Origin of the sequence: Croceicoccus bisphenolivorans (assembly GCF_001634625.1) — a bacterium.
Taxonomy (GTDB): domain Bacteria; phylum Pseudomonadota; class Alphaproteobacteria; order Sphingomonadales; family Sphingomonadaceae; genus Croceicoccus; species Croceicoccus bisphenolivorans.
Genome location: NZ_LRSE01000010.1, coordinates 1 through 57,671, shown reverse-complemented (window position 1 = coordinate 57,671; position 57,671 = coordinate 1). Strand labels below are relative to the sequence as shown.

48 protein-coding genes (1 of these 48 running past the window's edge) are annotated in these 57,671 nt (G+C 63.1%); 24 read left to right on the top strand and 24 right to left on the bottom strand.

The window, feature by feature from the left end; translation table 11 throughout:
- The 3 genes in view from A7A77_RS11840 to A7A77_RS11830 are tightly spaced (each overlapping or abutting the next) and all read left to right on the top strand, a layout consistent with a single transcriptional unit that may run on beyond the window.
- A protein-coding gene (locus tag A7A77_RS11840) for a WcaI family glycosyltransferase (RefSeq protein WP_066558273.1) crosses the window boundary here: on the top strand, positions 1 to 976 show its 3' portion. The gene continues 254 nt to the left of window position 1, outside the view; only the last 976 of its 1,230 coding nucleotides appear in the window; the start codon falls outside the window, past its left edge; the stop codon is at positions 974 to 976.
- Positions 966 to 1,988 (top strand): hypothetical protein, encoded by a 1,023-nt coding sequence (locus tag A7A77_RS11835; RefSeq protein WP_066558270.1) that lies wholly within the window; start codon positions 966 to 968, stop codon positions 1,986 to 1,988. The genes A7A77_RS11840 and A7A77_RS11835 overlap by 11 nt, the downstream gene beginning before the upstream one ends.
- The gene (locus A7A77_RS11830; protein WP_066558268.1) at positions 1,985 to 3,358 is read left to right on the top strand and encodes a lipopolysaccharide biosynthesis protein; all 1,374 of its coding nucleotides are present in this window, start codon (positions 1,985 to 1,987) and stop codon (positions 3,356 to 3,358) included. The genes A7A77_RS11835 and A7A77_RS11830 overlap by 4 nt, the downstream gene beginning before the upstream one ends.
- Here A7A77_RS11830 and A7A77_RS11825 read toward each other — a convergent pair.
- Positions 3,355 to 4,605, bottom strand: a complete 1,251-nt coding sequence (locus tag A7A77_RS11825) for a glycosyltransferase family 4 protein (RefSeq protein ID WP_066558266.1) — start codon at positions 4,603 to 4,605, stop codon at positions 3,355 to 3,357. The genes A7A77_RS11830 and A7A77_RS11825 overlap by 4 nt on opposite strands.
- Positions 4,606 to 4,791: 186 nt before the next feature.
- On the opposite strand from A7A77_RS11825, the gene A7A77_RS11820 reads away from it, so the two are divergent.
- Positions 4,792 to 5,262, top strand: a complete 471-nt coding sequence (locus A7A77_RS11820) for a hypothetical protein (protein ID WP_156500541.1) — start codon at positions 4,792 to 4,794, stop codon at positions 5,260 to 5,262.
- The gene (locus A7A77_RS11815; RefSeq protein WP_066558261.1) at positions 5,259 to 7,508 is read left to right on the top strand and encodes a hypothetical protein; all 2,250 of its coding nucleotides are present in this window, start codon (positions 5,259 to 5,261) and stop codon (positions 7,506 to 7,508) included. The genes A7A77_RS11820 and A7A77_RS11815 overlap by 4 nt, the downstream gene beginning before the upstream one ends.
- A 39-nt stretch (positions 7,509 to 7,547) precedes the next feature.
- Here A7A77_RS11815 and A7A77_RS11810 read toward each other — a convergent pair whose 3' ends face one another.
- Positions 7,548 to 8,648, bottom strand: a complete 1,101-nt coding sequence (locus A7A77_RS11810; RefSeq protein WP_172799900.1) for a glycosyltransferase family 4 protein — start codon at positions 8,646 to 8,648, stop codon at positions 7,548 to 7,550.
- 117 nt (positions 8,649 to 8,765) lie between these two features.
- Here A7A77_RS11810 and A7A77_RS11805 point away from each other — a divergent pair, with 117 nt between their 5' ends.
- The 4 genes from A7A77_RS11805 to A7A77_RS11790 are packed head-to-tail and all read left to right on the top strand — an operon-like array spanning position 8,766 to position 12,781.
- Positions 8,766 to 9,662: a sulfotransferase family protein gene (locus A7A77_RS11805; protein WP_066558254.1), complete on the top strand. Its 897-nt coding sequence runs from the start codon at positions 8,766 to 8,768 to the stop codon at positions 9,660 to 9,662.
- Positions 9,653 to 11,086, top strand: coding sequence for an O-antigen polymerase (locus A7A77_RS11800; RefSeq protein ID WP_066558251.1), 1,434 nt, complete (start codon positions 9,653 to 9,655; stop codon positions 11,084 to 11,086). Before A7A77_RS11805 ends, A7A77_RS11800 begins: the two co-directional genes overlap by 10 nt.
- A complete protein-coding gene (locus A7A77_RS11795) occupies positions 11,079 to 12,218 on the top strand; it encodes a glycosyltransferase (RefSeq protein ID WP_066558249.1) in 1,140 nt (379 codons plus the stop codon). Before A7A77_RS11800 ends, A7A77_RS11795 begins: the two co-directional genes overlap by 8 nt.
- Positions 12,215 to 12,781 (top strand): LbetaH domain-containing protein, encoded by a 567-nt coding sequence (locus A7A77_RS11790; RefSeq protein ID WP_066558246.1) that lies wholly within the window; start codon positions 12,215 to 12,217, stop codon positions 12,779 to 12,781. Before A7A77_RS11795 ends, A7A77_RS11790 begins: the two co-directional genes overlap by 4 nt.
- Here A7A77_RS11790 and A7A77_RS11785 read toward each other — a convergent pair.
- The 10 genes from A7A77_RS11785 to A7A77_RS11740 all read right to left on the bottom strand — a co-directional run bounded on the left by A7A77_RS11785 (position 12,771) and on the right by A7A77_RS11740 (position 24,816).
- Positions 12,771 to 13,919, bottom strand: coding sequence for a hypothetical protein (locus tag A7A77_RS11785; RefSeq protein ID WP_066558244.1), 1,149 nt, complete (start codon positions 13,917 to 13,919; stop codon positions 12,771 to 12,773). The two genes, A7A77_RS11790 and A7A77_RS11785, sit on opposite strands and share 11 nt — an antisense overlap.
- Positions 13,906 to 16,110 (bottom strand): GumC family protein, encoded by a 2,205-nt coding sequence (locus A7A77_RS11780; protein WP_082836088.1) that lies wholly within the window; start codon positions 16,108 to 16,110, stop codon positions 13,906 to 13,908. The genes A7A77_RS11785 and A7A77_RS11780 overlap by 14 nt, the downstream gene beginning before the upstream one ends.
- 31 nt (positions 16,111 to 16,141) lie before the next feature.
- On the bottom strand, positions 16,142 to 16,834 hold the full coding sequence (locus A7A77_RS11775; RefSeq protein WP_066558241.1) for a polysaccharide biosynthesis/export family protein: 693 nt from the start codon (positions 16,832 to 16,834) through the stop codon (positions 16,142 to 16,144).
- Positions 16,831 to 18,180 carry an O-antigen ligase family protein gene (locus A7A77_RS11770; RefSeq protein ID WP_082836087.1) on the bottom strand — a complete coding sequence of 450 codons (1,350 nt, stop codon included), beginning with the start codon at positions 18,178 to 18,180 and terminating at the stop codon, positions 16,831 to 16,833. The genes A7A77_RS11775 and A7A77_RS11770 overlap by 4 nt, the downstream gene beginning before the upstream one ends.
- A gap of 98 nt (positions 18,181 to 18,278) precedes the next feature.
- The gene (locus tag A7A77_RS11765) at positions 18,279 to 18,554 is read right to left on the bottom strand and encodes a hypothetical protein (protein ID WP_066558234.1); all 276 of its coding nucleotides are present in this window, start codon (positions 18,552 to 18,554) and stop codon (positions 18,279 to 18,281) included.
- Positions 18,555 to 18,676: 122 nt separating this feature from the next.
- Positions 18,677 to 20,134, bottom strand: a complete 1,458-nt coding sequence (locus tag A7A77_RS11760; RefSeq protein ID WP_245638463.1) for a sugar transferase — start codon at positions 20,132 to 20,134, stop codon at positions 18,677 to 18,679.
- A gap of 143 nt (positions 20,135 to 20,277) precedes the next feature.
- A complete protein-coding gene (holA, locus tag A7A77_RS11755) occupies positions 20,278 to 21,330 on the bottom strand; it encodes a DNA polymerase III subunit delta (RefSeq protein WP_066558227.1) in 1,053 nt (350 codons plus the stop codon).
- Between the two features lie 3 nt (positions 21,331 to 21,333).
- Entirely contained in the window at positions 21,334 to 21,828 is a 495-nt protein-coding gene (lptE, locus tag A7A77_RS11750; RefSeq protein ID WP_066558224.1) for an LPS assembly lipoprotein LptE, read from the bottom strand.
- Positions 21,828 to 24,350: a leucine--tRNA ligase gene (leuS, locus tag A7A77_RS11745; protein ID WP_066558221.1), complete on the bottom strand. Its 2,523-nt coding sequence runs from the start codon at positions 24,348 to 24,350 to the stop codon at positions 21,828 to 21,830. Before leuS ends, lptE begins: the two co-directional genes overlap by 1 nt.
- 22 nt (positions 24,351 to 24,372) lie before the next feature.
- Positions 24,373 to 24,816 carry a DUF3576 domain-containing protein gene (locus tag A7A77_RS11740; RefSeq protein ID WP_156500539.1) on the bottom strand — a complete coding sequence of 148 codons (444 nt, stop codon included), beginning with the start codon at positions 24,814 to 24,816 and terminating at the stop codon, positions 24,373 to 24,375.
- 372 nt (positions 24,817 to 25,188) lie between these two features.
- Between A7A77_RS11740 and A7A77_RS11735 the strand changes: the two genes are divergently transcribed.
- A complete protein-coding gene (locus A7A77_RS11735) occupies positions 25,189 to 25,989 on the top strand; it encodes a hypothetical protein (protein WP_066558215.1) in 801 nt (266 codons plus the stop codon).
- Between the two features lie 237 nt (positions 25,990 to 26,226).
- The gene (gene phbB, locus A7A77_RS11730; protein ID WP_066558212.1) at positions 26,227 to 26,949 is read left to right on the top strand and encodes an acetoacetyl-CoA reductase; all 723 of its coding nucleotides are present in this window, start codon (positions 26,227 to 26,229) and stop codon (positions 26,947 to 26,949) included.
- A 171-nt stretch (positions 26,950 to 27,120) separates the two neighbouring features.
- Here phbB and A7A77_RS11725 read toward each other — a convergent pair whose 3' ends face one another.
- The 5 genes from A7A77_RS11725 to A7A77_RS11705 all read right to left on the bottom strand — a co-directional run bounded on the left by A7A77_RS11725 (position 27,121) and on the right by A7A77_RS11705 (position 36,737).
- Positions 27,121 to 27,699 carry a DUF1993 domain-containing protein gene (locus A7A77_RS11725; protein ID WP_066558496.1) on the bottom strand — a complete coding sequence of 193 codons (579 nt, stop codon included), beginning with the start codon at positions 27,697 to 27,699 and terminating at the stop codon, positions 27,121 to 27,123.
- Between the two features lie 108 nt (positions 27,700 to 27,807).
- Positions 27,808 to 29,244: a glutamate synthase subunit beta gene (locus A7A77_RS11720; protein ID WP_066558211.1), complete on the bottom strand. Its 1,437-nt coding sequence runs from the start codon at positions 29,242 to 29,244 to the stop codon at positions 27,808 to 27,810.
- Positions 29,245 to 29,256: 12 nt separating this feature from the next.
- A complete protein-coding gene (gene gltB, locus A7A77_RS11715; protein ID WP_066558209.1) occupies positions 29,257 to 33,897 on the bottom strand; it encodes a glutamate synthase large subunit in 4,641 nt (1,546 codons plus the stop codon).
- Positions 33,898 to 34,099: 202 nt separating this feature from the next.
- On the bottom strand, positions 34,100 to 35,386 hold the full coding sequence (locus tag A7A77_RS11710) for a hypothetical protein (protein ID WP_066558204.1): 1,287 nt from the start codon (positions 35,384 to 35,386) through the stop codon (positions 34,100 to 34,102).
- A gap of 109 nt (positions 35,387 to 35,495) precedes the next feature.
- Positions 35,496 to 36,737, bottom strand: coding sequence for a polyhydroxyalkanoate depolymerase (locus A7A77_RS11705; RefSeq protein ID WP_066558199.1), 1,242 nt, complete (start codon positions 36,735 to 36,737; stop codon positions 35,496 to 35,498).
- Positions 36,738 to 36,952: 215 nt separating this feature from the next.
- On the opposite strand from A7A77_RS11705, the gene A7A77_RS11700 reads away from it, so the two are divergent.
- The 11 genes from A7A77_RS11700 (at position 36,953) to A7A77_RS11650 (ending at position 47,488) form a co-directional block, all read left to right on the top strand.
- Positions 36,953 to 38,743, top strand: coding sequence for an ABC transporter transmembrane domain-containing protein (locus A7A77_RS11700; RefSeq protein ID WP_066558196.1), 1,791 nt, complete (start codon positions 36,953 to 36,955; stop codon positions 38,741 to 38,743).
- A 138-nt stretch (positions 38,744 to 38,881) separates the two neighbouring features.
- A complete protein-coding gene (locus tag A7A77_RS11695; RefSeq protein WP_066558193.1) occupies positions 38,882 to 41,020 on the top strand; it encodes a M13 family metallopeptidase in 2,139 nt (712 codons plus the stop codon).
- Positions 41,021 to 41,103: 83 nt separating this feature from the next.
- Positions 41,104 to 41,928 carry an undecaprenyl-diphosphate phosphatase gene (locus tag A7A77_RS11690; RefSeq protein WP_066558190.1) on the top strand — a complete coding sequence of 275 codons (825 nt, stop codon included), beginning with the start codon at positions 41,104 to 41,106 and terminating at the stop codon, positions 41,926 to 41,928.
- Positions 41,929 to 42,056: 128 nt separating this feature from the next.
- Positions 42,057 to 42,311 carry a GlsB/YeaQ/YmgE family stress response membrane protein gene (locus tag A7A77_RS11685; RefSeq protein ID WP_066558187.1) on the top strand — a complete coding sequence of 85 codons (255 nt, stop codon included), beginning with the start codon at positions 42,057 to 42,059 and terminating at the stop codon, positions 42,309 to 42,311.
- Positions 42,312 to 42,386: 75 nt separating this feature from the next.
- A complete protein-coding gene (locus A7A77_RS11680) occupies positions 42,387 to 42,638 on the top strand; it encodes a hypothetical protein (protein ID WP_066558185.1) in 252 nt (83 codons plus the stop codon).
- Positions 42,639 to 42,879: 241 nt separating this feature from the next.
- On the top strand, positions 42,880 to 43,047 hold the full coding sequence (rpmG, locus tag A7A77_RS11675; RefSeq protein WP_066558182.1) for a 50S ribosomal protein L33: 168 nt from the start codon (positions 42,880 to 42,882) through the stop codon (positions 43,045 to 43,047).
- A 157-nt stretch (positions 43,048 to 43,204) separates the two neighbouring features.
- Positions 43,205 to 43,852, top strand: a complete 648-nt coding sequence (locus A7A77_RS11670; protein WP_342668665.1) for a LolA family protein — start codon at positions 43,205 to 43,207, stop codon at positions 43,850 to 43,852.
- Positions 43,853 to 44,209: 357 nt separating this feature from the next.
- On the top strand, positions 44,210 to 45,001 hold the full coding sequence (locus A7A77_RS11665; RefSeq protein WP_066558175.1) for an exodeoxyribonuclease III: 792 nt from the start codon (positions 44,210 to 44,212) through the stop codon (positions 44,999 to 45,001).
- 22 nt (positions 45,002 to 45,023) lie between these two features.
- The gene (gene ribA, locus A7A77_RS11660; RefSeq protein WP_066558172.1) at positions 45,024 to 46,097 is read left to right on the top strand and encodes a GTP cyclohydrolase II; all 1,074 of its coding nucleotides are present in this window, start codon (positions 45,024 to 45,026) and stop codon (positions 46,095 to 46,097) included.
- A gap of 224 nt (positions 46,098 to 46,321) precedes the next feature.
- Positions 46,322 to 46,498 carry a DUF465 domain-containing protein gene (locus A7A77_RS11655; protein ID WP_156500538.1) on the top strand — a complete coding sequence of 59 codons (177 nt, stop codon included), beginning with the start codon at positions 46,322 to 46,324 and terminating at the stop codon, positions 46,496 to 46,498.
- Between the two features lie 12 nt (positions 46,499 to 46,510).
- The gene (locus tag A7A77_RS11650; RefSeq protein ID WP_066558167.1) at positions 46,511 to 47,488 is read left to right on the top strand and encodes a TerC family protein; all 978 of its coding nucleotides are present in this window, start codon (positions 46,511 to 46,513) and stop codon (positions 47,486 to 47,488) included.
- Here A7A77_RS11650 and A7A77_RS11645 read toward each other — a convergent pair.
- The 3 genes from A7A77_RS11645 to recQ all read right to left on the bottom strand — a co-directional run bounded on the left by A7A77_RS11645 (position 47,485) and on the right by recQ (position 50,522).
- Complete coding sequence (locus tag A7A77_RS11645) at positions 47,485 to 47,679, bottom strand: type II toxin-antitoxin system antitoxin (protein WP_066558165.1); 195 nt, start codon at positions 47,677 to 47,679, stop codon at positions 47,485 to 47,487. The genes A7A77_RS11650 and A7A77_RS11645 overlap by 4 nt on opposite strands.
- Before the next feature lie 6 nt (positions 47,680 to 47,685).
- Entirely contained in the window at positions 47,686 to 48,567 is an 882-nt protein-coding gene (locus A7A77_RS11640; RefSeq protein ID WP_066558163.1) for an SPFH domain-containing protein, read from the bottom strand.
- Between the two features lie 68 nt (positions 48,568 to 48,635).
- Positions 48,636 to 50,522: a DNA helicase RecQ gene (recQ, locus tag A7A77_RS11635; protein WP_082836086.1), complete on the bottom strand. Its 1,887-nt coding sequence runs from the start codon at positions 50,520 to 50,522 to the stop codon at positions 48,636 to 48,638.
- Positions 50,523 to 50,738: 216 nt separating this feature from the next.
- On the opposite strand from recQ, the gene A7A77_RS11630 reads away from it, so the two are divergent.
- Positions 50,739 to 51,776 (top strand): NAD-dependent epimerase/dehydratase family protein, encoded by a 1,038-nt coding sequence (locus A7A77_RS11630; RefSeq protein WP_066558483.1) that lies wholly within the window; start codon positions 50,739 to 50,741, stop codon positions 51,774 to 51,776.
- Positions 51,777 to 51,779: 3 nt separating this feature from the next.
- Here A7A77_RS11630 and A7A77_RS11625 read toward each other — a convergent pair whose 3' ends face one another.
- Positions 51,780 to 52,265 carry an Lrp/AsnC family transcriptional regulator gene (locus A7A77_RS11625; RefSeq protein ID WP_066558161.1) on the bottom strand — a complete coding sequence of 162 codons (486 nt, stop codon included), beginning with the start codon at positions 52,263 to 52,265 and terminating at the stop codon, positions 51,780 to 51,782.
- Positions 52,266 to 52,375: 110 nt separating this feature from the next.
- Between A7A77_RS11625 and putA the strand changes: the two genes are divergently transcribed.
- Positions 52,376 to 55,870, top strand: coding sequence for a bifunctional proline dehydrogenase/L-glutamate gamma-semialdehyde dehydrogenase PutA (gene putA, locus A7A77_RS11620; RefSeq protein ID WP_066558158.1), 3,495 nt, complete (start codon positions 52,376 to 52,378; stop codon positions 55,868 to 55,870).
- Here putA and A7A77_RS11615 read toward each other — a convergent pair.
- The 3 genes from A7A77_RS11615 to A7A77_RS11610 form a co-directional block, all read right to left on the bottom strand.
- Positions 55,867 to 56,757, bottom strand: a complete 891-nt coding sequence (locus tag A7A77_RS11615; protein ID WP_066558153.1) for an ROK family protein — start codon at positions 56,755 to 56,757, stop codon at positions 55,867 to 55,869. The two genes, putA and A7A77_RS11615, sit on opposite strands and share 4 nt — an antisense overlap.
- A 484-nt stretch (positions 56,758 to 57,241) precedes the next feature.
- Positions 57,242 to 57,370 (bottom strand): hypothetical protein, encoded by a 129-nt coding sequence (locus tag A7A77_RS18460; RefSeq protein ID WP_281180018.1) that lies wholly within the window; start codon positions 57,368 to 57,370, stop codon positions 57,242 to 57,244.
- Positions 57,370 to 57,671: recombinase family protein (locus A7A77_RS11610; RefSeq protein ID WP_172799898.1), on the bottom strand; the 302-nt coding region annotated here is incomplete at its 5' end. The genes A7A77_RS18460 and A7A77_RS11610, both read right to left, overlap by 1 nt.

Sequence of the window (57,671 nt, the reverse complement as noted above, 5' to 3'; positions counted from 1 at the left end):
GCACCATTTGAGCTTTGCCCTGTCCGCGCGAGGCCCGGCGATGCGCGCGGCCCGCGGCGGGATCGATGCGGTCATCGCCATCGCGCCCTCACTCCTGTCGGTACCCGTCGCTCGTGCCGCGGCGCGGTTGGCTGGGGCCCCCCTGTGGGTCCACGTACAGGATTTCGAAGCCGAAGCCGCCGTCGCGACCGGCATGCTTCGCGCCGGGTCCGCCCCGGCCCGCCTTGCCCTGAACCTGGAACGCGACTGCCTTATCTCTGCCGCGAAAGTTTCCACCATCAGCCCGCAAATGCGGTCTAGGCTGCATGAAAAGGGCATTGCCAAAGGCCGCGTCGTCGAAATGCGAAACTGGTTCGATCCCACTCTCGATTTTGCGAATGCGGACGTGGAAGGCCTGCGTGCCCGATGGGGACTAACGGGCCGCACCGTCGCGCTCTATTCCGGCAATATCGCCAACAAGCAGGGGCTGGACATCGTCATCGAAGCCGCCCGCGCAATTCGTGCCCGGTCCGATATCGCCTTCGTGATCTGTGGCGAAGGGCCGAACCGGGCAACGCTCCAATCACTGGCGCAAGGGCTGGATAACGTGCAGTTCCGGGATCTCCAGCCGCGCGGCAGCCTTGCGGCCATGTTGGCTCTGGCCGACATCCATCTCTTGCCGCAACTGGCCGGCGCGGCAGACCTCGTGTTGCCGTCAAAGTTGACCAACATGCTCGCATCCGGCCGCCCGATGGTTGCCACCGCCGCAGCGGGAACGGGCCTTTTCGATGAAGTCGAAGGGTGTGGCCTGAACGTAGAACCGGGCAACGCCGCGGCGCTGGCCGATGCGATCTGCGCCCTTGCAAACGATCCTGCGCTTCGGCAATCGCTGGGCGATGCCGCAAGACGACGCGCCGCCAAGCGCTGGTCTTATCAAAGCATAATCGACACGGCCGAAGCGACATTAACCGAAATCGGAACCCACGATGTGGCTTGAGACCCCTGTTCCCGTCAACTTCGTATGCACCAGCCCGTTCGATGTGGACAAGGCCATGGCCGCACCCGACATCGATGCCCTGATCGCCAGCGATTTCGATGTGCGGATGCAGTTTTCAGGTGCAGTAGGCGCGGACATCAACATGATCGCGCTGACCTATTTCTATCTGCGAGAGGCCGGCTACGAAGGGATGGAGCTGTCGACCCGTCCCCGCGCCGGTGCGATCAACGTGATCCATACATGCGATCTCGACATCCTCGGCGCGGACGCTTCGCGTTTCGATGTATCGGTAAGAGGCGATTTCCCGCATCGCTGGCACGCGCAGTGCGAAATCGTCCAGAACCGCTGGCAGCAGGGCGCGAACGCCGAAACCATCTGGCTCTGGCCGCAGTCCGGCATCATCCCGCGCGCCGCGCCGGCCGGACGGATGAAGCGCATCGGATACCTGGGCCAGCTCTCACGAAACCTTGTCTGGGACGAGCAGCGATGGCGCGAATTTCTTGCCCCGCTGGGGGTGGAATTCTGCGCCTATCCGCCAGACCGCTGGCACGATTACTCGAACCTCGACGCCGTGATCGCGATCCGCACGTTCGGTGAGCACAAGTGGCGCGGCAAGCCGCCCAGCAAGCTGGTCAATGCGTGGATCGGCAGAGTACCGTGCATCGCCGGGTCAGACAGCGCCTTTTTGCAGATCGGCACGCCCGGCATCGATTTCCTGCGCGCAACCACGCCCGAAGGAATTCGCGATGCCGTTGCCCGACTTGTGCAGGAACCGGGCCTTGCGGAACGCATTATCGCGGCTGGCAATGTGCACCTGCCGTCGTTCAGCCGCGAAGCGATCATGAAAACATGGGTCGATTTCCTGCAAGGTACTGTTGCCGATCGATACGATCGCTTTGCCTCTCATCCGCATGAAGAGGCATCTCGCACCCGGATTCTCTGGACCGGGGACCGGGTGTGGACGCGCGGCAAGCGGATTGCCCGCAAGACATTGAACGCAATCCAGCGATGAGCCGGTCGGGCCTGGACCGGGGTCGATTGCTGCGCGGCATCGCGGCAAACATGTTCACATTCGTGACCCGCATCGGCGTGCAGGTCATCACGATGCCGCTGCTGTTTGCGTTCTGGACGACGCCACAGGTGGGCGTCTGGCTGATGCTGCAGGCCCTGCCCGCATACCTGTCGTTGACCGCGGGCGGGTTCGGCGCGGCAGGCGGCAACGCAGCCATCGCCGCGCACGAGGCAGGCGATACCGAGGAAGCGAAAGCCCTCTTCGTATCGACATGGGTTGCCGTGACCCTGACCAACCTGCTGCTGATCGCGGCTTTCTTCGTTTCCAGCGGCCTTGTGCTTGACGAAGGCATGATCCTCGCGTCCGGGATCGCAGGCGACCAGATACTGGCTGCCATCGGCTGGCTATGCGTTTTCGTATTTCTGACCGTGCAGACATCGGCGATCGATGTCGCCTTCAGATATGCCGGGCGCTATCCGCTATCGATGACGATAAAGGGCGTGCAGACCATTGGCGAGATTGCGGCAACCGCGATCGTCGTGGCGACCAGCCAGCGCCTGTCCGACCTGCCCATGGCCCTGGCGCTTGTCCGCGCGGCGACGTTTTTCATTTCGCTTGTCATCGCGCGAAATGTCGCCGGCGAACTGTTCGGCGGCGTCGGCCCGAAACGGATCTGGGCGACGGTGAAAAGGATCGGACGTCCCTCGATCGCGTTCATGGCCGCACCGCTCGTCTTCGGATTCAACATTCAGGGATACACCCTCTTGGTCGGCGCCTTTTTCGGGCCGGTCGTGGTGGCAACCTTCGTCGCGATCCGCACGCTGGCCCGCTTGATCGACATGGCGACGAATTTCGTGTTCCAACTCGCCTTTTTCGAGATGGCGCATTTGCAGTCGGCCGGGCTAGAGCTGCAACGCCGCATCTTTGCCAGCCTGACGCTTGGCATGGTCGTCATCGTCGTCGGCTACTTCGCTGGGTTTCTGGCACTTGGACCTTGGGCGCAACACATCTGGACCCATGGCGAAACGGAATTCTCTTACCCGATCGCCATCGTGCTGGCCTTGGCCGGATCGGTCCGTTCGCTCACTCTGCCGGCGGCTGCGGTGCTCAGCGCGGCAAACCGGAACGCGGCGTTCATGGCCAGCTATCTGGTTATCTCCGCCTTGGCATTCGGCGGCGCATTCCTTTTGACGCAGGCCGGCATGCCACTGCACATCATCTTGCTGCCGCTTGTCGTAGCCGAACTCGGCCAGGCGATCCCCGCAATACGGATGACCCTGATGCGCCTGTCCTATCGCCCGACGGCGCTCCTTCGCGACGTCCTGTCGATCCGGACCCGCCTCAGGGATTTTGCGGTCCTGCGCGGTTAATCCACTTCAATATCATCAAGCAGCGCCTCGATATTGGTGCGATAACGGGCAAAGCTATAGGCGCGCGCTTCCCCTTGGGCCGCTTGGCGCATGGCATCCAGCCGATCACGATCGGCGATTACGCTGCGCATGGCGTTTACCAGCAGATCGGTGTCCGGACGGTCCATCACGATGCCGCTATCCCTACTTGCCCCGTTACCTGCCGCGTGCGTCTGGATCAGCGCCAGACCCGAGGCGAGCGATTCCAGCAAGGCCAGCGACGATCCCTCGAAATAACTGGGAAAGACGAGTGCATGGTGTTCGGCCATGATCGCCGGGATCGAGGCACGCGGCACGCTGGACCTGTAATCGACGCGGTCTGCGAACCGGGCAAAAACGCCACGGTCGATGTGCATCGGCCCGACGATTGTCAGTCTGGCCTCGTTTTCAGGCAACTGGGTGATGGCTTCCAAGACGTGATGGATGCCCTTGCGCATGCCAACCTGTCCAACGAACAGGAACCGCACCGGCCCCGATCGATCCACGGACGAAGGGGCAGACTGCGCGCCGAACAGGCGTTCGTCATAGCAATAGGGCAAGACCCGCGTCTTCGCTTCCAATCCCGGAACCGGGGAATGGGCGGGCAGGCTTTGCGCGCAATGCTGACTGCCGCAAACGATAACGTCGGCCAGTTCGTATTCACGATCGTCACGGGCAATCTTTGCCGCGTCCATCGGTTTGGGCAGTTCGACGAACCAATCACCGTATTGGTCAGTCAACCGTGGCAAAACGGCGTTCCATGCGCGCCAATCGGCAATCGTGCGATCCAGAATACAGGTGCGGCCATGCCGCTTCGCAAGTTCGAACGCCTCCAGCGAACTCGAATTGAAGCCCCAGAGATGAAATGGCTGGGCCGAGCGGATATCGCGCGACAGGTACTGCACGAAACGGCGATTGCCCGCCCGATCCAGTTGGCGGGCCAATGCGGGAAAGCCGGCGCGCGACGCGATCCGCTCTGCCCACTCGTGCATGCCTGCGGTCCGCACCCGTGCAGGATCCAGTCCGCCGTGCGCCAATCGTTGGAACTCGGCGTGAAGCGCACGCCCCTGCCGGCCCGGCAAAATCCGTTCCAGTCGATAAGGCCAATGTTCGGGGCGATAGAACAGGCTGGTCATCAGGAACGCCAGCCGGTCCAGCTGTTGCAGCGCGAAAGCGGTCTGCCAGCTGTGCTGTGTGCCGGGATGAAATACGGCGACGGGCGGTCGCATCGGCAAATTCATGCTCCAAGAGTCAAAACGGCGGCGATGGCCACATTGCCGTCAGGGACACACCATTTCACGGCCTACCTGACCGCGCGCAAGGGCGTCATGGAAAACTTTTTATTTTCCTACAGTTGGCTGCGTGCATAATGAACCCGGGTTTCTCGAAACAAAACGCGAATCGAAGGAACCCGTATGCCTCAGAACCCACCCCCCATCTCGCTTCCATCCGGCTATGCCCCAGCCTTTGCCATGGGTATGGCCGACGCGAATGGTGACTTTGCCACCGTGTCTGCCGCCAGCCCCCTGCCTGTAACGGTTCTTGGGGGTTCTGTCGGCGGCGGTGGATCCGGTGCCGACCCGGTCACGGTACCCGATCCGCTGGAAGGAACCGCAACCGGCATTGCCGACGCCGGTCCGTTCGATGCGATTACCGGACGCGGCATCGTCCTCACCCTTTCGGGCGACTGGACCGGTACCGTATCGGTTCTGCGCTCCGTCGATGGTGGGGTGACGCGGTTTCCGCTCACGCTGGCCGGTTCGGCATGGGCGGTGTTTTCCGCCAATGCCAATGAAACTGTGTGGGTCGAAACAGAGGAAGGCGCAGCCTTCTATCTCGACTTTGCCCTTGCCAGCGGCGCCGTCACCTATCGGGTGGCGCAATGAGCGGGGTGGACATTCTCGCACGCGGGCTGGCCGCGCGGGCCGACCTTGGCAATGCCGCGCCGCTGTCTGCCATGCGTCAGCGTGCGCTTCCTGCCAATCTCGGCCAGTTCGAAACCAGCGGCTATCAGGCACCCGGCAAAGGCGCGGCCCGCTATGTCTGCGACGCGCTTTGCAATGCGGCTATGGCGGACGCCCACCCGCTGGCCTGCCACGTCAACGCCGATGGCCGCGTATTCCGCCTTGCCCCGACGAACGGGGTTCTGGAGCCGGAGATGTTCGGCGCGCCCGGCGGTCGTGGCGCCAATAGCCAGCCTGCCATCCAGGCCATGTTCCAGTACGGCGCTGCGGTCGGCCTGACCCGCTATGCCTTCGCCCAGCGCGAGTACGAACTGTGGGCGACAGAGCGCGCGACTGCGGCGAACCAGGGCGCCGCCCGCGATGGCCATCCGATCGCGATCACGGCCACTGCGTCGCTCTTCAGCCTGACGGGGCGCACCGCGCTGTACTTCGTCGGTCAGGATGGCGCCAATGGCAACGACACCTGGCAGCTTGTCGATACGTCTCCCTCCGATCCCACGCCCAAGGTCTGGCGCGGAGGCGGCATAAAGCTGTTCGGCGACGCAGGCCACGGTGCCCGTCCCGAAGGTGGCTGGCAGATCGAAACGTTCCACATGAAAGGCATGGACCTGATCGGGGACCGTGTTCGCGATACCGAGGAAGGCCCGGTCTGGAAGGCTATCGACATCGATACCGGCAAGGGTTGGGATACCAGCGACAAGGGACTGGCTATTCAGGACAGCCGGGCCGGCACGATCTGGCTGGAAGACTGCACCATAACCGGGTTCAAGGGCGAAAGTTACTACATCGGTGGCACCGGGCCGGATGAGCAGAAGCTGGTCGGTTGCCATCTGTCGGGCTCGAACGGCAGCTGTTTCAATCCCGGGGGGCGCTATGGCTGGTCGTTCATCGACGGTTCCATCGGTGACAGCTGGCAGGCGATCGAGGGCTTTGGCGGCGAACAGGCCCCCGGAACGCTGGTGGCGGATACCGAAATATACGATTGCTCACAGCTCGGCCTGCAGGGGTATAGCGGCGGCGCTGCGATCTTCTTCGGCAATCCCTATTCGGTATTGAAGCGTTGGCGCGATCCGGACGCGGCGATCCCTTGGCTGACGTTCCGCAATGTTCGCATCACTAGTGTCCCTTCGGTCATCCTGGGCGGCGGACAGATTCGCGGCGACCTTGAACTGATCGACTCAGGGCTCATCCTGCAAGGCAATGATCCGCAATACGGCGGCATGGCCGACATCGACCTGCGGATCGAATACGTGGTCGACAGAGTCGTGGCCGAGCCGCCGTTGCTGATCGGTGTGGATTCGCTGACGAAGCAGATCACCGGCGGCGACACTGACGAATTCGTTCCGCCTGCCAGCAACATCAACGTGACGGTTCGCTGCACGCGAACAGAGCTTGCCCGGCTTCAGGGCCGCTCTGCGCCGGCAGTCCTGCGTTGGCGGGGATATTTCGATGCCCCATCCTGCACGATATGGTGGAGCGGCAATGGTGCCTCGACCGGGGTGATTTGCCAGGACGGTACGCCAAAGTCGTTTCCCCTGATCGCACAAGCTGGCATTTTCGCCACACCCAACTTCGGCGGGCGATCCTATGGCGGCACAACCCAGCACCTGCACGGAGGAGGCAAACTGTCACCGGTAAGTGACCGGATCAGCCTGAACAACAATCAGGAGGGCTCGTTCGACGTTACGCTGGACGCCTGGATCAGCAACAATCCCGACAACGGATATGTAGACGGGCAGGAAGTGTTCATCGCGAAGCATTCGTCGACAGGTGTCTTCCGCTTTCCCAAGAACGGCACGGGTCTGCGCCTTGCGAAGGATCGCCTCCTGTCGGACGTGCACGACTACATCCGCCTGCGCTATTCGCGCCAGCAGGGGCGGTGGGACGAGATGGAATATCACGCGGCCAACAGTACCGACCTGACGGCCTCGGCAACGATCGCCGTTCCCGAACTTGTCGCTGGCGACATCTTCGAGGCGACCGTTACCGCAACCGGCGCGGCTTGGGGTGATTTCTGGCAAGTTTCGCCCACGTCCGATCCGGGTGGGCGGACCCTTTCGTGGCGTCAGACCGGTGCCGATACCGTAAGCGTGGCGGTGGTGAACTCCACCGGCGCGACAATTGCGGCAGGGAACCTTGGCATCGCGGCCAGGGTTTCGCGCGGGTGATGCGTCGGCGGCCCGTTCGGCATTGTGCCGGGCGGGCCGTCAGCTTTCCAAAAGCCGGGCAACCCCCGCCACGAAATGGCGCACATCGCCCCGCTCGGCACTTGCCAGTGCACGCCGCGACATAAGTGCGTGACGCTCCTCGCTCTCTGCAACGAATGACATGGCCATTGCGATCTGCATTTCGTCGTCCGGATCGATCAACACGCCGTTGCCCAGATTTTCGACCAGCACATCGGCCGCGCCGGCCCGCGTCGACACCAGGGCCGGAAGCCCGAGTGCCAGAGCCTCGTTAACGACAAGGCCGAACTGCTCCTCCACGCTGGGCAGGATCAGCGCCAGGGCGTTCCGCATCTTGCCGGACACAGCGGGACTTTGCAGCGCTCCCTCGAAAATCACCCGATCTTCCACGCCCAGTTCTGCGGCGTGTGTGCGCAGGGTCGCGTCTAGCGGACCTTCGCCCACGATGCGCAGTCGGCGCAAGGCGACGTGTGGGTCCGTGCATCGCGCAAGGGCACCAATCGCGGCGGCAATGTTCTTTTTCTCAACCAGCCTCGCGACGATCAGGAAATCGCGATCCACGAACGGTAGCGTCGCGCCCATTTGCGCCTGCGCCGCCATGCGTTCGATATCGATCGTATCGTAACCCAGCGCGATCCGACTGGCATCGACACCGAGGAACCGCAGATAGTCACGCGACCGCTCCGTGGCGGTCAACGCGCCGCAATAGGGGGCCATCAGGGCGCGCTTGCCGATTTCGCGCACCATGATCCGGGCGTAGTCGTCGAACTTTGAATCGAACATCGCGTAACAGCGCACACCCGCAATGCGAAGACGCATCACCGCCATCGCGATGGCCGGTCGCTCATAGTGGCAAAGGAACACGTCCCTCGCGCCCGATTGGCGTATGACGCGAACGAGCCGGGACGCGAGCGCGCGGTGACCAACCCGCTCTTCGTCGTCGCAAAGCGTTGCGATGCGCAGCCCATCGCATTCCTCTGCCACCCTGTCCCAACCATAGATTTCGCTGGACGGTTTGAATTCCACGCCCAGCACGTCGTAACCGGCGTTGGCCATCGCGCGCAGACGGTCGAGATGCATCGGTCCGAAATTTTCCCAGACGAAGACGATAGTTCTGCGCAAGATGGGTTTGCCGCCTGTCTAGCAATTGCGTTTCATCGTCATGGCCGCCGATCCGGGGCTTGTCGATGTCGATGTGCGCTTCTATCAAACCAATTGCAGTCTCGACTAGGACGTTTGATGGGCTCTTTCCGCTGGTATTACAACAGGATAAAGTCCTATGTCGGCAGGCCCCGGCTGATCGTTCAGGAAAAGCCCGTTCTGGTCGACGAAAGCGTTCGCTGCGATCATCCGCTTTTTCTGCTGGGTGCCCATCGTTCGGGAACGTCACTGGTACGCCGGATGATCAATTCGCACCCTGACATCGCCTGCCCGCCGGAAACCTTCTACATCGCGCGCTATGTCGAGATGATGCAGGATGAAGAGACGGCGGCCGGATACGAAGGGTTCGGTTTCGGCGCGGCGGAAATGCGCAACGATCTGGCACGCAAGGCTTCTTCGTTGCACGAGGCATTCCGGCTTTCGCAGGGCAAGGCGATTTGGGCCGATAAAACGCCGCAGTATCTGCAAATCGCGGAGGAGATCGATCGGCTGTTCGATGCCCGTCCGCGCTACATCCTGATTTCCCGCCATCCACTCGATATCGCGCATTCGATCTGGAAGCGCGGATGGAAGTTCGTCGACATCGATGATCCTTTCGAGGCCGCATTGATCTATGCCCGGCAATGTGCGGGCAAGCTGGATGCATTTGCCGCATCGCACCCGGATCGCTGCGGGCGGCTGCACTACGCAGAGCTTTGCGCATACCCCGAAGCGGCCTTGACGAAGGCGATGGAAGCGGTGGGCCTGTCCTATCACCCCGAGATGCTGAAATTCGGCGAAAAACAGCATAATTTCGGGCTTGAGGATCCGGTGATCCGCGGCAAGAAATCTGTCGAGGCAAGCGCGGGCGCATGGCAGGGCTGGAATGCAGGGGGAAAACGCAGAGCGACCGAAATTTTCGGCGAGGCGGTGCTCGATCCCGCCTATATCCCCGATAGCACAGCGATGCCCCCGATGGCGGCGGCATGGGCATGACGTTCTACGATGCCTTGCTGGCTTTCAACGCCATTCTGTTTGTCGCGGTCGCCGTCTGGTACGCCCGGCATCCAGCGGCTTCTGCGTTCCATCCGGGCAGCTTTTTCCTGCTCTTCTACGGTTTCGTTTTCATGTTCCGTCCGATCGTCGCCCGGATGGGAGGCTTTACCCGCATCTACCAGATCTACGAATTCAACCCATCGCCCGCCGACAAGGTGAACGCGATCGCTGCATGCATGTTGGGGCTGGTCACGTTCATGGCCGTGGTGATGCGGTTCGGGAACGAGGTTATCCAGGAAGGGTCGCCGGAACGCTACCGCGCCCAGATGCGGGCCATACTGGTCCCGTTCGTGGCGATGATGGTCCTGCTGGTGCCGATCGGCCTCTATGCCACCATGCAGATCTGGCAGACCCAGGCGTTCGACGAAGACACAATGGTCATGGCCGCCAATGGCATTTCGGTGAATACCGAGGGCATCGGCTACATGCGGGAAATTCCGCTGGTTCTGGCCACGATTTCGGCCATGTTCGCCTGGGTATTCCGATTCCGCCTCTGGGCTTTCGCCCCATTTTTCATGTTTTTCATTCTTCGCGCGGGAACCGGCGGGCGTCAGTCATTCGTGTTCGCCGCCGCCGTGTTGATCCTGTTCTGGTTGTTCGAAACCCGAAAGAAATGGCCTACTGCGGCGATGGTGAGCGTCGGCCTGATTATCGCCGCGGGCTTCATCATGGTGGGCAAGGATCGCGGCGCAGGCATCCGGGAAATGTTCGTCGGCAGGCAGGCCGAAGCTGCCTATCATCAGGGGTTCAAGACCGACAATCCTCTCGATCACATGGACTTCGGCAACCTCGAATTTCTTGAATACGTTGTCTGGGCAGTGCCGCGCCATTCGGGAACCCACGATTATTTCATCGAACAGCTTCAGGTTTTCACCGAACCGATTCCTCGACGCCTCTGGCCCGGCAAGCCGGTCGGCCCTCCGATCCGGATGATCAACCTGTGGGAATATGGTCAGCCGATCGGCATCACGTTCTCTATCATCGGCGTTGGCTGGTATGGCCTCGGCTTCCTCGGCGTCATCATAAACTGCGCGTTCTACGGCTTCGTCTATGGACGTTTGTATCGATGGTTCGCGCGGTCTCGACGGGACGTCTGGGTCGTGGGGATTTACTGTACCGTCCTGGGTACGGCGATCATCACGTTCCGCGACGGCTCGATTGCCTCTTTCGTCAAACAGGTCGCCTTCTATGTCATGCCACTGGCCCTGACATGGCTGATCGCACGCGCGCTTGGCGTCCACCGGATCTTTGCGCGCGGGGATGGATCCGGCGATGCGTTCGCGCCCGATCCTATCGACCATACGGAAACGCCTGCGGCTCGCCGGCGCAGGCTGGCCGCGTCCATGCCGCAAGGTCATGGCTGAACGACGCAGGATCGGATTGCTGACCGCGTCTGCCTCCCGGCTTGGCGGCGGCGTGGCAGAGGCCGTCGTCCAACATGCCGGGTTGATCGACAGGCTGGGCATGACCCCGGTCGTCGTTACCCTGGACGATGCGCACAGTGACGAGGCACGCGTGCGGCTCGACGGCGTCGAGCTTGCCTTGCTGCCGGTTTCCGGGCCGCGAATGATCGGGTACGCACCCGGCATGATCCGGGCATTGCTGGCCGCCCGGATCGATATCCTGCACCTGCATGGCATCTGGATGTACCCCTCTCGCGCGGCGACCGTCTGGGCGCGGCGAACGGGGCGGCCCTATGTCATCTCTCCGCACGGGATGCTCGATCGCTGGATCACCTCGCATGGGCGATCGAAGAAAGCGCTGGCCCGGGCTGGCTATGAATCGGCCAGTTGGCGTGCCGCAGATGCTTTCCATGCGCTAACCGTGAAAGAAGCAGAGGATGTCGCCCGCGAAACGGGACGGGGCGACAGCATCGTGATTGCCAACCCTGCCCCCGCCATCTCGGCGACCGGCAACGCGACCGGGTTACCGCCACCGCATGTCGTTTATCTGGGGCGCATTCACGCAAAGAAGAACTTGCTCGCGCTGATCGACGCGTGGGAGGTCGCGCAAGGCAACAAGGCTTTGCCGCGGGGGGCCTGCCTGTCCATCGCGGGCTGGGGGGACGATGCCGACGTCGCGCAATTGCAGGCGCGGCTGGCCCGATCGACGGCCGACATCGCTTTCATCGGCCCATGTTACGGCGCTGAAAAGGCGGCGCTAATCGCATCGGCTCGTTTCACGGTCCTGCCTTCGCACAGCGAGGGGCTGCCAATGGCCATCCTCGAATCTTGGGCCGCCGGCGTGCCCACGATCATGAGCGAGGAATGCAATCTGCCAGAAGGATTCGCGGCTGGCGCAGCGTTGGACAGCCGGTTCGACGCACAGAGCATCGCGAATGCCCTAACGAAGGCGCTGGCCATGCCACTGGAGAGTTGGCAATCGATGCGCGCCGCCGCGATCGCGCTGACTTCCGGCCCGTTTTCGAGCGAAGCGATAGCGTGCAAATGGCGAATGTTTTACGATGGCCTGCTGGCAAACGGGGACAGGCTATGACTAAAGTGCTCGATGCCGCAAAGGCAAAACCGATGGAGGGCGGAGCCAGCTTTTCGCTGGGAAATCGGCTCTTCCGCGTAGTTTGGGGCTTGGCGTGGCTGATACTGGCCCGCTTTACACCACCCCCGCTGCATGGCTGGCGCCGCCTGGTCCTTCGTGCATTTGGCGCACGGGTCGGCAGGGGTGCAAGGGTCCACGCCAGCGTGCGAATCTGGCATCCGGGCAAACTTGAACTTGGCGATCAATGCCTGATCGGACCGGGCGCGATCCTGTATAATCAGGGCCGCATCGCGATCGGCCCCCGTGCCATCGTGTCGCAACGTGCGCACATCTGCGCCAGCACGCATGACGTGCGCGACTCCAATTTTCAGCTGATTCTCCGGCCGGTTCGGATCGGGGCTGGGTGCTGGATCGCGGCAGAAGCGTTTGTGGGACCGGGTGTATCGATGGAGGACGGGTCCGTGCTCGCCGCGCGCGGGGCTTTGTTCGGCAATGCAGAGGCAGATACGATCTATCGCGGCAACCCGGCCAGCAAAGTTCGCAGCCGGGGCCTCAGGGGTTGATGACCTCGATCTTCTGAATGGAAACCGGCCCGGCGCCGGGTGTTAGCCATATCGAAAGGGTCTGGACCGAGCAGTCGGGTATCGCGACCGATCGTTCGCTGCCGCCGATCTGCGGTCGGGTGGGTTGCCCACAATCCAGCGACACGCCCACTCGGTCGGTGACGCGTCCGCCCTCACTTGCGGTCCAGCGAACCGTTCTTGTGCCTGCGCCCAGCGCAACGGGTTGCTGCAAGACCGCCTTTGCCGCACGGCCGCTGTTCTGCGCAGAAACCCCGGCGCCGTCGGCCCATATTGGCGAAACGTAGACGTCGCCGCCCGTGGCAACGGTCCAGCCTGCCGGGACGCGATCCGTGCTCAACCGGTCAAAATCCGGATCGTTCAGGTCGGTGATGCGCCCGCCCCTCGGACAATGCGCGCCCCAGACCCGGTTCGCTGCATCAAACATTCCCTTGTCGATCAGCCCGAGCGTAAATCCGGTCAGGATATCACACCCGAGCGGCGCACTTTCGCGGGCCGCAAGCAGCAGCACTTCGGCCCGGCGGCGCAATGCCGCAGGCTCGATCCGGGCGTTGATGGTCAGATAGCCCGGCAACCAGTTGGGGCGCTGGCCGATGCTGTGGGCCAGCGCCATACGCCCTGCCGGATCGGCCTCAAACGCATCGCGCAATTGCACCGCCTGCGGCATGTCTGGTCGTGCACGCAGCATGGCATCCAGCCGCGCCGCGGCAAGATCCCATTCGCCGACGATCGCCGACTGTTCGGTCCAGTAAATTTGCGTCGCCATGTCGCGCCAGCCGCCCGCCGCGGCGACCCGAAATGCCGCGTCGGCAGCGGCAGGCTCTTCACGGCGAAGCAGGATCGCGCCCAACAATCCGGCGCTGGCTGAATCGATGGGCATCGCGCGCACTGCCTGCACCGCAGAAGCCGTTGCCGCGTCATCGCGCCCGAAAGCGGTGTCGATCCGCCCGCGCATCAACGCGGCATTTGCGCGAAAAGGCCCGGCGACCAATCGTTCCAGCTGCGGGGTCTTGCGCGAAAGCCGGTCTAGCCCGCTCTGCGTTGCGACGACCGCCGCAACCAGGGCCAGGCCCGCCAGCGCCCAGCGCCAACCGCCGCGGCGTGCCTCAGGCTTCGGCATGGTCCGTGCTGGAATAGCGATAGTATTCATATCCGTAGTATTCGGAATACCGGTTCGATCCCTTTTGCGGATCGAATTTGGTCAGCACCGCACCAAGGATGACCGGGTTCATTGCCCGCAGACGGCGAATGGCCGTTTTCAGCATGCCGCCGCGCGCACGATCCGATTCGATGACGAAGACCACGCCGTCCGCCAGCGCCGACAAGACCGGCGCATCGGCAAGGCCGAGGATCGGCGGACTGTCCAGGATCACGCAATCGTACCGTGCCGAAAGCTCTTCCAGCAAGGCCGCCAGGCGCGGGCCGGTCAGCAGTTCGGTCGGGCTGGGCGGAATCGGGCCGGAGGTGATGACTGCAAGATTGTCGCCAACCCCGTGCACCGTTTCCGGCGAAAGCGTATCGGCGCCGGTCAACAGGCCGGACAGGCCGTGCCTGTTGGTCAGACCGTAGCGCTTGTGCGCGGACGGTCGCCGAAGATCCGCGTCGATCAGCACAACGCGCTTGCCCATGCGGGCAAGGCCCGTGGCGATGGCTGTGCTGGTCGTTGTCTTGCCTTCGGACGGTTGCGAGCTGGTCACCAGCAGGATGCGCGGCAACCCATCAGCGGTGGAATAAAGCAACTGCCCGCGAAGCGAGTTGTACGCCTCTGAAATCGGCGACTTGGGGTCGCTGAGATCGCCGGCGGGATCGTCGCCCGTCGCTGCGGGGATTACGCCCAACAGGGGCATTTCGACCTTAGCCTCGATATCTTCGGGCACGCGGATCGCATCGTCGAGCTGTTCGCGCAGGAACACGTAGGCCGCGGCAAGAACAATGCCCGCCAAAAGCGCGACGAGCAGGTTGCTGATGAGGTTCGGCGACGTCGGCACGGAAGGAATTTCGGCCCGGTCGATGATTGCGAGGTTACTGGTTGCGATCCCGGCTGAAGCATTCAGTTCACGGAACCGCTGCAGCAGGCCGTCATAAAGCGACCGGTTGGTATCGGCCTCTCTCGCCAGCGTATTGTAGCGCACCGAGCGATCCTGTTCCGCCAGTGTATCCGCCTGCAAGGCTGCGACCTGGTTGCGCAAGTTGCTCTCGGTTTGCAGGGCCGCTTCGTAATCGGAGCGGACACCGTTGCGAATCGTGTTCGCCACCTCGGTCAACTGGCGATCCACCGCGTCCAGTTCGTTCTGCAACTGCACGATCTCGGGGTAATCGTCGAGGTATCGGCCACGCAGGGTTTCAAGGCGCGCGGCCAGTTCCGACCGCCGCTGCAGCAATTGCTGCACGGTGGGGCTGGCCTGGACCGCGCCGGACGTCAGCAGCGGCTTGGCCGATTCGATCCGCCAGCGCGATTCGGCGGCGACCCTTTGCGCACGGGCAAGGTTGGCGGCTTCGGTCAATTGCGAAAGGCTGTCGACGGTGACGCTGCTAGCGCTGCCCGATCCCTCGTCATCGCTGGTGCGAGAGCGGATCAACCCGGCTTCGCGGGCATAGGCATTCACTTCGCGCTCCGATGCCTCAAGCCTGGCCCGCGCCTCTTCCAGCTGGTCGGAAATGAATTCGCGGGCATAGGAAGAACTGTCGTAACGGCGCTGCAGGCTGGACTGAATGAATTCCTCGGCAAAGGCATTGGCGATGCGTGCGGAATAGGCCGGGTCGGTGCTGGTGAAGTTGATCTGCGCAATCCGTGTTTCGCGGGGCAGATTGCTGTTCATATTACCGCGCAGCAGGCCCACGACGATCTTTTCGCGCACATCGCGCGCGAGGTTACCCTGCGGCGGCTCCATTTCCATTGCGGCATAGAATGCCGGATCGTCATAGAGGTTCAGGCGATTTGCCACGCGTTGCGCCACGCCCCGGCTTTGCAAGATCGACAGCTGGGTATTCAGAAAGCGATCGACGTCCCACGAGGAGTTTGCAGTGCTCTGCGTTTCCAGGTCGTCGCCCAGCACACTGTCACTCTGATCGTTGATCTGCACCGTCGTGGTTGCGGTGTAGCGTGGCGTGTCGAGCATCGTCATCGCGACTGCCAGTGCAACGGAAGCCGCCAAGATCAGCGCAATGGCCACGATGTTCCGGCGCGCGACTGCCAGCGTTGTCCGGATCAATGCCCCGATCGCCAGGCCCGCGCTGTCTCCGTATGCTTCGGAGTAACGGCCTTGGGTGCGGATCAGCTGCGCTTCGTTTGCGCGAGTCAGCGTGTTCATTCGATTTCCAGGCTCTTGCAAATCAGGGCGGTCAGTAACGGACCAAGACGTTGAGCAACGGTGTGGTCTTCAGGAAATCCTGAAACATGCCACGCGCCTGCGAATAGCCGACGACAATTGAATCTCCGGGCAGGATCTGCGGGTCCGGAACACGACCGGCGCGGATCGCGGCAAGGTCGAACCTGCCACCGAACCGTTCCCCATTCACCGTGCGGAAAATCATCACTTCATCCAGTTTGGCAACGTCGGACGGACTGCGTGCCAAGGCCATCGCGGTAAGCAAGGTCGAACCCGGTGCGACTTCGTAGACGCCGGGTTGCTTCACCTCGCCTTCTACCGAAATGCTGGCCAGGGCCGGGGTGTCGATCAGGACGCTGACCCGCGGGCTGCGCAGATATGTCGCGGCCAGTTTCGATTCCACCGCCCGGGCGAAATCGTCGGCGCTCATCCCCTCTGCCCGCATGGTACCGATCAACGGCAGGGTAACGTTACCCGACTGGTCAACCAGCATCTTGCTGGCGCTGAATTCGGCTTCCTTGAAAACGTTCACGTCGATGCGGTCACCGGGCCGAAGCGTGTAGGTCGACGGGCGGGCAATCTCAGGTGTGACGGCGATCGCGGTATAGGCGGCATCGTCGGTCGGCAAATGCGATGCGACCGTTCGCTGGCACCCGGTAACGCCAAGCGCGGCGAGCGCGATCAGCGGAATATGGCGGATAATCACGTAGTAGAAACCTTTCCTCGCCCCCGCGCCCCATCAGGGGCGGTCAACATGCCCACCGCCATGGCGACAAGACATGCAAGCGACATCGAACGCAGGGGGTAGTCCACCAATGAGTGTGCTGCAACAATGGCGAGCGTACCAAGCGCAAAATACCTATGTCCGGCAGGACTTTCGCCGCTACGAAAGCTCTGGACCGCGATCCAGGCGATCAAGACCATGCCGGCAAGCAGGATGACCAGTCCCGGAGCGCCTGCTTCGATCATCCATTCCAGGTAATCGTTATGCGCACGATTGATCGTCAGCGCGCCGACCGCCTCAAGCCGCTCGTACGGGCGGATCAGTTGCGCGAATGCCCCCACACCGCCGCCGACCGGCCAATAACCCTGCATCGCGTTCCACGCATCGGGCCAGATCTGGAAACGCAGGTCGCTGGAAGCGTCGAACCGTGCAACAACGCGGCGAAAGGCGGGAACGGTCGAAATCGCAACCACTGCGACCATCGCGAGGACAACAGCCGCCCCACCCGCGATCACGAATGCCCGGCCAAGGCGCATGCGCCCCCGTTCGGACATGATGAAGCAAACGCCAAGGACCGGCAGTAGAAGCGCGATTCCCGCACGCGAACCGGTGAGAACCGCACCCAAAGCAAGTAGGGCAAGTCCCGACCAGAGCAACACCGCCCCGTGCCCGCGAATCCGGATACGGGGTGCCAAGGCCGCAAGCGCGAGCATCGCGATCAACAGCAAATCGACCGTGGCATTCCGATTGGCCTGAAATCCTATCAGCCAGCCGGAATGGGCATAGTCGTACATCGGCAATGCACGCCCCCCGCTTGCCAGTTGCGCCGCGCCAAGCGCAAGAGTCGCGAAACCACCCAGGACAACTGCGAAAAGCATCCAGTCCCGCCCCCGGCCGTGGAGCACCGAGACCATCGCCAACAGCAAAAGCGGCGGCAGAATTGCCAGCAACGAAGCGAGAGTTGCCGAGGGGACCAACGATATCGGCATCCACACGTCGGAGGCGCCGACCAGATCGAGCGCAGCTAGTTCGCCTTCACGGCCGGGCAGCGAATGCCAGATTGCGGGAGGCAGAGGTATCAGGTGCAAGACGGGCAATGCGAGCGCCAGCGCGGCAAGCCAATAAACCGCAACCGGCGGGTGTCCTTGGAACCGGCCCGGACCCAACAACCACCATATGCCGATTACCGCGGATGCGAGTTGCAGGAGAATCTCGGTCAAAGGATTCGGCGAGCCGCCGCCACCGAGGACGATCGCCGCGCCAAGCAGCAGCATCGCCGCCAATGCACCGCCCATGACCGGCTCTTTCCGGTGCGAAACGCCCCTCATGCAATCAATCCCGAATGTTTCAATTCAACCGTTCGCAGAAAAGCAAAAAGCCCCGGCTTTCGTCGAGGCTTTTCACAAATTCAGCAGTGATCGAATGATCAGCCGGGGGTCATGCCCGTATCAGCTTCGTCATCACCGTCGGCCAGGATCACGACACCGCCAATGAAAGCGGCAAGACCGATGATGCCCAGAAGGATTGCGCTGCCCTTCTTGGCAGCAACTTCGCTCGACGCGGCAGCCGGAGCAGCTGCGCGCTTCGCGTAGCTCGACTTCGGAAGCATGTTTACCGACTGGGTGTTGGCGGCATAGGCGGCACCCGAAAGGGCAAGGCTAGCGGCAGCGGCAACGCTGGTCATCATCTTGAGAGCGCGCATATGTTTCAAACTCCAGCAAATCTATTTGAACGCATTGTGTCCAAGAACGGTTGATATGTAAATCACTATTTACCGCACCTGCAAACGGAATCCGTAAGCCAAAAACCGGCAGCGATACGGCTTCAAAACGCCTTTTCGTGGATCACAACGCGCAGGGTAGCCATAAGTATCCCGATATCTTTCCAGATCGACCATCCGTCTAGATAATGCAGATCGGCCTGAAGCCGCATCACCAGATCGTTTTCCGAATCGGTCGCCCCGCGATAGCCCCGCACTTGCGCCAGCCCGGTCAGACCGGGTCTCAGCGAGTGGCGCTGCAAATACCGGTCGTCGATATCCCAGAACAGGGTCTGCCCCGCGCGCGAGGCAAGGGCATGAGGCCGTGGGCCGACAAGGCTCATATCGCCTTTCACCACGTTGAACAGCTGGGGCAGCTCGTCGATGGACGTGCGACGAACGAAGCGGCCCAGCCGGGTCAAACGCTCGTCTTCACGGCTGGCCGAGGTAACGCCCCCGGTATCTTCGCGGCTCACCTTCATCGATCGGAACTTGTAGATCGAGAATATCCGGTTGCCCCGCCCCGTCCGTTTCTGGACGAACATGGCCGGACCGCCATCTTCCATGCGAATTGCGACTGCCACGACGATGAGTAACGGAGAAATCACGATGAGCGCCGGGATGCTGATCGCAAGATCCAGCCCGCGCTTCAACGCGCGATCGCGAAGACTGAGCGGTCTGTGCGAGACCAGCAGCAGGCCATGGCCACCCGCGCTGCGCGCGCCAAGAGCGCCCAGCGCCTTGACGTCGTCGTCGATAATCTCGCCTTCGACCGAAAGCCCCTTCAGCGCCATCGCCCAAGCCCGGCGCCGCGCATTCGTGCAGGACACGATGACGCGGTCCATCGGACTCAGCCACCGGCTCAGGCGATCCAGCGCATGCGGGTCCGCAATGTCCGGCAATAGTCCGTGTTGCGCGGCACTGACGCGGTGGGCGGTGGGCAAATCTATTTCGGGGCCCTCGTCCTCGACGATCAGAACATTCTCCACCTGAGCACCACAACGCCACGAGACGACACCGCGCATCAGGTAGCGCATGCCCATCAGGGTTCCGGCGGTCGCGATGATACCGGCGGCGAAGGTCATGCGTGAGTAGAGTCCGCCAGTCTTGCTGAAAAATGCGATCAACAGAACGATGCCCGTTGCAAGGAGCAAAGCCTGGATCACCCGCCCGGCCGATTGGATGTACGATGCGAGCGCGGATACCGAATAGCAGCGGTTATACAGCGCGACCGTCAGAAAAATCGGGGCCAACAATTGCGCTTGGCGCATCGCCTCTGGCGCGTGGGGTATCCCGTTGCGAACGAAGCTGCCGATGGCGAACCCGATGGCGATAGCGACCAGATCGCCGATCATCATCATCAGGTAACACTGCAACCGGCGCTTTTCCAAAGAGCGGACAGTCTGGAAACCCGACAAGGCATGATTTGGGGCACCGACATCGCCTTCCTGCAACGGCAGAGCCTTTGTCGCAGACGGGGCTGCGGCAGAACGATTGGCCGGAACCTTGGCCTGAATGTTCATAGAAACGCGGACCGCCGTGCTGTCTTTTTAGGTATTATCCGGCAACTACGTACTTTACCGTGGTTGCGAAGCCAAGCTTTGTAACCATGCTTGCCGATCCGCCATAATGGTCGGCCCGGACCTCGGTTCCCGAAGACCGTGCTTTAGGGTGTTTGCCGACGCGGCCGCGCGGCCCGTGCGATCTCGGCGCAACCTGCCGAGAACAAGAGCGGCGCGGCCTGGCTATCGGCCAGGAGTGCGCGGTGCAGTTCGACCAGCTTTTCGCCAAGCCGCGCCAGACGCGGCCCGCTCCATCTTTGCAACTGCTGCGTCACGGCAGGCTGATCGCGAAAGAACAGGCGGCGTGATTGCACTTCGCCCGCGACAAAGCCTGCCACATCGCCGCTCGGCCCCATTCGTGCTGCGAGCTGCGCCAGTTGCGCCACGCGTCGTTCCATCGCCAGCACCGTACCGACGGGGTTCAGGTTCAACTGGTGGAACCGCGCCAGTTCGCCGGGCACTTTCGTCGCGTCGCCGGACAAGACCGCATCGACCAGCGGCATCATGCCGTCATCTTCGGTCTCTGCGGCGATGGCGTCGAGATCGGCAGCCGTCACGCTTCGCGGCGCCTGAGCGTCGGCATCGAGATAGAGCGCGAGCTTTTCCACCTCGGACGAGGCCATGCGCACATCGAGACCGACCGAAGCGGCGATCCGCTGCGCCAGTTCCGAACCCATCCGCAAGCCCGCCGCGTCCGCCATGCGGCGCACTTCCGTCGTGACCGACGAGAGATCGGGAGGATAGAACATGACGACAAGCGCATCGTCGCGCTTTTCCAGCAATTTTGCCGTGCGCGACTTGTCTGTCGCGTTGCTGGCGACAACGAGGACAGGCCAGCCGGCCGCGATCTCGGCGGGCGAACTGTCGATCAGAATCTTCAGGGCATCGTGCGCTTCATCGCCATTGGCGCGAACGAAAATATAGCGCCTGTCGCCGAAGAGCGAGGTGGAGCGGGTCTCGTCGGCCAGGCGCACGGGATCGCGCTTCAGATCGCCACCGTCGATCTCCACCTTCTCGCCGGGTTCGGGCAGCATGGCGACGATCTTTCCCGCTGCCGCATGGGCGCCGGCCTCGTCGTTTCCGCAGAAGAAGAAGATGCGGGCATCGCGGGCCGCGCCGCTGGCGAGTTTGGCAAAATTGCGCTGCGTCGCCTTCATCGGCTAGCCGGCAGAACGCAAGTGCAGCGCAACGTTGGTGACGATGATCTGCGCCACTTCCCTGGTCAGGTTTTCAAGGGCCGTCTGCTCTGCCGCGATCGTCGCGTATTCGCTCGACACGACATCGATGCCCGCATCCGAACCGGCGGTGGCGTCCAGCATGGTCTCGCCCGTGGTCAGATCGACGAGCCGGTAGCGCGCGCGCAGCGTGCGCCGTTCGCGACCGATGGTATCGTCGCCAAGCAGGCCAAGGCCCTCCAGCTGGTCATCCAGCCGCACGTCGAGCCGGTAACGCGTGCCCGCCCCGCCATCGCCAAGCCGCTCGACCAGGGCATCGCGCATCAGCCAGCCCTGCTGTCCGGCAATCGGCGAGACGCTGACCGAGGCAAGCCCCTGCGCCACCCGCCCGTCGCCGCCGCCCGCGTACATGGGCGACAGTCCGCATGCGGACAGCATCAGCGCGCCGGAAAGCGAAAGGGCAAGAACGAGAAAGCGCATCAGACGACGATGTTCACCAGCCTGTCGGGCACCACGATCACCTTGCGGACGGGCGCTCCATCGATGTTACGCTGGACTTTCTCGCTGGCGAGCGCAAGCGCCTCCAGCTCGTCCTTGCCGGTTCCCTTGGCCACCGTCAGCGTATCGCGAAGCTTGCCCTTCACCTGAACGGCGATGGTCACTTCGTCCTCAACCAGCATGGCCTCTTCATAGGCAGGCCAAGCAGCTTCGGCGATGAGCCCTTCCATGCCGGCGCGCGACCAAGCCTCCTCCGACAAGTGCGGCATCATAGGCGCAACGAGCAGCATCAGCGCGCGGATCGTCTCGCTGCGGCTGGCCGATGGCGCGGCCTTTTCGGCGGCATTGGTCAGCTCGTAGATGCGGGCGACCGCCTTGTTGAAGGAGAGCGCCTCGATGTCGTCTGCAAAGGCGGCGATGGTCTGGTGCATCTTGCGGGCAAGAGCCTTGTCGTCGCCTTCGGCATTCGGGTCGTACTGGCCGAACAGGCGCCACAGGCGCTGCACGAAACGGCCACAGCCCTCGATGCCCGCCTCGCTCCACGGCAGGTCGCGTTCGGGCGGGCTGTCGGAAAGCATGAACCAGCGCACCGCGTCCGCACCGTACTGCGCCACGATCTCGTCGGGGTCGACGACGTTCTTCTTCGACTTCGACATCTTGATGACGCGGCCGATTTCCACCGGCTTGCCGTCGTCCTTCAAGGTCGCGCCATTGCCGTCGCGCAGGACCTCGCTCGGGCTGAAATACACCGGACGGCCATCGACCTTACGCTCGTAAGTCTCATGCGTGACCATGCCTTGCGTGAAGAGCTGGGCGAAGGGTTCCTTCACCTCGATCATGCCGCAATGGGCAAGCGCACGCGTCCAGAAGCGGGCGTAGAGCAAGTGCAGGATCGCGTGTTCGATCCCGCCGATGTACTGGTTTACCGGCAGCCACTTGGCGACTTCGGCTGCGTCGAAGGGCTTGTCGCCCGGCTGGCTGGCGAAGCGCAGGAAGTACCAGCTGGAATCGGCGAACGTGTCCAGCGTGTCGGTTTCGCGCCGCGCCTTTGCACCGCACTTCGGGCAATCGACATGCTTCCACGTGGGATGACGGTCGAGCGGGTTACCCGGCGTCTTGAAGTCCACGTCATCGGGCAGCGTGACCGGAAGCTGATCCGCAGGCACCGGCACGACGCCGCATCCCTCGCAGTGGATCATCGGGATCGGCGTGCCCCAGTACCGCTGACGCGAAACGCCCCAGTCGCGGAGGCGATACTGCGTCTTGGGAACACCCCAGCCGTCTTCGGCAGCGCGGGTGATGATCGCGGTCTTCGCGTCTTCGACCGAAAGGCCCGTCAGGAAGTCGGAATTGACGACGATCCCTTCGCCCGCCTCGGCCTCGCCATCGAAAGGCTTGTCCGCATCGGCCTTGCTGGCCGCGACGACGCGCTTGATGGGCAAGCCGTACTTGGTGGCGAACTCAAAGTCGCGCTGGTCGTGGCCCGGCACCGCCATGATCGCGCCGGTGCCGTAATCCATCAACACGAAGTTCGCGATCCAGACCGGAATATCCTCGCCCGTAAAGGGGTGTGCGACTTTCAGGCCCGTATCGAAGCCCAGCTTCTCCGCCGTTTCCAGCTCGGCCGCGGTGGTGCCGCCGGCCTTGCAGAGCTTGATGAAGTCCGCAGCCTCGTGGTTGGTATCGGCCAGCGCCTGTGCGATCGGGTGATCGGCGGCAACGGCCACGAAGCTAGCGCCGAAGATCGTGTCGGGACGCGTGGTATAGACCTCGATCGTCTCGTCGAAATTGCTGCCCTTGAAATGGGCCTGCATTCCTGTCGACTTGCCGATCCAGTTTTCCTGCATCAACCGGACCTTTTCAGGCCACTTGTCGAGCGCGCCAAGACCGTCGAGCAAATCGTCTGCGAACTGCGTGATCTTGAGGAACCACTGGGAAAGCTTGCGCTTTTCCACCAGCGCGCCCGAACGCCAGCCGCGTCCGTCGATGACCTGTTCGTTGGCCAGCACGGTCATGTCGACTGGGTCCCAGTTCACCGCCGATTCGCGGCGATAGACAAGGCCGTTTTCATAGAACGACAGGAAGAGCGCCTGTTCGTGGCCGTAGTATTCGGCATCGCAGGTCGCGAACTCGCGGCTCCAGTCGAGCGCGAAGCCGAGGCGCTGAAGCTGCGCCTTCATGTTGGCGATGTTCTCGCGCGTCCAGCCGCCGGGGTGCACGCCCTTTTCCATGGCGGCGTTTTCGGCCGGCATGCCGAAAGCATCCCAGCCCATCGGGTGCAGAACCTCGTGGCCGGTCATCGCCTTGAAGCGGGCCAGCACGTCGCCCATCGTATAATTGCGCACGTGGCCGATGTGGATGCGCCCCGAAGGATAGGGGAACATCTCCAGCACGTAGCTCTTCGGCTTGTCGCTGTTCGAATCGGCGCGGAATACTTCTGCCTCGTCCCACGCGCGCTGCCAGCGCCCGTCGGCGGCCGACGGATCGAAACGCTCTTCAGTCATCTTCGAATGCCCCGAGAACCGATCAGCCGGTCAGCGCGTCGCGGCGCAGTTCGCGCGCGCGGGTGAGAATGATGCCTTCCAGTTTCTGGATGGTGGCGGCCTGCACCGGCGATGCGACCCATACGCCGCCCTGCGAAACTTCGCGGCTGGCGGATACGCGCAGCGCATCGGCGCGCAGGTCCTGGTCGAGGATGGCGACGCTCACCTTCATCCGTTCGCCGGGATTGGCGGGGTTCGTGTACCAGTCCGTCACGATCACGCCGCCGTTCGAATCGGCCTGCACCAGCGGCGCGAAGCTCAACGTGTCGAGGCTGGCGCGCCAGAGATAGGCGTTCACGCCGATCGTCGTCACCTTGCTGGCGGCAAGGTCGGCCTTGACCTCGTCCCGGCTGCCGCCGCAGGCGGAAAGCGCGGCCAGCGCACCGGTTGCCAGCAGCATTTTCACGAATGTGGTTCGGTTGGTCATGCCGGTCATCGAGTCTCTTTGTCCTTGGCCGAAAACTTCTGTGTGGGAGCGCTCTATCCCGCACAGGCGCGGGCGGCAAGCGCCGTGCCGTATCGCGGGACATGTTATGTCACTTGCTTAACGCCGCAGCACGGGTAAACGGGCGCCGCGCCGCACAGCATTAGGCGCCGCGATGCTTAACCGAAGCTGGCTGAAAACCGAGTCTGTCGATTCCGTGCAACATGTTGGAACGGAATCGCTTTTGACAGCAGGAATTGCTTGGCAAACCGGGTTGGTGGAGCGATTATAGGTGCTTAATGCGGCGTTATTGCCGGGTCGGGAACAAACGTCGGGTCTAGACGTAACCGATCGTTCGAGGAGGTAGTGGCCGAGATGGCTTCGGGGTTCGACACGAAATGGCGGCGCGCGCTGCGTGCAGGCACTGGCCTGCTCGCCGGCACTGCTTGCGTGATCGGCCTGTCGTCGGCGGTAGCCGCGGTTTCCTCCGGCTCGTTCACTCTCGATGAACTGAACGTATCGGGCGATGGCGGCCTTGGCGCATTCACGCCCGCGTCGGTCGATCCGAAACTGATGGCCAGCCTGCGCCGCGCCAGCGATGCGCGCGGCGACATCAGCGGCAGCCTGTTCCGCTTCACGCCCGCCGGTGCGGCACAGCGCGGTTCGCGTTCTGTCACCGTGGCCGTTCGCGTCGATGCCGAAACGGCCCGCGCGATCTCGAGCCGCAAGCCTGCGGCCGAAGCCGGTCGCGGCATCGCGGGGCTGGATCCGGTTGCATTCAATCTCGGTGTCGCGCGCGGCTACCAAAGCTTCGCGCAAGGTTCGGCCACTGCGGCCGAAGCCGGCACGCGCACCCTGACGATGCCCGGCGAAATCGCCGACATCAGCGCACCCGACCTGCGCAGCTTCACCCCCGCCAAGGCGGCTTCGGGCAAGAGCAAGTTCAGCCCCACTGTCGAGCTTGATGCCGATTCGGCCCTGCCCGGCAGCGCTCCGCGCACTTTTGGTGGCGCGGGCGAAATGTCGGTCGATGTCGGCGGCGCCTATCGCGTTGCGGACAATCTGAAGGTGACGGCGGGTATCCGCTACTCTTCGGAACGTGACCGGCTGACGACGCTGACCGACGGACAGCAGGATAGCCAGTCCGTATACGTGGGAACGCGTTTCCGCTTCTGATCGCGCCCTGTCGCGCTGCTTTCACATATCGATGCTTTAGGTCGCGCCGGGCGGACACGCTGGGGGGCTACCTAGACCAATTGCCTATTTCGCAGGTGCGAAAAGGATGCTTGCGTTATGCTGCATTGCAACATAGAAATTGCTGCGGCAAGCGAACCCTACGAAAGTCCGCTTGTGGACATGGCCCGCGGTCAATAGGCTGAGGGTCGAGGAGAGCAACTGAAGGGAATTATACCGATGAGTAGAGTTGCAGTCGTTACTGGAGGAAGCCGCGGCATCGGCGAAGGTATCAGCCTCGCTCTCCAGCAAATGGGCATGACTGTCGCCGCGAACTACGCCGGCAACGACGCCAGGGCCAAGGAATTCACCGACCGTACCGGCATCCCGGCCTACAAGTTCGACGTGGGCGATCACGATGCGGTTATCGCCGGCTGCGCCAGGATCGCCGAAGATCTCGGCCCGATCGACGTTGTCGTCAACAATGCCGGCATCACGCGCGACGGCGTGCTGCACAAGATGACGTGGGAAGACTGGAACGAGGTGATGCGCATCAACCTCGGCGGCTGCTTCAACATGGCGAAGGCAACATTTCCCGGCATGCGGGAACGCGGCTGGGGCCGGATCGTCAACATCGGTTCCGTAAACGGACAGGCGGGGCAGTACGGCCAGGTCAACTATGCCGCAGCAAAATCGGGCATCCACGGGTTTACCAAGGCGCTGGCACAGGAAGGCGCCAAGTACGGCGTGACGGTCAACGCGATTGCGCCGGGCTATATCGACACCGACATGGTTGCCGCCGTGCCCGAACCGGTTCTGGAAAAGATCATCCAGAAGATCCCGGTCGGCCGCCTTGGCCATGCCGACGAAATCGCCCGCGGCGTCGCGTTCTTCGCATCCGAGGAAGCGACTTTCGTGACCGGTTCGACGCTGAGCATCAACGGCGGCCAGCACATGTATTGAGCGGTGGAGGCGGATAGGTTCGCTTATCCGCCTTTGCAGTGGCGCTTGGCGCCAAAGGCATTCCGCTCAAGGACGGGCCGGATCGTGGACAGTGGGTCCGACAGATCGGGTCGACGACAAGGCGGCGGCTTCGCGGTCGCCGCCTAAGTCACACAAACCACGTTACTGGCTTCAGGCCCCGCCCATGCCTTCGGGCAACGTCCCGGGCCTGACATAGCCGAACATATGCGCGACGAAGTCCGCCTTACCCAGATCGGCGCCCTGCGCGCGTAGAATCGCATAGGCTATCATCACGTGGAAGTAGAACTGCGGCACGGCCCAGTCCCGCACGTATTGCTCCAGCGTAAGATCGAAGATGATGCCCATCGGCAGGGCATGCGCGACAGGACGAGCGTCCGCTTCCTTCAACTCGGGTAAGGCCAATTCCGCCACCAATGCGGTAACCTGATCGATCCGCGCCAAGGCATCCGACATCGTTCCCGGCACTTCGCCTGCATGGCGGCCTTCATCGAGCAGTTCTTCAATCAGCGGCGGAAAATCCTCGCCTCGAAGGCGGTACATCCCCTCTACGGCCTGCACGCAGGCGAAGCGCACTTGTGTCGAAAGGGGCAGCATGTCCGGCGCCAGCCGGGCCGACAGCAGCGCATCGGCTTTATCCTCGCCGAACTGGGCCTGCGCCTTGCGCAACCAGCTGGAAAGGGAGCCGAGTTGCTGAAGGTACGTCGGCGAGAGTGTGTCTTTGAGCGTCATGGCAGGCCATGTCGCCATCGCGCCTGATTTGCGCAAGGCTGTACCTAAGAAAAAAGGCGCGCCCGTTTCCGGAGCGCGCCCTTTCTTTAACCGGTATGATCCAGCCGATCAGCGCGGCAGTTCGGTCTCGCCCATTAGCGCGAGATCGACGCTGCGTGCGCATTGGCGACCTTCGCGGATGGCCCAGACAACGAGGCTCTGGCCGCGACGCATATCGCCGCAGGCCCAGACGTTGTCTTCGCTCGTCTTGTAGTCTTCCGTATTCGCCGAGACATTGCCGCGCGCGTCGTACTCAAGACCCGACTTGTCGAGCATGCCCGACTTCTTCGGACCGACGAAGCCCATGGCGAGCAGGATCAGGTCGGCCTTCAGCGTGAATTCGCTGCCAGGCACTTCCTTCATCTCGCGGCCTTCCCACTCGATGCGGACGCATTCGAGGCCGGTCACCTTGCCGTTTTCGCCAACGACACGCTTGGTCAGGATCGCCCAGTCGCGGTCGACGCCTTCCTCGTGGCTGGACGACGTGCGCAGCTTGAGCGGCCAGTTCGGCCAGGTCATCGCCTTGTCTTCCCGTTCGGGAGGCTTGGGCATGATCTCGATCTGCGTGACGCTGGCCGCGCCCTGCCGGTTCGACGTGCCGACGCAGTCCGAACCGGTGTCGCCGCCGCCGATGACGATCACGTGCTTGCCGGTCGCGGTCAGCGTTCCGCGCGGGGCAGCACGCTGTTCGTCGTCACCCGCGTTGCGCTTGTTCTGCTGCGTCAGGAATTCCATGGCGAGGCGAACGCCGCTCATTTCCGAACCCGGAATGTCGAGCGTGCGCGCATCTTCCGCGCCGCCCGAAAGGACGACTGCGTCGAAATTTTCCTTCAGCGTCTTCAGCGTGATGTCCACGCCCACCTCGGTCGAGGTGCGGAAGTTGACGCCTTCCGCCTCCATCTGCGCCGCGCGGCGGTTGATGAGGTGCTTTTCCATCTTGAAGTCGGGAATGCCGTAGCGAAGCAGGCCGCCGATACGGTCATTCTTCTCGAACAACGTAACGGAGTGGCCGGCGCGGGCAAGCTGCTGCGCGCAGGCCATGCCGGCGGGACCGGAACCGACGACGGCAACCGACTTGCCGGTCTTCTTTTCCGGAACCTGCGGCTTGATCCAGTCGTTTTCCCACCCCTTGTCGACGATCGCACATTCGATCGACTTGATGGTGACCGGCTGGTCGACGATGTTCAGCGTGCACGCCGCCTCGCAAGGGGCGGGGCAGATGCGGCCGGTGAATTCGGGGAAGTTGTTGGTGGAGTGCAGCGTGACCAGCGCTTCCTTCCAGTCCCCTTCATAGGTCATGTGGTTCCAGTCCGGGATGATGTTGTTCACCGGACAGCCGTTATGACAATAGGGAATGCCGCAATTCATGCACCGCGACGCCTGCGAACGCAGTCCGTCCTCGGTGTGCGGAATCACGAATTCCTTGTAGTGCTGCAGACGTTCCGCCGGGTCCGCATAGGTGCGATCCACGCGGTCGAGTTCGAGAAATCCCGTTTCCTTGCCCATCTGTAGAGACCCTTATTCCGCCGCTTCGCTCTGAGCGGCGAGGCGCTCGGCTTCCATGGCCTTGAGCGCGTTTTCATAGTCGCGCGGCATGACCTTTACGAACTTGCCGACGGCGTTGTCGAAATCGTCGAGCAGAGCCCGCGCCTTCGCGCTGCCGGTGTGGAGGTGGTGCCGTTCGAGGAGGACGCGCACGCGCTCCGCATCGTGGTAGAGCGGATCGCCCATGCCGAAATCGTCGATGTTGCGGCCGCGCTGGACCGGACGGCCCGTGCCGTCATCCTCGTCACGCGCGGTGGAAACCGCACGCAGATCGACCATCGACTGGTTGCAGTGCGATGCGAAAGTACCGTCCTCGTCGTAGACGTAGGCGATGCCGCCGCTCATGCCGGCCGCGAAGTTGCGACCGGTCTTGCCCAGCACACAGACCGTACCGCCGGTCATGTATTCGCAGCCATGGTCACCGGTGCCTTCGACAACCGCGATCGCGCCGGAGTTGCGAACCGCGAAACGCTCACCCGCGACGCCGTTGAAATAGGCCTCGCCCGCGATCGCGCCGTACAGCACGGTGTTGCCGACGATGATGTTGTTCGACGGGTCACGGCTCACGCCTTCGGGTGGACGGACGATGACGCGGCCGCCGGACAGGCCCTTGCCGACATAGTCGTTGGCATCGCCGACGAGATCGAGCGTGACGCCGTGCGCCAGCCATGCCGCGAAGGACTGGCCCGCAACGCCGGTGAAATTCACGCGGATCGTGTTGTCGGGAAGACCGGCATGGCCGTACTTCTTCGCGACTTCGCCCGACAGCATGGTGCCGACGGTGCGGTTCACGTTGCGAACCTCGCGGTCGATGCGGACGCTCTCGCCCTTCTCCAGCGCGGGGGCGGAGGCAGCGATGAGGTCGTTGTCGAGCGCGGCTTCAAGGCCGTGGTCCTGCTTGCCGGTCCAGAAGAGCTGCTTGCCCTCTTCCAGTTCGACCTGGTGCAGCAGCTTCGACAGATCGATGCCGTGCGCCTTCCAGTGTGAAACCGCCCTCTTCATGTCGATCCGGTCGACGCGCCCGATCATCTCGTCGAGAGTGGCAAAGCCCATCTCGGCCATGATCTTGCGCAGTTCTTCGGCCACGAAGAAGAAGTAGTTGATCACGTGCTCCGGCTGGCCGGTGAAGCGCTTCCTCAGTTCCGGATTCTGCGTCGCGACGCCGACCGGACAGGTGTTGAGGTGGCACTTGCGCATCATGATACAGCCCGCCGCGATCAGCGGGGCGGTGGCAAAGCCGAACTCGTCAGCCCCGAGCAAAGCGCCGATGGCAACGTCGCGGCCAGTGCGCAGGCCGCCATCGACCTGAACCGAAATGCGCGAGCGCAGATCGTTGAGGAGCAGCGTCTGCTGCGTTTCGGCAAGGCCGATTTCCCACGGCGATCCCGCATGGGTCAGCGAAGTCAGCGGGGACGCGCCCGTGCCGCCTTCGTAGCCGGAGATCGTGACATGGTCGGCGCGCGCCTTCGATACGCCAGCGGCAACCGTGCCGACGCCCACTTCGGACACCAGCTTCACGGAAACACGTGAAGTCGGGTTCACGTTCTTCAGGTCGTGGATCAGCTGCGCCAGATCCTCGATCGAGTAGATGTCGTGGTGCGGCGGCGGCGAGATCAGGCCCACGCCCGGCGTCGAGTGACGGGTCTTGCCGATGATCTTGTCGACCTTGTGGCCGGGCAGCTGGCCGCCCTCACCGGGCTTTGCGCCCTGTGCCATCTTGATCTGGATATCGTCGGCATTGACGAGATACTCGGTCGTCACGCCGAAGCGGCCCGATGCCACCTGCTTGATCGCCGAACGCATCGTGTCGCCATTGTCGAGCGGCTTGAAACGGATTGGGTCCTCGCCGCCTTCGCCGGTGTTCGACTTGCCGCCGATCCGGTTCATAGCAACGGCCAGAGTGGTGTGCGCTTCCCAGCTTATCGAACCGTAGCTCATTGCGCCGGTGGCGAAACGCTTCACGAGCGATTCGGCCGATTCCACTTCGGAGATGTCGAGCGGCTCGTCGGCCTTCTTCAACTCCATCAATCCGCGGATAGTCAGCAAGCGTTCCGACTGCTCGTTGATGTCCTTGGCGAAGGCTTCGTAGTTCTCGTAATTATTGCCACGAACCGCGTGCTGCAGGTTCGAGATCGTCGCCGGGGTCCAGGCATGGTCCTCGCCGCGCAGGCGGTACTGGTAGATGCCGCCGACATCGAGCTGCTTGCGGTAAATCTCTTCGTCGCCATAGGCCGCTTCGTGGCGGCGCACGGTTTCCTCGGCCACTTCGCCAAGGCCGACGCCCTCGATCGTGGTCGCCGTGCCGGTGAAGTAGGCGTCGATGAACCTGGTCGACAGGCCGACCGCATCGAAGATCTGCGCACCGCAATAGGACTGGTAGGTAGAAATGCCCATCTTGGACATGACCTTCAGGATGCCCTTGCCGATGGCCTTGATGTAGTTCTTCTCGACCTCGTAGGCTTCAAGCGGAGCCTGCTTCTCGACCCGCATCTGTTCGAGCGTTTCGAAAGCGAGGTACGGGTTCACCGCTTCGGCGCCATAGCCTGCCAGCACGCAGAAGTGATGCACTTCGCGCGCCTCGCCGGTTTCGACGACAAGGCCGGTCTGCATGCGCAGGCCCTGACGGATCAGGTGCGAGTTGACCGCGGCCGTCGCCAGCAGCGCGGGCATGGCGATACGGTCGGGACTCTGCGCCCGGTCGGACAGGATCAGGATGTTCTTGTCCTGCAGCACCGCTTCGGTCGCGGTCCAGCACATTTCCTTGATCGCCTGTTCAAGCCCCTCGGCGCCGGTGTCGGCATCCCAGGTCATGTCGATCGTGGCAGTGCGGAATGCGCCGTCCAGCACTTCCTCGACCGAACGGATCTTGGCGAGATCGGCGTTGGTCAGGATCGGCTGGCTGATTTCCAGCCGCTTGTGCGTGCCCGCTTCCTTACCCAGCAGGTTGGGACGCGGACCGATCATCGACAGCAGGCTCATGACCAGTTCCTCGCGGATCGGGTCGATCGGCGGGTTGGTGACCTGCGCGAAGTTCTGCTTGAAATAGTCGTAGAGCAGGCGCGAACGCTTCGACAGCACGGCGATCGGCGTATCGGTGCCCATCGATCCGAGCGGATCGTCGCCGTTGAACAGCATCGGCTCAAGGAACTTGGAAATGTCTTCCTGCGTGTAGCCGAAGGCCTGCTGGCGATCGAGCAGCTCGCCGACGGGGACGGGAACGTCCTCGGCATGCGGCTCCAGTGGATCGAGGTCTTCCAGCTTGTACTGCGAATGGTTCAACCACTCTGCATAGGGCTTCGCCGCGGCGAGTTCGGTCTTGACCTCCTCGTCTTCGATGATGCGGCCCTGTTCCAGGTCGATGACGAGCATCTTGCCCGGCTGCAGGCGCCACTTGCGCGTGATCGAGGTGTCGTCGAACGGCAGAACGCCGCTTTCCGATGCCATGCAGACCAGATCGTCGGTCGTCGTGCAATAGCGCGCGGGGCGCAGGCCGTTGCGGTCCAGCGTGGCGGCGATCTGGCGACCGTCGGTGAAGGCGACAGCGGCGGGGCCGTCCCACGGCTCCATCAGCGCGGCGTGATATTCGTAGAACGCGCGGCGGGCCGGATCCATGTCATGGTTCTTGGCCCATGCTTCCGGAATCAGCATCATCATCGCGTGGCTGAGCGAATAGCCGCCGGCCAGCAGCAGTTCGAGCGCGTTGTCGAGGCAGGCCGTGTCCGACTGCCCGTGCGGGATGATCGGCCACATCTTGTCGAGATCGGCACCCAGCAGCGGCGATTCCATCGTGCGACGGCGGGCGTTCATCCAGTTCACGTTGCCGCGAACGGTGTTGATCTCGCCATTGTGGGCGATCAGGCGGAACGGCTGCGCCAGCTTCCAGCTGGGGAAGGTGTTCGTGCTGAAACGCTGGTGAACCAGCGCCAGCGCCGACGTGCAGTCCGGATCGCGAAGATCGTTGTAGAAACTGCCGACCTGGTTGGCGAGCAGCAGCCCCTTGTACACGATCGTGCGGGTCGAGAAGCTGGGCAGGTAAAGTTCGGTCAGGCCCGGCAACCCGTGCTTCACGGCAAGGTCGGCCAGCGGGTTCTGAACCTGCTTGCGGATGGCAAGGATCTTGCGTTCGAACGCGTCCTGGTCCTTGCAGGGGCCGCCGCGACCGATGATCGCCTGCTTGATGACCGGCATCTGGGCAATGACTGTCTTGCCCAGCCCGTCCAGCGTGGTCGGCACATCGCGCCAGCCGATCAGTTCCTGACCTTCCTTGGCGACGAACGTCTCGAAACGCTGCACGATGAATTCGCGTGCGTCGTCTTCCTGCGGCAGGAAGCACATCGCAACGGCGTAATCGCCCTGCTGCGGCAGCGTTTTGCCATGCTGGTCGGCCCACTTGCGGAAGATCGCATCGGGCATCTGGATCAGGATACCGGCGCCGTCACCCAGCAACGGGTCTGCACCCACCGCACCGCGATGGTCCAGATTTTCCAGAATGGTCAGGCCCTGTTTGATAATCGCATTGGATTTCTCACCCTTGATATGGGCGATAAAACCCACACCACAGGCGTCATGTTCGTTGCGCGCATCGTAGAGGCCTTGAACCGGCGGAAAACCCATTGTCACCTATCCTGTCGGGGCCCGGACACGAGCAGAAGCCCGGGCGTCCGGAAATAAAACGCGACTCACTCGCCGCGAAGACGCAGCGAAATGGCGCATCGGACCCCAATGGCGATACAATCGGCTTTTTGCAACTGCACAGTGGTCGAAAATGCCGAGCCTGCATTCACCCCGGATGGTCTTAACTATAGGAATCAGGCACTTATGGTCTATACGGGTCGAGCCGCTGTAATTCGGCAAGAGCTTCGCGCAAGCGGAAATCCTGCGGCTTGCCGTGCGGGACGGGATTCCCGCCCTTCGACGGGGCGTAGGGCGCAGGCGGCAGGCCGGCCTCTCCCCGCTGACCCGATTCCGCCCGTGGAGCATGGTTCTTGCCCAAACCGATGTCGGCGAGCGAGCCATAGCCCGCTCCATCGTCCTCTGCGTCCTCTTCCTCGTCGCCGGCACCGTCGTACCAGCCCGCGTCGCCATCGGCGCCGGGACGGGCAAAACTGGGGCGACTATAGCCGTCGCTGCCCACTGCCCCCGTTGCGGGCGCGGCGGAAGGGGACCACTGCACCGGTTCCTCTGCCGCCTGCATGGCAGGAGTGCTTGCCGGATGGACCGGCGCGATATCGGCAACCGGAGGAACGTCCGCCGGCGCGGGCTGCTCTTCAGCGGCAGGAGCTGCGACCATGTCGTCGGGCCACGGGGCAAAGATGTCCTCGCCACCATCAGCCGCCGTTTCGGGCCAGACGGCGGATGCGGGTGCAGGATCGGATGCGGCGGGCCAGGCGCCAAACGGGGCCGGGCCTTCGTTCGAAACGGGCTGGGGCATGGAAGATTGCCTTTCTGTTCCGGATTCAGGCGCAAGCGCTTCCGCTGCCGGTTGTACGGCTGCGGGTACTTCCTCTTGCCGCGAATCGGGAACAGGCGCTGCCGCTGCAGGCGGGGCTGCCTCGACCGGCCTCGGTGCGGCAAAATCGTCCCATTCGTCCGACGCGCTCCCCGCACTGTCAGGCCGGTCGAATTCTTCCCGAAATGCGAAATCGTCGCTCACTTCCACCGATTCGCCGCCTGGCGCGGGGTACTCATGCGCACTCGGATGGTCGAGGCCGAGTTCCTTGAACGAGACCGCCACCGGCTGGGTAGGGGCGGGATCGGGATCAAGGTAACGCGGGATGGGCGAAGCTTTCGCCTCCTGCCCCCCCTCCACCAGATGGCGGCGAAGGCGCGGCACGGCTTCTGCAGCATCCTTGCGCGTACCGGCAGGCGTGGCGGGGCCACGGGTCAATATCGCGGCAAGCTGGGATCCAACGATGAAGCCAAGAACACCGAAAACGGCATGCGCGCCCATGCGGGCCATGGCCGGGCTGACCCTGCCTTCCAGACCGGCAGACGTGATCGCGCCGGCAAGTGTCTGGTCAGAGATCAGGAAGACCACGGCGACTCCGGCAAGCGCGCCCCCGATTCGCAGGAGGGAAGCCAGAATCTCGATAAGCCTGTTCATTGCACATCTTTCGCCGGTAACGCGAAAAGATGTCTTAAATGGTGAGGGTTAACGCCGCGATAACGCTATCCCCCGGTGCGGGGCGGGATGAAGCCCGCCCGCACACCCCTCAGGCGACAGCCTGAAGCTTCCCGCGCGAATGGTCCGCCATCCATTTTTCGGCGATCGGCGCGATCCGCGTGCGCCACTTGGAGCCATTGAAAATACCGTAGTGGCCGACCTTTTCGGCAAGGTGGTACAGCTTCATGTCGTCGGGCAGGTTGGGCGTCAGGTCCATCGCCGCCTTCGTCTGGCCAACGCCCGAGATATCGTCGCGCTCGCCTTCGATGCAGAGGATGGCCGTGTCGGTGATCGCGCCAAGGTCCACCTTCTTGCCGCGATGGGTCAGAAGGCCGCGCGGCAACAGGTATTCCTTGAACACCGCGTTCACGGTCTGAAGGTAGAAATCCGCCGTCATGTCGCAAACGGCAAGATACTCGTCATAGAAGATCTTCGTCGCTTCCGCGCTCTCTCCGTCACCGACGACGAGATGTTTGAACATCGCGTAGTGGCTCATCATGTGGTTGCCCAAGTTCATACTCATGAACCCGGCCAGCTGGAGAAAGCCGGGATAGACGCGGCGACCCGCGCCCGGATAGTGCATCGGCACGGTCTGGATCAGGTTCTGCTTGAACCATGCCATCGGGCGTCCGGTGGCCATATCGTTCACTTCGGTCGGCGCCTTGCGCGTGTCGATCGGCCCGCCCATCATCGTCAGCGTGGCCGGACGGCAGGGGTGGTCCTGCTCGTTCATGATCGCGGTTGCGGCGAAGGCGGGAACCGACGGCTGGCAAACCGCCATGACGTGCGCGCCGGGTCCGATGTGTTCGAGGAACTCGATCACATAGTCGATATAATCGTCGAGATCGAAATGCCCTTCCGACAGGGGTACCATCTTCGCGTCGGCCCAGTCGGTGATGTAGACTTCGGCATTTTCCAGCATCCGTTCGACCGTGCCGCGAAGCAGAGTCGCGTAATGCCCGCTCATCGGTGCGACGATCAGCAGCTTGGGCGCATTCTTGGGCAAACCGGCATGCGTGAACCGCTTGAGGTTGCCGAACGGCTTATGCAGCACGTCCGCCTCCGTCACCTCGTGCGTGACCCCGTTCGACACCATGTTGATACCGAAAGCAGGCTTTCCGCGCGGCGCGGCGGCATGCGAGAAAACTTCCATTGCAGAGGAGATCGCCGGGCCGAACCCGGTGTAACCCAAGGGATTACGCGGATTCGTCAGCCATTCCGCCCCGATCGACGCCATGGAGCTGGCCGACGCAAGCCACGCCTTCTGAACCTCGTAGATCTGGTAAAGCACGCGACTTCTCCTAGTTTCTTGGCATACTATATCTGCCCCTTGCGCTCACGTTGCAATGCACAATGGTTATTTCGCACATGCAAAGCACGCAACTTCAGCCAACAATTGCATATTTTGCGCTATTGCCGGGATTAACCGGGGTCAGGCTTTGCGCCGCCTGCACTTTCGTCTAGTGGGCGCTCATGCGACGCGGACGACGGAACGGGGCATCGGCGATGGGCGACAGGAACGAGGCTCCGAAGGCAAAGGGGATCTCGCCGCTGCGCCTGCTTGCCACTACCGCAGCGCGGTATCCGGGGCTTGTCGTCGGCACGCTTGTGGCTTTGACCGCATCGTCGGCCGCAACCTTGGCGATTCCATCGGGTTTCAAGCTGATCATCGACCGGGGCTTTGCCGGCAGCGGCGGCGATATTTCGCGCTGGTTCCAGTACCTTTTGCTGATCGTGATCGTGCTGGGCGTCTCGACAGGCTTCCGGTTCTTCTTCGTGTCATGGCTGGGCGAGCGGGTCGTTGCCGACTTGCGCAACCGGGTGAACGCCCACCTCCTCACCCTGCCGCCGGCGTTCTTCGACGAAAACTCGCCCGCAGAGATCGCATCACGCATGACATCGGACACGGCGATCATCGAACAAGTCGTGTCCAGCACAGTGTCCATCGCCTTACGCAACCTGCTGACCGCGATCGGCGGCGTTGGCTTCATGTTCTATCTCGCACCTGCGCTCAGCGCCTATCTCGTGCTGGCGATTCCGCTCATCGTCCTGCCCATCGCGATGTTCGGGCGCCGGGTTCGCACGCTGTCCCGTTCCAGCCAGGACCGGCTGGCCGACGTAGGCGCGATGACGAACGAGGTGTTGGGCGCGATGCAGGTCGTGCAGGCCTTCAACCAGGAAGCGCGCGAACACACCCGCTTTCGCGAGGCGGTCCGGCGCGGGCTCGAAACGGCAAGGGACCGCATCCGCACCCGCGCGTGGCTGACCGGTGTGGTGATTCTGCTGGTGTTCGGGGCGATCGTCCTGCTCTTGTGGAAAGGTGCGATAGAAGTCGCGCAAGGCAATATCACCGGCGGCACCATCGCGGCCTTCGTCATCACCGTTGGCCTCGTTTCCGGCGCCTTCGGCTCGCTGACCGAAGTCTACGGCAACCTGTTGCGCGCCGCCGGTGCCTCGCAGCGATTGCAGGAACTGCTTGCCACCCGTTCCGCCATCACCGCGCCCGAAAAGCCGCAAGCCCTGCCCCTGCCGCCGCGCGGCAGCATCGCGTTCCAGCAGGTGACGTTTCGTTATCCCGCCCGCCCCGACAAGCCCGCGCTGACCGACTTTACACTGGCGGTCGAGCCGGGGGAGACGGTCGCGATCGTCGGCCCCTCGGGCGCGGGCAAGTCGACATTGTTCCAGCTCGTCGCCCGGTTCTACGACCCGCAAGTCGGCAGTGTGCGTATCGACGGGGTAGACCTGACCCGTGCCGACCCTGCCGAGGTTCGCCAGCGCATCGCCTTCGTGCCGCAGGAATCGGTGCTTTTTGCCGCCAGTGCGCGCTACAACCTGCTCTACGGCAGGCCGGATGCCAGCGACGACGACGTCTGGGCGGCAGCACGAGCCGCCAATGCGGAGGAATTCCTGCGCGACCTTCCCGACGGGCTCGACACCTTCATCGGGGAAAGCGGCGCGCGCCTTTCGGGCGGGCAGCGCCAGCGGCTTGCCATTGCCCGCGCCCTGCTGCGCGATGCCCCGATCCTGCTGCTGGACGAGGCGACGAGCGCGCTCGATGCCGAAAGCGAGCGGCTGGTACAGTCGGCGCTGGACCACCTGATGGAAGGGCGCACCACACTGGTCATCGCCCATAGACTCGCCACGGTGCGCGCGGCGGATCGCATCGTCGTGATGGACGCAGGCCGTATCGTCGAACAAGGCGATCACGAGACGCTTTCGGCACAGGGCGGCCTTTATGCCCGCCTCGCCCGGCTGCAGTTCCAGGACGTGCCGCCCGAACTGGTCGGCAACGGCTGAGCGGAACCAGTTGACCGCCGGACAGGCGCGGTTCATCGATAAAGTATCAATGGAAACCGACAAGCGGCGTCGCGCCGGCTGGTGCGCGCGGCTATTCTGCAATCGGGACAAGTCAAGAAAGCGGACTGACACACTGATATGATGCGTATCGTACTAGCCGCCGGTTGCTCGGCACTCGCCCTTGCCTGCGCAATTCCTGCCGGCGCCGAGGAAACGACGGACGCCGACACCGAACAGGTGGTGATCGAGCCGGATTTCATGACCTGGCCCGACAAGGTGATCGATCCCGCCGATCTTGATCCCGCGATGGATCCGGGCGACGACTTTGCCGACTACGTCAACGGCAAATGGGACGCGGCAACCGAAATCCCGCCGCAGTACACATCCTATGGCGTGGTGCGCGACATGCGGTTGAAAGCGCAGGACGAAGTGCGCAAGATCGTCGAACAAAGTGCGGATGCCCATGCCCCGGCCGGCAGCTTCGCGCAGATGGTGGGCGACAGTTACAAGGCCTTCCTCGACACCGACGCGATAGAGGCCAAGGGCCTTGCCCCCGTCCAGCCATGGTTCGCGCAGATCGCGAAAATGGAAAGCAACGCGGATCTGGTGAAGGTCTTCACCACGATGGGCATGCCCGAACCTATGGGCATCGGCGTCATCCCCGATCCGGCTGACACCACCGTCTACACCGCCTATTTCGGCCACGGCGGCTATACCCTGCCCGACCGCGACAACTATCTCGTCGATAACGAGAAGAACCGCGACATGCAGGCCAAACAGAAGGAATACCAGACGTGGCTGCTGGCGCAGGCAGGCTACGCCGATCCGGCAGCGGCCGCCGAAGCAGTGTTCCAGCTGGAACGCAAGCTGGCCGAAGCCGACTACGATCGCACCCTGTCCCGCAATCCGGAAATCACCTTCCGCAACATCGCGCGCAAGGATCTCGTCGCGATGGCCGGCAAATTCCCGCTGCAGGCCTACTTCGACCAGCTCGGCGTAGGAAAGGTGGAGACGATGCTTGTCCCGACGCTGCCTCCTACACCCGAAATCATCGACAAGCTGGAACTGACAGACGAGCAGCTTGCCAAACTTGGCGGCGGCGTGCCGGCGTTCTTCGAACTGCTGCGCGATACGCCGATCGATACCTGGAAGGCGTGGCTGACCGCGCAGATCCTGTCCGACTATGCCAGCATCCTGCCCAAGGCCTTTGACGACAAGAACTTCGCCTTCTTCGACACGTACCTCAACGGTCAGAAGATCCAGCGCACCCGCGACAAGCGCGGCCTTTCACTGATCGACGGGCGCCTCGGCGATGCCGTCGGCAAGCTCTATATCGAGAAGAACTTCCCGCCCGAAAGCAAGGCGCGCATGACCGGACTGGTCGACAACCTGCTGAAGGCGATGGACCACCGCATCTCCTCGCTCGACTGGATGAGCGCGCACACGAAGGAGGAGGCGCATACCAAGCTTTCGCAAATGCTGATCCGCATCGGCTATTCCGACAAACTGGAAACTTACGAAGGCATGGTCGTCGTACCGGACGATGCTTTCGCGAACTCGATCTCCGCTGCGGAGTGGGGCTGGAACGATTCGCTGAAGGACATAGGCCAGAAGGTCGACGACGCGGAATGGAGCTATCCGCCCCAGACCGTGAACGCGACCTACAACTTCCTGCGCAACCACCTGACCTTCCCGGCGGGCTATCTCCAGCCGCCGAACTTCAGCCTCTCCGCCGACGATGCAGTGAACTATGGCGCGATCGGTGTCACGATCGGGCACGAAATCAGCCACGGTTTCGACGACAACGGGTCGAAGTTCGACGGCAAGGGCCAGATGCGCAATTGGTGGGCGCCGGAAGACCGCGCAAAGTTTGACGCCGCGGCCGCGAACCTTGTCGAGCAATTCAACGCCTTTTGTCCGATCGACGACGGCAAGACCTGCATCAACGGCGAACTGACGCTGGGCGAGAACATTGCCGACCTCGCAGGGCTGACCGTCGCCTACGAGGCATACAGGATTTCGCTCAACGGCAAGGAACCGGCGAAGATCGACGGGCTGACCGGCGATCAGCGGTTCTTCATCTCCTATGCCCTCAGCAGTCGCGGCAAGTGGACGGACGATTTCACCCGCACCATCCTGCAGACCGACCCCCACTCGCCGGACAAGGCGCGGATCAACATCATCCTCGCCAATTTCGACCCGTGGTACAAAGCGTTCAACGTCGCCCCGGATGACGCGATGTATATCGCGCCCGAAAACCGCGTCCGCATGTGGTAGGGCAGGGCCGAAGCGATATTTGACGGACAACCCGGCGCATACGGCTTGACAGGGCCGGTGCGTCGGGCGACCTCCCGCAGCGCATGGAAAATCTCGCCCTGACCGCAGTCCTCCTCGGCATCGTCGAGGGCCTGACCGAATTCATCCCCGTCTCGTCGACCGGCCACCTTATCCTGGCATCGGCCCTGTTCGGCTACGATGCGGAGGAGTGGAAGGTCTTCAACGTCGTGATTCAGCTGGGCGCGATCCTTGCGGTCGTGTTCCAGTACTGGCGCACGTTCTGGGCCGCCGGCATCGGCGTGTTGCACCGGCATCCCGAATCGATCCGCTTCGTCATCAACCTGCTCGTCGCCTTCATGCCCGCGGCCATTATCGGCCTCTTGTTGAAGGACTATATCGACATCATGCTGGGTAGCCCGACGATCGTGGCATGGGCGCTGATCGCGGGCGGCATCGCGATCCTCGTGATCGAGAAAGTGGCCAAGGAAGGACCGCCCAGCGGTATCGGTCAGTTGCCGGTGAAACAGGCGCTGGGCGTCGGCTTCATCCAGTGCCTTGCCATGATCCCCGGCGTCAGCCGTTCGGGCGCGACGATCATGGGCGCGCTTGCCATGGGGATCGAGCGGCGCACGGCGGCTGAATTCAGCTTCTTCCTCGCCATTCCGACGATGCTGGGCGCCTCGACGCTGGAGATCTGGCAATACCGAGACCATCTGGCCGCCGGTTCGATGACAGTGGGCTGGGGCGAGATCGCTATCGGCTTCGTTACCGCGTTCATCGTCGCGCTGATCGTGATCCGTGCCTTCGTCGCCTATGTCAGCAAGGCCGGATTCTCGCCCTTTGCATGGTATCGCATCGTTGCCGGCATCGCCGCGCTGATCTGGCTGGGCATGGCCGCAAACGGCTGATTTCCGGTCGCTTCGAAGGTTTTGGCAGTAACCCTGCCAGCCCCTCGCAGCGACTTTTCCATATTGGCCGGAACCATTTCCGCACCGTTTACGTTTCCTTACCAAACACCAATTCGAGGAAACGTACGATGGGCATTATCATTCTTATCATCGTCGGTGGCATCATCGGCTGGCTCGCCAGCATCGTCATGCGCACCGATGCGCAGCAGGGTATCCTGCTGAACGTCGTCGTCGGCATCGTCGGCGCCTTGCTCGCCGGTCTGGTTGTCGGCGGCAACACGATCATGAACGGCTTCAGCCTCTCGGCCCTGCTGTTCTCGTTCCTGGGCGCGGTTGTGCTCCTGGCGATCGTTAACCTGTTTCGTCGCGGTTCGGTTCGCTAATCGCGAGCGGTTCTGACGGAAACCCAAGGGGCGGCAGCAAGCCTGTCGCCCCTTCCACTTGAAGGGGAATACAAGATGAAGAAGATTATCGCAGTTGCGGCTGCCGCCGCCATGGGTCTTGGCCTTGCCGCTTGTGACAGCGCCGCCGAAAACCAGATGGAAGACCAGGCCGAAGCAATCGACGAAGCAGCCAAAGCGACCGCCGACGCGATGGAAGACGCTGGCCAGATCACCGACGAGCAGGCCGACGCCATCGAAGAACAGGGCGAAGAGACCAAGGACGCGATGGAAGAAGCGGCCGACGACATGGACGCTACTCCGCAATAATCTTCGCCTTTCGGCAAAGAACGTCAGCGGCGCCGGATTACCGGCGCCGTTTTCGTATCGCCTGCGCGCGTCATGGCCCTGCAATGCTTGACTTTGCAGCGGCCTTCGCGCAAAGGCGCTCCGCTCTGCGAGGGGGTGCGTAAGCGATTCCCCCGCGCAATTTTTAGAATTTCGCGAGTTTGACCGTTCGCGAGGCTGGCATTGCCGGCCGCGCGGCCACAGGAATTATCAGGAATACGCCATGGCGAAGCCCGCAACCGTCAAGATCCGGCTGGTCTCCACCGCCGACACCGGCTTCTTCTACGTTACGAAGAAGAACCCGCGCAACACGACCGAGAAGATGGTGCAGCGCAAGTACGATCCCGTCGTGCGCAAGCATGTCGAGTTCAAGGAAGCCAAGATCAAGTGATCCGGCCCGGCGGGGGCTGTGTTCCCCCGCCTTGCCGCGGTGCACCGTTTCGCGAACGCGCGATCCGTCTGCCGCACCGCGCGTTCCCGTGAATTTCGGGAACGACCCCGGTTCACTACGGGTTCAATGCCCGATTGGTAACTGAACCGGGATGACTATGAAGCTCTTCAAAACCCGTACGGCCCGCGCCCTTGGCGCCGGCCTTCTTGCACTCGCCGCACCGGCCGCGCTCGTGGCTCCGGCCGTTCCCGCTGCTGCTGCGGAAAACCAGATGGACAAGGCGGTGAAGGCCCTGCGTGCGATCAGCACGATGAAGGCCAATTTCACCCAGATCGATCGCGGCGGCGGACAGCTGACCGGCAAGATGACGCTGAAGCGTCCCGGCAAGGTGCGATTCGAATACCAGAAGGACGTGCCGGTCCTGATCGTGTCGGACGGCAGCCGCCTCACTATGCTCGACTACGAAGTCAGCCAGAAGCAGGTCTGGCCGATCAAGAACAGCCCGCTTGGCGCGCTGCTCCAGCCCGATGGCGACATCGCCAAATACGGCACGCTGATGCCCACGAACCACCCTGATGTGACGAGCATCCGCATCAAGGATCCGGAACATCCGGAATACGGCACGATGACGATGATCTTCGAACGCAAGGCATCGGCACCGGGCGGGATGCAGCTTGCCGGCTGGGTCGCGGTGGACGCGCAGAACAAGATGACGCGCATCCAGCTCAGCGGCCACCGCTATGGCATGGACGTCAGCAACGGCACTTTCATGTTCAAGGATGTCAGCCCCCGCAAGAAGCGTTGAACCGGCGGCGGGCGCGGCTTCCCACGGTTTCGTTCAGGTTAACGCGCGCCTGTTCAGCTTTTCCGCCGGATCGACGCCGGACCGTGCCGACAAGGCGATGAAACGCCCGTTAACGCCGGTTTCCGTTCATCTGACCGACAGGCCCGGACCGGTAGAAATATAGTCACAGGACGCGTGGTTCGGGTTTCCCCCCTGTTGCCCGCAACCAAGCGAAACGCGACCTGCCGAGCGTGACGAACGCGAATGGAAGCCCTCGACCCACTGCCCCCGGGTCGAGGGTTTTTCCTTGTCCGACACGCACCGGTTCCGGCTCTGGGCAGTGGACTTTGGGGCCGGGGGCACTATTTGCCTTTGGCCATGATCTCTATCGCCACATGGAACATCAATTCGGTCCGCCTGCGCATGGAACAGGTGGCCCGCGTTCTGACCGAACAGTCGCCCGACGTCCTGTGCCTGCAGGAAATCAAGTGCGCCGAACATCTCTTCCCGCACGATGCGTTCGAGAAGCTGGGTTACACCCATCGCGCGGTGCACGGGCAGAAGGGTTATCATGGCGTCGCGACGGTCAGCCGCATTCCCTTTACCGAGTTCAGCCGCCACGACTGGCAGGATAATGGCGAGGCGCGCCATGTTGGCGTCGCACTGGGCGGGCCGGGCAAGGGCATGATCCTCGAAAACGTCTATATCCCTGCGGGCGGAGACATTGCCGACCGTGAGGTGAATCCGAAATTCGGCCAGAAACTCGATTTCCTTGAACGCATGACGCGCTGGGCGGAAAAGATCGACCGACCCACGCTGCTGGTCGGCGATTTCAACATCGCGCCGCTGGAATGCGATGTCTACGACCACAAGGCGCTGCTGAAAGTCGTCAGCCACACGCCGCTGGAGGTGGAGACGCTGCGCAAGCTGGCCGACGCACACGGCTGGGTCGACCTTGGCCGCAAGCACATCCCCGCGCCCGAACGGAACTACTCGTGGTGGTCCTACCGCTCGTACTGGCGGCAGAAGGACCAGGGCCGCAGGCTGGACCACATGTGGGCATCGCCCGATCTGGCCGCGCAGTCGGTCTCCCATCGCTTTGTCGAAGAAACGCGCAAGTGGGAACAGCCGTCGGATCATGTGCCGCTGGTGACAGAGTTCGACCTGTGAACCCCACAGCGACACCCGTCCGGTGAGCACAGGGGGCGATTCCCGCCGCGCCGCGCAAGTCGTGGATGCGCTGCGCCATGGCTGGCCGATCCGGATCGATGGCGATGACGGGTCGCTGACCCTGCTTTGCGCCGAAACCGGATACGAGGTCGGCGGCACCACAGCGCCGCGCCTGCTGATTTCCGCCGCTCGCGCGGTGACGCTCAAGCTGGCCAACCAGCGCGATGCCGCCGTGCCCGAAGCGCCGGTGCTGATCCGCGCAGCCGAACCGTTCGATTTGCCCCTTGCCCGCGCATTAGCCGACCCGTCGGAAGACCTGCTCCATCCGCTGGCGGGGCCGTTTCGGGCCGAACCGCTGGAGACGGCGGAAGCTGCGAAGGCGGCAATGACGCTTGCCCGCATCGCCGGTGTCCTCCCCTGCTTCCTTGCCGGGCCGACCCCGGCTGAGGGAACCGTAACCTGCAGCGTGGCCGATCTGGACGCGTTTCAGGATGCAGGCCGCCTGACCATACAGGCCCGGGCCGACCTGCCGACAGCCGCTGCCGAGGATTGCGAGATCGTCGCATTCCGCGCGCCGGACGACTTGCGCGAGCATGTCGCCCTGATCGTGGGCGAACAACGCACGGACCGGACACCGCTCGTCCGGCTGCATTCGGAATGTCTGACCGGCGATGTGCTCACCAGCCTGAAATGCGATTGCGGTCCGCAGCTCGACGCCGCGCTTCATGCCATGGCCGCAGAAGCGGAAAATGGCGGCTATGGCGTGCTGCTATACCTGCGTCAGGAAGGGCGGGGCATCGGTCTCATCAACAAGCTGCGCGCGTATCGCCTGCAGGATCAGGGATTTGACACGGTCGACGCCAATAACCGGCTCGGCCTGCCGACCGAGGCGCGCGACTTTCCCGTTGCGGCGCGGATGCTGGAACTGCTGGGCATCCATGCGATCCGGTTGATGACCAACAATCCCGCCAAGGTCGCGGCCCTTGAAGCGATCGGCGTAGAGGTTGCCGAACGCGTGCCGCACCAGTTGCCCGCAAATCCGCACAACGCCCGCTATCTCGATACCAAGCGCGACCGTACCGGACATCTTCTGTAACAAACCTGTGCTTGCAATCGGCGGGCGTTCCCCCCATGTTTGCGGTGCGGGACCGGGCCCCTCTGGCGCGGCGTGACTGACCTCATGGTCGAAAGCGCCTCGTGATGTCGGACCGCATCGGGTGATGCCGATGCCAGTCCGGGCCATCCCAAGCCCCAAAGCAAGTCCGGACAGTGATCACTTCACCCGATCGAACGCAACACGTTTCGATCAGGGAATTGATGATGACCGACCGATTGTTCCGCCGACTGGAGCGCCTGCAGAAGCTGGACGACGCACTCCGCCGTGCCCAGCGCAGCAAGAGCGACCCGCGCGAGATTGCCCGCCTCCATATCCTCAAGAGCGCATTGAAACTGCGCCTTATGCAGCTAACCGCGCGCCGCGCGCCGGCCTTCGGTTAAGGGGCGGCACCGATGGAATTTCTCTTTGCCGACTGGCTCGGAACCCCCGCGTGGTTCTGGCTCGCCTTCCTTGGCATCGTTGCCGCGCTGACCGCGTTCGACCTCGGCATCCTCCACAAGGAGGACCGCGAGATGGGCATCGGCGAATCGCTGAAGCTGACCGCCTTCTACATCGGGATCGCGCTGCTGTTCGGCGGCTGGGTCTGGTACGCCAAGGGCGGAGAGGCCGGTATGCAGTACTATACCGGCTTCTTCATCGAAAAGGCGCTGTCGATCGACAATGTCTTCGTGATCAGCCTGATCTTCACCTTCTTCGCCATCCCCGCCAAGTACCAGTACCGCGCCCTCTTGTGGGGCATCATGGCGGTGATCGTGCTGCGCGGGCTGATGATCGCGGGCGGTGCGGCGCTGGTGCAGGAAGCCTACTGGGTACTCTACATCTTTGCCGCATTCCTCGTGTTCACGGGCGTGAAGATGTTCTTCACCTCCGACCACGATCCCGACATCGGCAACAACGCTGTCGTGCGGTGGATCAGCCGCCACATGCGCGTGACGAAGGAACTGCACGCGCAGCACTTCTTCGTGAGGGTGCCGGACGAAAACGGGAAGATGGTGCGCGCGGCAACGCCGCTGTTCCTCGCGCTCGTCATCATCAACCTTGCCGATCTCGTATTCGCGGTCGATTCGGTGCCGGCAATCTTCGCGATCACGACCGACACGTTCATCGTCTACACGTCGAACATCATGGCGATCCTTGGCCTGCGGGCGCTTTATTTCGCGCTGGCGGCGATGATCAACCGCTTCGCCTATCTGAAATATGCACTGGCCGCCGTGCTGGTGTTCATCGGCGGCAAGATCTTCGTCGCGGACTTCGTGCTGGGCGGGGCCAAGTTTCCGCCCGCAATCAGCCTTGGCGTGACTTTCGCGTTGATCGCGGGGGGTGTCGGCTACTCGCTGTGGAAGACGCGGGGACAGGAGGCTCCGGCCTAAACCTCCTTCGGCGGCCTGCCGCGACGGGGCGCTGGTACGGACGCGACTTTCACGCCGCGTATTGCCAGCGACTCGCGCAGCAGGAACTCGATCTCGGCGTTCACCGAACGCAGGTCACGCGCGGCCATGGCCTCGATCTCGGCGTGCAGCGCCGGATCGAGGCGCAGGGCAAAGGGCTTCCTCGCGCTCATCTGGCCTCAGTGGTTGTAGAGCGTGCCGGTATTGACGATCGGCTGCGTTTCCCGCTCTCCGCACAGCACGACCATCAGGTTCGACACCATGGCCGCGCGCCGCTCGTCGTCCAGATGCACGATCTCGCCCTCGCTCAGCTTCTCCAGCGCCATCTCGACCATCGTGACCGCACCCATCACCAGCTTGGCGCGGGCGGCGATCACCGCCTCCGCCTGCTGGCGGCGCAGCATCGCGCCGGCGATTTCGGGCGCATAGGCAAGGTGTGTCAGCCCCGCCTCGTCCACCACGATGCCCGCAACCTTCAGCCGGTCGTTCAGTTCGGTCAGCAGTTCCGCATTCACCAGCTCGCCGTCGCCGCGCAGCGTGGTCTCGCCTTCCTCGATATCGTCATAGGGATGGCGCGAGCCGACAGTACGCAGGCCCGCCTCGATCTGGATGTTCACGAATTCGCGATAATCGTCGACATCGAAAGTCGCCTGCGCCGTATCGCGCACGCGCCATACGACGTTGCAGGCGATCTCGATCGGGTTGCCGCGCTTGTCGTTGATCTTGATCCGGTCGGAATGGATGTTGTTGGCGCGCGCGCTCACCTTCTTGCGGCCCATCCACGGCCAGACCCAGCGAAGGCCGTGATTGCGATCGGTGCCGCGATACGATCCGAACAGGGTGACGACCGTCGCCTGATTGGGCTGCAGCATGTAGAACCCGGCAGTCAGGAACGCAAAGAACACGCCCGCCGCAATCAGCATGAAGGCCGACGGATAAGGCGCCAGCGCGACCTCGTATCCGATGATCAGCAACATGATCGCGACAACCACCAGAACCGGATAGCCGCTGGCGGTGCTGGCGCCGGTTTCCCGGCTGGCTTCCATAGACTTCAATTCCATTGCAAACCCCCTTCATGATATAAATATGATATCATCTTTATATCATACGGGAGATGCGGGCAAGCAGATCAGGAGTGCTGTCGGATCACGGTCAGGAAGGCATCGCCATAAGCGTCGAGCTTTTTCGCCCCGATCCCCGACAGGTCGGTCAGTGCATCCCGGCTCTGCGGGCGGAAACCGGCCATGTCGCGCAGCACGGCATCGTGGAAGATGACATAGGGCGGCACGCCGTTCTCTTTCGCCAGATCGCGGCGTAGCGAACGCAGGGCATCGAACAGCGGATCGCCAACGGGGTTGAGCTCTTGCCCGCTGCCTTTTCGGCTCCGACCGCCCGTGCGTTTGGGCGGAATGACCAGATCGAGCGGAAGCTCGCCCTTCAGGTACGTCCGCGCTTCCGGCCCCAGCATCAGCCCGCCGTGTTCCGTGGGTAGCAAGGCCCCGCGCACCAGCAGCGCGCGTTGGACAGGCTTGAGCAACGCCGCCTCCTCACCCCCAACAATGCCGAAGACGGACAGCGTGTCGTGCCCCTGCTGGCTGGCGCGTTCGCTGGACTGGCCCGTCAGGATACTCTCGACATAACCAGCCCCGTACATCTGACGCGTCCGCGCCACGGCAGAGAGGTATTTCTGCGCCGTCACCGTGGCATCGACCGACTTGGGCGGTTCAAGGCAGTTATCGCAATTGCCGCAAGTCTCGGGCGGACTCTCGCCAAAATGGCGCAGCAGGATCGCGCGGCGGCATCCGGCAGTCTCCACCAGAGCGCCCAGCGCCGAAAGCCGCGTACGCTCGCCCTGCTGGCGCGCCTCCTCCACTTCCTGCACCCGCATTCGCGCACGGGCGAAATCGTCCGCGCCCCAGAACAGGTGGGCCGTTGCCGGATCGCCATCGCGGCCCGCGCGGCCGGTTTCCTGGTAATAGGCCTCGATCGACTTTGGCAGGCCCGCATGGGCGACGAAGCGGACGTCGGGCTTGTCGATGCCCATGCCAAACGCGACGGTCGCACACATCACCATGTCTTCCGATGCCACGAAGGCGGACTGGTTCGCGGCGCGCACTTCGGGGGGCAGGCCGGCGTGATAGGCGCGAACCTCGCGGTTTCCGTCCGAAAGTGCTTCGGCCAGCCGCTCCGTCGCGGCGCGGGTCGGGGCATAGACGATGCCGGGGCCGGGATTGGCCGCCAGCAAGCGGCGAAGCTGCTGGGTCAGCCCGTCGCGCGGGCGGATGGCGTAGCGGATGTTGGGCCGGTCGAAGCCTGCGACGATCATCCCTTCTTCGGGAATGCCAAGCTGGGCCAGGATGTCGGAGCGGGTATGCGCGTCCGCCGTCGCCGTCAGCGCCAGCCGCGGCACACCGGGGAACAGGTCCATCAGCGGGCGCAGCAGGCGATAGTCGGGGCGGAAGTCGTGGCCCCATTCGGACACGCAGTGCGCCTCGTCGATGGCGAAGAGCGCGATCCGGCACTGGCCCAGCAGTTCGCGGAAGTGCGACTGGCTGGCGCGTTCGGGCGCGACATAGAGCAGGTCGAGATCACCGGCCCGCAGGCGCGCGACGGTCTCGGCCCGGTTCTCGTCCGCGCTGGTCAGCGTTGCGGCGCGGATGCCGTTTGCCTCCGCGCTGCGCAACTGGTCGTGCATCAGGGCGATAAGCGGGCTGATGACGACGCACGTGCCGTCCACCATCGTCGCGGGCAACTGGTAGGTCAGCGACTTGCCCGCGCCCGTGGGCATGACGGCCAATGTCGACCGGCCGGACAGCACACGGTCCAGCACCTGATGTTGCACGCCGCGAAAGGCGCGAAAGCCGAAGACCGAGTGCAGCTTGTCCAGCAGGGTCGCCTCATCCGGCGCGGGGCCGAAGACGGGCGGTTCGGGCGCGAAATCCGGATAGTCCACGCGATCGTAATCGGCGTACTGATCGAATTGGTCGATATATGGGGCGTCGGATGGCTCTGCCATGCCTATGCCTTTGCCAGACGATGGGGGCACAGGAAAACCGCTTGCGCCGTCCTGCACCGGCAAAGCCGTGGATAGCGCTGGAAAATAGCGTCGGCGCGAACCTTTGCATAAGGGCGATATCCGATTGCAACGGCTGCCCGATTGGGCAACAGCCTGCCTGCGCCACCCCAAATGGCGATGACGACCCGAAACGCGAAGGCAGCGCCGAACTTCCCGATGACGCAATCCGAAACTCCTGCACCACGCCGTGTTCTTGTTACCGGAGCCGCCGGGTTCATCGGCTTCCACTTGTGCCGCCTGCTGCTGGACGAAGGTTTCATCGTTCACGGCTATGACGGGATGAGCGATTATTACGACGTCGCGCTGAAGCGGCGGCGGTTGCAGATGCTGCTGCAAAGTCCCGGCTTTTCCGCGACGGAAGCAATGCTGGAAGATCACGAGCGGCTGATGCAGGTCGCCCGCGAATTCGCGCCCGACGTGATCGTCCACCTCGCCGCACAGGCCGGCGTTCGCTACAGCCTCGAAAATCCGCGTGCCTATGTCGACAGCAATCTGGTCGGTGCGTTCAACGTGATGGAAGTCGCGCGCGAACTGGCTGTCGGCCACCTGCTGATGGCCTCTACATCCTCAGTCTATGGCGCGAACGAGGACATGCCCTTTCGCGAGACGGACAAGGTCGACAGCCAGATCACCCTCTATGCCGCCACGAAAAAGGCGAACGAGGCGATGGCGCATTCCTATGCGCATCTCTGGAACATCCCGACCACGATGTTCCGGTTCTTCACCGTATATGGCCCGTGGGGGCGGCCCGACATGGCTTTGTTCAAGTTCGTGGATGCCATGCTGAACGGGCGCGCCATCGACATCTACAACAATGGCGAGATGTACCGCGACTTCACTTACGTCACCGATCTGGTGCGCGGCATCCGCCTGTTGATCGACACTCCGCCCGAACGCCCGGATAGCGCGGATGACATCGCGGAAGGAGACAGCCTCTCGCCCGTCGCGCCGTGGCGCGTGGTCAATATCGGCAATGGAGAGAAGGTGCGCCTGCTCGACTTCGTCGACGCGATCGAGGCGGAACTGGGGGTCGAGGCGATCCGCAACATGATGCCGATGCAGAAGGGCGACGTTTACGCGACATGGGCCGATACCGCGCTGCTGCGCCGCCTGACCGGCTATGCGCCGGCCATGCCGTTCCGCGACGGGATTGCGAAGTTCGTCGCCTGGTACCGCGACTACTACGCCAAGTAAGCGCTATCCCGCGGCCTTGGGCACGCGGGGGCGGTCATTGTCCTTGATCGCTTCCATCGCGACGAATGTCGACGTGCTGGACACGTGCGGCAGGCTGGAAATCTTTTCGCCCAGCACTTCGCGGTAGCGGCGAATGTTGGCGGTACGGACCTTGAGCAAGTAGTCGAAGCTGCTGGCGATCATGTAGCATTCCTCGACCTCCGGCAGCTTTCGCACGGCGGCGTTGAATTCCTCCAGCGCCTTTTCCCGTGTGTCGGAAAGCTTCACTTCGGCAAAGGCCACGTGGTCCAGTCCCAGCTTCGCATTGTCGATGATCGCGGTGAAGCCGCGAATGACGCCGCCGTCGACCAGTTTGCGAAAGCGGTTCTGGCACGGCGTCTTCGACAGGCCGACCTTTTCGGCAAGGTCGGTAATCGTCATCCGCCCGTCCGCCGCCAGTGCAGCGATGATCTTGCGATCGAAATGATCCAGATCGTCTACAGTGATCACACTTTCTGGTCCTGATGCAGAATTAGTCGCGAAATTTAAGTCGTTTTGGCTATCTTTTCGTCATTCTATGGGCAAACTGATATGACGGAAAGTGGTATTGTTCTCTGGCCATGAACGCACACGCTCCCTTCGCCGGATTCGCACCGACCATCCGCCCGCAAACGCCCCTCCGCCGCGCCATCACGCACGCCTGCCGCAGGGCGGAGCCGGAGTGCATGGCGGAGCTGATCGAAGCGGCCCGGATGCCCGATGCGCTGCAGCAACCCGTGCGCGACATGACGCTAGGGCTGGTGCAAAACCTGCGCCGGAACGGCCAGCGCGGCGGGGTTGAGGATCTGGTCAAGGAATACTCGCTGGACAGTCAGGAAGGCGTAGCGCTGATGTGCCTTGCCGAAGCGCTGCTGCGCATTCCCGACGACGCCACCCGCGATGCGCTGATCCGCGACAAGATCGCGCCCGGCAACTGGAAGGAGCATCTGGGCGACGGACGCTCGCTCTTCGTGAACGCGGCGACGTGGGGCCTTGTCGTCTCCGGCAAGCTGACGTCGAGCGTGAACGACAAGGGCCTGTCGTCGGCTCTCACCCGCCTTGTCGCACGGGCTGGAGAGCCGGTGATCCGACGCGGGGTCGACATGGCGATGGAACTGATGGGCGAACAGTTCGTGACCGGCGAAACCATCGCCGAAGCCCTGAAACGCGCGCGCAAGATGGAAGCGAAGGGCTTTGCCTACAGCTACGACATGCTGGGCGAAGCGGCGACGACCGCCGGGGACGCGGCCCGTTATTTCGCGGACTACGAACGCGCCATCCACGCCATCGGCAAGGCATCGGCGGGGCGCGGGGTGGTTGCCGGCCCCGGTATCTCGATCAAGCTGTCCGCGTTGCACCCCCGCTATGCCCGCGCGCAGGCCGGGCGGGTCATGGATGAACTACTGCCACGCGTGCGCGATCTGGCCCTGCTGGCCAAGTCGCACAACATCGGGCTGAACATCGATGCGGAGGAAGCGGACCGCCTCGAACTTTCGCTCGACCTGCTTGAAACCCTTGCACTCGATCCGGAGCTGGCGGGCTGGAACGGCCTCGGCTTCGTGGTTCAGGCCTATGGCAAGCGTTGTCCGTATGTCATCGACTGGCTGGTTGACCTTGCCCGCCGCTCCGGCCGCCGCATCATGGTGCGGCTGGTGAAGGGGGCGTACTGGGACAGCGAGATCAAGCGCGCGCAAGTCGACGGCATGGCCGACTTTCCGGTCTTTACCCGCAAGGTGCATACCGACGTTTCCTACCTCGCCTGCGCAAGGAAGCTGCTGGCCAATCGCGACGTGCTGTTCCCGCAGTTCGCGACGCACAATGCCCAGACGCTGAGCGCGATCTGGCACATGGCCGGACCGGATTTCAGCATCGGCGACTGGGAGTACCAGTGCCTGCACGGCATGGGCGAGCCGCTGTACGAACAGGTCGTGGGGCATGGACCGGACAAGCGCCCGTGCCGCATCTACGCCCCTGTCGGCACGCACGAGACTTTGCTGGCCTATCTCGTCCGCCGCCTTCTGGAGAACGGCGCGAATTCCAGTTTCGTGCATCGCATCGGCGACGAAAACGTGCCGGCAGAGGAACTGGCGGCAGATCCGGTAGAGGTGGCGCGCGCGATCACGCCGTTCGGATCGCCCCATCCGGCCATTGCCTTGCCAGCGCACCTGTTCCCCGAAAGGCGCAATTCGGCCGGGATCGACCTTGCCAGCGAAGCCGAACTGGCAGATCTGGGCGAAGCTTTGCGCACTTCGGCCGAACAGGTCTGGCGCGCAGCCCCGATGATCCCCGGCCTTGCCAGCGAACGCCCGCTGCGCCCGGTGCTGAACCCTGCCGACCATGGCGACAAGGTAGGGTTCGTATCCTTTGCCAAAGAGCGCGATGCCGCCTTTGCCGCCAAAGTTGCCGCCGGTGCTGCCCGCAGCTGGGCAGAGGTGCCGGTCGCGCAGCGTGCCGCCTGCATCGGCCGCGCCGCCGATGCCATGGAAGCGGCCATGCCCCGCCTGATGGCGCTTGCCATGCGAGAGGCCGGCAAGAGCGCCGCCAATGCCGTGGCGGAAGTACGCGAAGCGGTGGATTTCCTGCGCTACTACGCCGTGCAGGCGCGCAATACCTTGCAACGGGCCGAACCCGTCGGTCCTGTCGTTTGCATCAGCCCGTGGAACTTTCCGCTGGCGATTTTCACGGGGCAGGTCGCGGCCGCCCTTGTTGCGGGCAACCCCGTACTGGCCAAACCGGCGGAGGAAACCCCGCTGATCGCGGCAGAGGCGGTCCGCATCCTTCACGCATCCGGCATTCCGGCAGAGGCCCTGCAATTCGTGCCCGGCGCCGGCGATGTCGGCGCGGCGCTGGTCACGGCGCCCGAAACGAGAGGCGTGATGTTCACCGGATCGACCGAAGTGGCCAGGCTGATCCAGCGCGAACTGGCCAACCGCCTTGCGCCGGACGGCCGCCCGATCCCTTTAATCGCGGAAACCGGTGGCCAGAACGCGATGATCGTCGATTCCTCCGCCCTCGCCGAACAGGTCGTGACCGACGTGATCGCCAGCGCATTCGACAGCGCGGGCCAGCGTTGTTCCGCGCTGCGTATCCTGTGCCTGCAGGATGACATTGCAGACCGCCAACTGGCGATGATCCGCGGCGCACTGCATGAGCTTTGCATAGGCAATACCGACCGGCTTGCCACCGATATCGGCCCCGTCATCACGGCAGAAGCGCGTGACACTATAGAGGCGCATGTCGCTCAGATGGCTGCGGCAGGGTGCAAGGTAGATCGCCTCCCCCTCCCCGCAGAAACGGACATCGGCACTTTCGTTGCGCCGACAATCATCGAGATCGGTTCGATCGCGGAACTCGGGCGAGAGGTTTTCGGCCCCGTGCTCCACGTGGTGCGTTACGCGCGCAAGGATCTGGGCAAGCTGGTCGATGCGATCAACGCCACCGGTTACGGTCTGACGTTCGGCCTGCACACCCGGCTTGACGAGACGGTGCGCGAAGTCACGCGCCGGATCGCGGTGGGCAATGTCTATATCAACCGCAACACGATCGGTGCTGTTGTCGGCGTGCAGCCGTTCGGCGGGCGGGGCCTGTCGGGCACCGGGCCGAAGGCAGGCGGGCCGCTCTATCTGTCGCGTCTGGTAAAGGCCGGAACGGACATCGACCTTGCCGCCGGCACGCTCGAACTGCCGGGGCCGGTGGGGGAGAGAAACCTGTACGAACTGCACTCGCGCGGGGAGATCCTGTGCATTCCCGCAACGCCCGCTGGCCTCGCCAGCCAACTTGCCGCTGTCGCGACGGCCGGAGGGCGCGCCACCGTTCTGTCGTCGCAAATCGCGCCGGAGGATGAGGCGGCCGTCTGCGAAAGCCTGCCCGAAACCAACGTCTGGGCTGCGGTGCTGGTGGAAAAACCGACTCCGCAAATCCTGCAGGCGGTTGCCGCGATGGCAGGGGCGATCCCGCTGGTGCAGTCGCCCGATGCCAGTGGCGGTTATTGTCAGGCCTGGTTGCGGGAGGAGATCTCCACATCGATCAACACGACGGCGGCGGGCGGCAACGCCAGCTTGATGGCGCTGGTCTAATCGCCTCGTGCCAGTGCCCGTTCGGCTAGCATCAATGCGCCGGTAATGCCCGCATCTTCGCCCAATCCGGCGGCTTCGACCCTGTGGCGCGCCCCGCCGGGCAGGTAGCCGCTTGCCAGCGCGGTTGCCTGTTCGCGCACACGCTGCAGCAGGCCCGGCGTCCTGAGGACTCCACCGCCCAGCACGACGACTTCGGCAGCAGTGATGGCGAAAATGTCGTAGCAAAGATGTGCGAGATATCCGGAAACCAAAGCGTGGGCCGGATGATCCTGCGGCAGGTCTGACAGTGGCGAACCCCACCGCGCGATGATCGCGGGGCCGCTGGCCAACCCCTCCAGGCAATCGCCGTGGATCGGGCAGTGTCCCGCGAAATCATCGTCGGACGGACCACGCCGCACGAAGATATGCCCCATCTCTGGATGCGACGCACCGTGGATCGGCTCCCCGTCGATGACAAGACCGCCGCCAATACCGGTGCCCACGGTCACATAGGCGAGCGATGAAACGCCCCGTCCCGCGCCAAAACGCACTTCCGCCCAAGCCGCGCCGTTGACGTCGGTATCGAAACCGACCGGAACCGCAAACCGGGCAGCGAAGAAACCGGCGATATCGCACTCCGACCAACCGGACTTCGGCGTCGTGGTGATATGCCCCCATGTCCGCGATGCGCGATCGATATCGATCGGCCCGAAACTGGCGATGCCCAGGGCGGCAATGCTGCCCTGGGCCCTGAACCATGCTTCCGCCTCCGCCAGCGTTTCGGATGGCATTTGTGTCGGGATGACATGGCGCGCGGCAGTATTGTCAGGCGCGGTGCCGACGGCAAGAACGAACTTGGTACCGCCCGCCTCGATCGCGCCGAGCAGCGGCTCTTTGCCTGCCTTCATCGCGGTCCTCCTTCGGCCGATCCATAGTGGATCACCAGCGAAGTGGAAGGGCGGGAATTGTCCTGGATAACATCCGGCGAGCAGCGCCATGCCGGTCCGGTGGCGCACCCGACAGGATCGGTGTGAGGATCATCCCTGACCATTTCCTCGGACGCTTCCGCTAAGCGTTGGTTGATGGTTGCGGATGATGGCCGACCGTCAGCATCGACGATCTGGGGAGCGTTCTTATCGGACATTGATGTGGGCTCAGGTCATTCTAGGAAGTTGATCGGACGCTCTTCTCATCGTCGATCCATTGATGCTTACAGTTCTGGCAGTGACGGTTGGGGGCATCGATCTCAACGACGCATCCACCCAGCAACACCTCGTTCCGTTTGGCCTTCTTGATGAGGCCCCGACTGGGGTAGCCGTAGGCGATAGGGATGCCCGTTTTCTGTCCGCACTCAGGGCAGACGAAGCGTTTGCGTCTCATGCCGCGATGTTCTCATTCATCTTCGGGCGGCTGATCCTGACGATTGTTTCGCTGTTCGGCTTCGGCTTTCCGCTTGGCATCCATCTGCGCTTTGAGTTCGAAGAAGCGCGGTCCAAGGGTGGGACGATCTTTCGGGTCCATCATGCGGCGATAGCCTCATTGGTCATGCGGACTTTGATGCGATGGACGGTGCCGACCCCGACCTTGAGCTTGCGGGCAGTCTCATTGATGGATGTGCCAGCGTTGAGATGACGCTCGATCTTGGCGATCTTCTCGGGATCAAGGGCTGGGCGACCTGCTTTCTTGGTGGATCGGGCAAGACCCGCCATGATTCGGCTGCGGATCAACTCCCGCTCAAAATCGGCGAAGACGCTGAGCATACCGAACATCGCTCGGCCACTCGGCGTTGATGTGTCGAGCGCCTGCTGGTGAAGGTAGAGGT

Coding starts and splice junctions, on each gene's coding strand:
- A7A77_RS11835 (WP_066558270.1), top strand. CDS start 966: ATGTGGCTTGAGACCCCTGTTCCCGTCAACTTCGTATGCACCAGCCCG.
- A7A77_RS11830 (WP_066558268.1), top strand. CDS start 1,985: ATGAGCCGGTCGGGCCTGGACCGGGGTCGATTGCTGCGCGGCATCGCG.
- A7A77_RS11825 (WP_066558266.1), bottom strand. CDS start 4,605: ATGCGACCGCCCGTCGCCGTATTTCATCCCGGCACACAGCACAGCTGG.
- A7A77_RS11820 (WP_156500541.1), top strand. CDS start 4,792: ATGCCTCAGAACCCACCCCCCATCTCGCTTCCATCCGGCTATGCCCCA.
- A7A77_RS11815 (WP_066558261.1), top strand. CDS start 5,259: ATGAGCGGGGTGGACATTCTCGCACGCGGGCTGGCCGCGCGGGCCGAC.
- A7A77_RS11805 (WP_066558254.1), top strand. CDS start 8,766: ATGGGCTCTTTCCGCTGGTATTACAACAGGATAAAGTCCTATGTCGGC.
- A7A77_RS11800 (WP_066558251.1), top strand. CDS start 9,653: ATGGGCATGACGTTCTACGATGCCTTGCTGGCTTTCAACGCCATTCTG.
- A7A77_RS11795 (WP_066558249.1), top strand. CDS start 11,079: ATGGCTGAACGACGCAGGATCGGATTGCTGACCGCGTCTGCCTCCCGG.
- A7A77_RS11790 (WP_066558246.1), top strand. CDS start 12,215: ATGACTAAAGTGCTCGATGCCGCAAAGGCAAAACCGATGGAGGGCGGA.
- A7A77_RS11785 (WP_066558244.1), bottom strand. CDS start 13,919: ATGCCGAAGCCTGAGGCACGCCGCGGCGGTTGGCGCTGGGCGCTGGCG.
- A7A77_RS11780 (WP_082836088.1), bottom strand. CDS start 16,110: ATGAACACGCTGACTCGCGCAAACGAAGCGCAGCTGATCCGCACCCAA.
- A7A77_RS11770 (WP_082836087.1), bottom strand. CDS start 18,180: ATGAGGGGCGTTTCGCACCGGAAAGAGCCGGTCATGGGCGGTGCATTG.
- A7A77_RS11765 (WP_066558234.1), bottom strand. CDS start 18,554: ATGCGCGCTCTCAAGATGATGACCAGCGTTGCCGCTGCCGCTAGCCTT.
- A7A77_RS11760 (WP_245638463.1), bottom strand. CDS start 20,134: ATGAACATTCAGGCCAAGGTTCCGGCCAATCGTTCTGCCGCAGCCCCG.
- holA (WP_066558227.1), bottom strand. CDS start 21,330: ATGAAGGCGACGCAGCGCAATTTTGCCAAACTCGCCAGCGGCGCGGCC.
- lptE (WP_066558224.1), bottom strand. CDS start 21,828: ATGCGCTTTCTCGTTCTTGCCCTTTCGCTTTCCGGCGCGCTGATGCTG.
- leuS (WP_066558221.1), bottom strand. CDS start 24,350: ATGACTGAAGAGCGTTTCGATCCGTCGGCCGCCGACGGGCGCTGGCAG.
- A7A77_RS11740 (WP_156500539.1), bottom strand. CDS start 24,816: ATGACCAACCGAACCACATTCGTGAAAATGCTGCTGGCAACCGGTGCG.
- A7A77_RS11735 (WP_066558215.1), top strand. CDS start 25,189: ATGGCTTCGGGGTTCGACACGAAATGGCGGCGCGCGCTGCGTGCAGGC.
- phbB (WP_066558212.1), top strand. CDS start 26,227: ATGAGTAGAGTTGCAGTCGTTACTGGAGGAAGCCGCGGCATCGGCGAA.
- A7A77_RS11725 (WP_066558496.1), bottom strand. CDS start 27,699: ATGACGCTCAAAGACACACTCTCGCCGACGTACCTTCAGCAACTCGGC.
- A7A77_RS11720 (WP_066558211.1), bottom strand. CDS start 29,244: ATGGGCAAGGAAACGGGATTTCTCGAACTCGACCGCGTGGATCGCACC.
- gltB (WP_066558209.1), bottom strand. CDS start 33,897: ATGGGTTTTCCGCCGGTTCAAGGCCTCTACGATGCGCGCAACGAACAT.
- A7A77_RS11710 (WP_066558204.1), bottom strand. CDS start 35,386: ATGAACAGGCTTATCGAGATTCTGGCTTCCCTCCTGCGAATCGGGGGC.
- A7A77_RS11700 (WP_066558196.1), top strand. CDS start 36,953: ATGGGCGACAGGAACGAGGCTCCGAAGGCAAAGGGGATCTCGCCGCTG.
- A7A77_RS11695 (WP_066558193.1), top strand. CDS start 38,882: ATGATGCGTATCGTACTAGCCGCCGGTTGCTCGGCACTCGCCCTTGCC.
- A7A77_RS11690 (WP_066558190.1), top strand. CDS start 41,104: ATGGAAAATCTCGCCCTGACCGCAGTCCTCCTCGGCATCGTCGAGGGC.
- A7A77_RS11685 (WP_066558187.1), top strand. CDS start 42,057: ATGGGCATTATCATTCTTATCATCGTCGGTGGCATCATCGGCTGGCTC.
- A7A77_RS11680 (WP_066558185.1), top strand. CDS start 42,387: ATGAAGAAGATTATCGCAGTTGCGGCTGCCGCCGCCATGGGTCTTGGC.
- rpmG (WP_066558182.1), top strand. CDS start 42,880: ATGGCGAAGCCCGCAACCGTCAAGATCCGGCTGGTCTCCACCGCCGAC.
- A7A77_RS11670 (WP_342668665.1), top strand. CDS start 43,205: ATGAAGCTCTTCAAAACCCGTACGGCCCGCGCCCTTGGCGCCGGCCTT.
- A7A77_RS11665 (WP_066558175.1), top strand. CDS start 44,210: ATGATCTCTATCGCCACATGGAACATCAATTCGGTCCGCCTGCGCATG.
- A7A77_RS11655 (WP_156500538.1), top strand. CDS start 46,322: ATGACCGACCGATTGTTCCGCCGACTGGAGCGCCTGCAGAAGCTGGAC.
- A7A77_RS11650 (WP_066558167.1), top strand. CDS start 46,511: ATGGAATTTCTCTTTGCCGACTGGCTCGGAACCCCCGCGTGGTTCTGG.
- A7A77_RS11645 (WP_066558165.1), bottom strand. CDS start 47,679: ATGAGCGCGAGGAAGCCCTTTGCCCTGCGCCTCGATCCGGCGCTGCAC.
- A7A77_RS11640 (WP_066558163.1), bottom strand. CDS start 48,567: ATGGAATTGAAGTCTATGGAAGCCAGCCGGGAAACCGGCGCCAGCACC.
- recQ (WP_082836086.1), bottom strand. CDS start 50,522: ATGGCAGAGCCATCCGACGCCCCATATATCGACCAATTCGATCAGTAC.
- A7A77_RS11630 (WP_066558483.1), top strand. CDS start 50,739: ATGACGCAATCCGAAACTCCTGCACCACGCCGTGTTCTTGTTACCGGA.
- putA (WP_066558158.1), top strand. CDS start 52,376: ATGAACGCACACGCTCCCTTCGCCGGATTCGCACCGACCATCCGCCCG.
- A7A77_RS11615 (WP_066558153.1), bottom strand. CDS start 56,757: ATGAAGGCAGGCAAAGAGCCGCTGCTCGGCGCGATCGAGGCGGGCGGT.
- A7A77_RS18460 (WP_281180018.1), bottom strand. CDS start 57,370: ATGGACCCGAAAGATCGTCCCACCCTTGGACCGCGCTTCTTCGAACTC.